Here is a 57359-nt window from a genome sequence, read left to right as displayed (position 1 = left end):
TGGGTCAGTTTGACCATCGTTCGTGCAAAAAGTAAGACTTATCTGTATGAAAATGGTGTCTTGAAGGATTCTCTTAATGTTGGCGTTAATTTGCCTCTATCAACACTTTCTAAAGACAACAGAGTTGCTGACCTTGATGGAAGCTTAGGTGAACTTCGTATTTGGCGTTATGCAAAAAATGCTAACGAAGTTGCGAATACATGGAACACAACCCTAAATGGGAATGAAGAGGAACTCTATCTGTGGTACGACTTTCGAGAAGGTGAAGGGACAATTGTCCACGATCAAAGTGGAAACGGGTGTCATGCAAAACTGGCGCTAGGTAGCATGAACAATGTTTGGGGAGATGAAATACCTGGCACTGGGGACACTCATAACAGTTACTCTTTTGGCTATGGTTCTGGCCAGGTTGAGATACAAGTTATAGAGGGCTCGAATGCTGAGACAACAAAGCTTCACTTTGGTCAAGGCGTCTATTTGGATAAGTTGGAGTTTAAGAAGGCAGGTAGTGACCTGATTATCGGGCTCACAGACAGTGAAGATCAGATCACGCTCTTGCGTTGGTTCGAGGGCGCGCAACATCGCATAGAGAGATTCGTGTTCGAAGATCGTTGGAATGGCAGAGTGGAATATAGTGCGGAAGAGATGCTGTCGTGGCTTACGATCGTTTCTGAAGGCGGGCCTGGGAATGATGTTCTGGTGGGTTTTGAGGGAATTGATTCCTTGCTTGGCGGTGACGGTGACGATGAACTTGTCGGACTGGAGGGCGATGACACGTTAGATGGAGCCGCGGGCGCTGACGTGCTTAAAGGGGGGGGCGGAAACGACTATCTTTTTGGAGGCGCTGACGACGATGTGCTTAAGGGCGGAGAGGGAGATGACTCTCTGACTGGAGGTGCTGGCGATGACATATTAGAGGGGGGCGTTGGCAACGATGAATACACATTTGGATATGGCTCTGGCCGAGACACGTTGATTGAGAATAGTGAGGATAGAGGCGACTCTTTAGTATTTGATATGGAAGTCGAGCTGAATAATCTGGAGTTTAAGAAGGTCGGCAATGACTTGGTAATTGGGCTCACAAACAGTGAAGATCAGATCACCCTCTTGCGTTGGTTCGAGGGGGCGCAACATCGCATAGAGAGATTCGTGTTCGAAGATCGTTGGAATGGCAGAGTGGAATATAGTGCGGAAGAGATGCTGTCGTGGCTTACGATCGTTTCTGAAGGCGGGCATGGGAATGATGTTTTAGTGGGTTTTGAGGGCGTAGACTCCTTGCTTGGTGGCGACGGTGACGATGAACTTGTCGGACTGGAGGGCGATGACACGTTGGACGGAGGCGCGGGCGCTGACGTGCTTAAAGGGGGGGACGGAAACGACTATCTGTTTGGAGGTGCTGGCGATGATATATTAGAGGGCGGCGTTGGCAACGATGAATACACATTTGGATATGGCTCTGGCCGAGACACGTTGATCGAGAATAGTGAGGATAGCGGCGACTCTTTAGTATTTGATATGGAAGTCGAGCTGAATAATCTGGAGTTTAAGAAGGTCGGCAATGACTTGGTAATTGGGCTCACAGACAGTGAAGATCAGATCACCCTCTTGCGTTGGTTCGAGGGGGCGCACCATCGCATAGAGAGATTCGTGCTCGAAGATCGTTGGAATGGCAGAGTGGAATATAGTGCGGAAGAGATGCTGTCGTGGCTTACGATCGTTTCTGAAGGCGGGCTTGGGAATGATGTTTTAGTGGGTTTTGAGGGAGTAGATTCCTTGCTCGGCGGCGATGGTGACGATGAACTTGTCGGACTGGAGGGTGATGACACGTTAGATGGAGGCGCTGGCGCTGACGTGCTTAAAGGGGGAGGCGGAAACGACTATCTGTTTGGAGGCGCTGACGACGATGTGCTTGAGGGCGGAGAGGGGGATGACTCTCTGACTGGAGGCGCTGGCGATGACATATTAGAGGGTGGTGCAGGAAACGATGTTTACAGATTTGGGTATGGGGCTGGCCGAGACACGTTGATCGAGAATAGTGAGGATAGCGACGACTCTTTAGTATTTGATATGGAAGTCGAGCTAAATAATCTGGAGTTTAAGAAGGTCGGCAATGACTTGGTGATTGGGCTCACAGACAGTGAAGATCAGATCACGCTCCTGCGTTGGTTTGAAGGGCCGCAATACCGTATAGAAAAATTTGTGACCGAAGACCGTTGGAATAACAGAGTGGAATACGATGCAGAAGAGATGGTGTCGTGGCGCACAGTCCTTTCTGAAGGCGGGCTTGGGGATGATGTTTTAGTGGGTTTTGAGGGCGTAGATTCCTTGCTTGGCGGTGACGATGAACTTGTAGGCCTGGAAGGCCATGACACGTTAGACGGAGGCGCTGGCAATGACGTGCTTAAAGGCGGAGAGGGAGATGACTCACTGATTGGTGGCGCTGGCGATGACACTTTATACGGAGGGCTTGGCAGTGATAGCTATATTTTTGAGCACGGCACTGGTCGGGATTTTGTTATTGAAGATGGCGGAGCCAATGGCATTGACGATACAGATAAGCTGATGTTTGGAGAGAGTATTAAGGCAACTGATCTATGGCTGGCTCGGGATGGGAATCATCTGGATATTCAGCTCTTGGGGTCATCAGAAGATCATGTCAGTATAGTCAACTGGTATGTCAACGACTCATTCCAAATCGAAGAAATCCACACCCAAGACGCCATGCTTGACCACTCCAAAGTGGAGGCGCTTGTCAACGCCATGGCCGCTTTCGGCGCGCCATCAGGCGGAGAGATGACGTTGACCGATGAGGAGCGTAGTCAGGTGAACGCGGCGATCGCTGCCGCTTGGCAACCTTCCTGATCTATCTCGTTTAAAACAGGCGCTTTAGCGCCTGTTTCTCTCGGCAAACTGCAAATAAAAAAGGCCGTCCTCTGCAAATGCAGCATGGACGGCCTTTTGCTTTTCTGATCGTGAATCTTGGTTTGAGTTACTTCAACTCAATGAGCGAGTCCATGACCCAATCCGGATTGGCGTCGCGGATGTCTTCGCCATGGTTGTAGCCATAGGTGACGCAGGCGATTTTCATTCCCGCGCGGCGGGCGGCCTGGACGTCATTGATGGAGTCGCCGATCATCAGAGTAGTCTGCGGTTGAGCCTGTAGGGCTTCGCATGCATGCAGGAGGGGAGCTGGATCTGGCTTTTTGACGGGCAGGGAGTCGCCGGACAAACTGATGGCGAAGTACTGCTCCAGTTTGAGGGCCTGCAGTATCGGCTGAGTAAAGCGGGCGGGTTTATTGGTGACCACCCCCATCGTTACCCCCTGATCACGCCAATGTTGCAACAACTCTTTTGCGCCAGGATAAATGCGAGTACGCACGCAGCAGTATTCGTCATAGCGATCGTAGAAGATCGCCGCCGCGGCCTGAAATTGCGTATCTGCGACCTGTTGCGGGTCTTCCAGCTCCAGTGCATACGCCAATGCGCGTTTGATCAGCATCGGCGCGCCATTGCCGACCCATTCACGCACTAATGCTTCTCCCGCCGCCCTAAAACCGGATTGCTCCAGCATGTAATCCACCGCATCCGCCAAATCCGGCGCGGAATCGATCAACGTGCCGTCCAGGTCGAATAACGCCAATTGCGGCAGGCCGTCCTCGTAGGTTGGGCTCAAAAGGTCTGGCATTCTTCCGTAACGTCCTAGCTGTTTAAGGTTAAACGGACTGCGCCAAGGCGATCTGGTCGCGCATTTTGGCGATGGTCGCTGCGTAGTCGTCGGTATTGAAGATGGCGGAGCCGGCGACGAAGGTGTCTGCCCCCGCTGCAGCGATCTCGCGAATGTTGTCCACTTTTACGCCGCCGTCGATTTCCAGGCGAATCGGTAATCCACTGGCGTCAATCTTGGCGCGGGCTTCACGCAACTTGTCCAGCGTGGCGGGGATGAAGGCCTGTCCGCCAAAGCCTGGGTTGACTGACATTAACAGCACCATGTCCACCTTATCCATCACGTAATCCAGGTAGTGCAAGGGCGTAGCGGGGTTGAACACCAGACCGGCTTTGCAGCCGCCGTCACGAATCAATTGCAGGGAGCGATCAATGTGCTCGGAAGCTTCCGGGTGGAAGGTGATATAAGTGGCGCCGGCTTCAATGAAAGATGCGATCATTGCGTCAACCGGCTTGACCATCAAATGCACGTCGATGGGGGCCGTCACGCCATGCTTCCTTAGGGCTGAACACACCATCGGGCCAATAGTGAGGTTTGGAACGTAGTGATTGTCCATGACATCGAAGTGCACGATGTCCGCTCCCGCCTCCAGCACGTTAACAACTTCTTCGCCCAATCTGGCGAAGTCTGCGGACAGAATCGAAGGAGCGATCAATGGATCAGCCATGGGGAAAGTCTCCGGTATGATTGAGGCGCCGTCGCCGCATTGGCGTCCGGTCGCGGTCGCTTGAAATGCGGGGTATTGTATCGTGCTATGCTTTTAAAACCCAGATCGGCGCGGGGCTCCGACTGAAATGTGCTAATAGGCGTATGGGCGCTGTTTTATGGCGAGAATCATTACTGGAATCATTGTGGGATGCCTGCTTTTGGGCGCAGTTCCCGCGCAGGCGGAGGAAAAAGCCGCCGCTGAGAGCGGCGGGCAGACTGCGCCTGAACCTGCGCCACAGAGGAAACCGGCGTTGAACCCGCAGGTCAGTATGCTGCTTTCTCTGGCGAAAGACCTTCCTGGCAGTCAGGTGTTGTGGCTCAATGGCAAACAGGGTGACGCCAGCGCCATGCTGGCTTTATATAAGCCGGCAAATGTGGCGGAGCAGCAAGGCGCGGTCATGCTGCTGCATGATCGCGGACAGCACCCAGACTGGCCACAATTTATCCATTCGTTGCGAAATGAGCTGCCGGATGAAGGCTGGCACACACTGTCTATTGCACTGACTCCCCCGGCTGAAGCTAAAACGCCCAAGCGCGTTTTGTTATCTGCTAGTGATAAAGAATTCCCCTATGCGTCGAAGCAGCCGGCGGCCGGAGACGCTCCAGAGAAAACCGGTTCACGCCAGTTGGAAACGTTAACGCCGGAACAACTGGCGGAGACTAATGAAGCGACTGAACAGCTGGAACAGCAGCAGGCGTCTGAAGGCGTGGATATTGATGTCAGCGGGGAGGGGAGCACGACTGCTGAAGCCGCCGAAAAAACTGCAGAAGCGAGGGTTGGAAATACCGAAAGGATCGAGCTGGGCATGCAGCAGCTCAGCGCGTTCGGGCAGGAGAACAAGGTGCTGCTGGGCGTCGGCAGTGGCGTTGACGCTATGCTGCGTTATGTATTGGCGAATCCGCAGAGCATGGCGTCAGGGTTGTCCATGGTATGGATCAATGCCGAGGTCAGTGAGGGGCTGTTGGAAGAAATTAAAGAAAAGGCGCCGACCTTTTTCTCATTGCAAGTGCTTGATCTGTATGACTCCACTCTGGACCTGCAAAGCCGAAACGCCATGCTGAGGCGGGATTTCGCACGACGCAACAGCATGGAAGGCTATCGCGTGGAGGGGATGAGCGGCTTGAGCCTGATTCCATCGTCAGAGGACGGTCAGGTCACCCGTAAAGTAGAGAGTTGGCTGACCTTCCATGCGCCGGGGGTGAAGAAGCAGCCTAAACGGCTTTGAGCGTACTTTTTATTTGCGCGTAGGCCTGCTGTATTTGCTGTGCAACTTCTTTGGCGCGCTCCACTTCAGTCATCGACGCTCCACGCGCCATTAATTTATCGGGATGAAACTGATTCATCAGGCGGCGGTAGGCTTGCTTTATCTGCTGGGCGTCTGCGTTTTCGCTGACGCCCAGGGTGCGATACGCGTCCCTCAGGGGGGCTCTATGTGAATGGCCCTGTTGGCGGCGAGCCTTGAGAATTTCCTGAAAGATATACTCAAACTCGCTGCGACTTATTCCCAGGCCCTGGCGAAGGGTTTCCAGGGCGTCGCGCGAGGCGGCCCCTGGTTCTCCCTCAGCTATCGATATCTGGATGGCCAGATTCAGCAATAAAGCGATATTGTACGGCTGGAATCGGTTCGCCTGACGAAACTCGCGCGCATCCCCCATTAAGTTAAAGTCATGGGAGGTTCCTCTGAAAAAGGCTTCGCGGCAGCGTTTATGACGAACTTCATCCAGGTCGAGAAAGTGGGCGAGACTCACAAGGCGGGCTTCCAGTAGGGGCTGAAGATCGTCTTTATGCGCTTCCGTCGACGCGCTGAGGTTTCCCAATATACGGAACAGTCCGTTCAGCACCCTGGCGCTATGGTGATCATTAAAGTTGAGCCGCCACCCAGGGGCGAATGGCTGCAGGGTCTGGTCGAACTTATCGCCCAGCCAGATGCCGAAGGCGGCGCCGAAAGGGCCGCCGGACATGAATCCCATTACACTGCCGAAAAACTTACCCCACCACATCGTGCGCTCCTGTGCGTGATTGCGGTTATGGCGTTTACAGCTGCGCCTGAATGAATCCTTTAAAAGTGCTTGTGCAGAATGCGGTTAAAGGGCGGCCTTCGTCAACTGCTCATCCAGCCATTGCAGGCGGTCTGGCGTCCCGATATCAAACCATAACCCATTGAAACGCTCTCCGCTGACTTTGCCTTTGGCGATCGCCGCGCGCAGAACGGGCGCCAATGGGTAAACGCCATTGGGTACGCTGGCGAACAGGCTGGGGCGGTATACGCCTATGCCTGAAAAGGTCAGTTTGCTTGGGCCGCGGGGAAGAACTCGCTCGTCGTCGCCGAGTTGGAAATCGCCGGTTTGGTTGTGGGGAGGATTATCCACCAGCACCAGATGGGCAAGGTCATCGCTGGCGAACGGGCGGTTAACCAAGCCGGAAAAATTGTAGTTGCTCCATATATCGCCGTTCACCACTACGAATGGAGTGTCCGCGCCGTCGTCCAATAGCGGTAAGGCTTTCTTGATGCCGCCGGCGGTTTCCAGCGGCGAACCCTCAGGGGAGTAGTGAATGCTTACACCAAAACCGGCCCCGTCACCCAGAAACTGCTCCAGTTTATCTCCGTGCCAGGCGTGATTGATAACGAGCTCAGTGACGCCGGCGCGCTTCAACGCCTCGATAATGTGCTCGATCAGGGTCTTATCTCCCGCCTGTAGCAGCGGTTTGGGTAGATTTTCGGTCAATGGCCGCATGCGCGTTCCGAGACCTGCGGCTAGAATCATTGCGCGCATAGGACAACCTCCGGGTTGCTTTCCAGTAGTCTGACAGCGGGAACCAGACGCTCCTGGATCCATTCGTTGATTTCGGTGAACTCGTCGTATTTGCTCGCCACCTCAATAATGTAGTTGAGCGTGCGCGGGATATCGGCCAGGTAGCCATGTTTGCCGTCTCGAAGCGAAAGGCGGGCGAAGATGCCAGCGGCTTTCAGGTGACGTTGCACGCCAATCCAGTCAAACCAGCGGGTGAAGGTGGCGAAGTCCGCGCCATTTAATAAAGCGGGGTCGACTTGTTCGTAATAATAACGGCTCCAAGCCTCTACGTTTTCACGGGGCCATTTAACGTAGCAATCTCTCAGCAGTGAAGCCAGGTCATAAGCCAGGGGGCCTTTGACCGCGCCCTGAAAATCGATGATTCCTAGGTCGCCCTCCTCGGAAACAAGCAGGTTGCGGGAGTGATAGTCGCGGTGAGTGACCACCACTGGCTGCTCCAAAGCGCTTTCCACCAGACGATTCATGCAGTGGTCGAGGTATTCCGTTTCGGTGGGGTCGAGGTTGAAGCCCAGTTTTTTCTCCAGTAGCCACTCCCGGAATATGCTCATTTCAAAGCGCAGCATGGCTTCGTCATAAGAGGGGAGCGCGTAACCCTGTATGTCGGCGGCTTTCTGTATAGGAAGCAGGGCGTCAATCGCCTGTCGATACAATGGGTCTACCTGCAACTCCGGCGCGTCTGCTATGACGCTTCCGAACAAGTTGTCGCCAAAATCCTCCAACAATAAAAAGCCGTCTTTGAGGTTTTCCGCATAAATCTCAGGAACCCGAATGCCTTTGGCGCGCCAGCTGCGGGCGATGGCGATGAATGGGCGGCAGTCTTCCTGCGCCGGTGGGGCGTCCATCAATACAAACACGCGCTGTTCGCGGGTAACGCGAAAGTAACGTCTGAAACTGGCGTCGCCGGATAAAAAGCTGACGTCGAACTGGTCGTCGCCGAAGTAGGTGGCGAGCCAGTGGCGGATTAGGTCAGGACGCTGGGTCATGGAATCTCTTGAAGTTCTAAAGGTGTACAACTGCTACCGGGCATGCAGGCCAAAGGCCCCAGATTATGCCGCTTTTCCGGGCGGCTGCAACTGGCGGCGCTTACTGACTGAAAAAATTCTCTATCTGCCGGGCATGGGCCTGCGCGTCCTGATAGCCGAGTTTAATCAGGTCCCGCATAAACGGGCCTTCAAACAGCAAGTAGCTGGCGAGGCTGGCTCCGCCTTCCTGGTTAGGTTTGCCCTGGCCCAGAAACTGGCGCACTGCTTTCGGCAGCTCTCCTGCATGCCGGGCGGCGATTTCATCAATAGGTTGGCTGGGGGAAATCACCAGCATCTCCAAAGGACGCATGCTGATGCCGGCCTCGCGCAAGCTTTCCTCTGGAGCGAGTTTTAACAGCTGATTAATAATGAGGGCGCGGTCGATGTCATTCTCCATGGTGTCGATGAATGCGCCGTTCAGCATGTGTTCCATGATCTGCGCCAAAGACGGATATTTGCCGCTAGTGCGGCGCACGGGCGCGCAGACCCGGTTGGCGCTGACGCCGATGACCAGTATGCGGTCACATCCCAGATGCACGGCCGGGCTAAGCGGCGCCATATTGCGGACAACGCCATCGCCAAAGTACTCGCGGTTGATTTTCACAGGAGGAAAAATAGTCGGGATCGCTGCAGACGCCAGCAGGTGGTCGACTCCCAGCTCACAACGCACGCCAACCCGTTGCCCCAAGTGCCAGCCCTGGACGTCAGGCGGCGCCTCGAAAAAGCTGACGCTTTGGCCACTGCGATAGCCGCAGGCGGTGAGACAGACGGCGCGAATGCCTTCTGGACTGGCGAGGGCTTCCCGCAGACGGTTGAAGTCAGTATGCGTGTTAAGGAAGTCGCGTAGAGGGGCGTTATCCAGCATGGAGGCGGGAATCTCTTTATCATCGCCGCTTAGAAAGGACTTTACAAAGTGCCCCATACGCTTGGCCATGCCCCAGAAGTCGGAGCGATACACCTGTTCAGTGCGTAACTCACTCCACAAATTCTCCAGGCGTTCGACGCTATGCCGGAATATATCGCCGCTGCTGGCGAGGCCTACCGCGTTGATACCGCCGGCGGAGGTGCCGCAAATGACCGGAAACGGATAATGAAGATCCGGTAACTGATCGGAAATGGCTTTCAATACCCCTACCTGATAAGCTGCTCGCGCTCCACCGCCGGTTAACACCAAGCCCGCGGTTTGTGAGGTTTGAGACACAGCGCCCCCTAAACGTATGGTTGTTTGTTTTTGTCCGTTGCTTAGAAATTAGCATAACACAATGCATCTGGATGCTATCTTTAAGGTTTTGTTGGACGCCGCGATACTCGCCGGCTTACCGAATATTGCGGCTGTACTGACGTTGCCTGCGCCGCTATCATGTCCGGTTCCAAATTACAGCTGCCGTCATCGGGGGATATCGTTGGGTGGCGGGCATTTCCAAAAATGAATCAAGGGGTTTTATGAAGGAAGGGCGGAAGCGTCTGCGCGCCGGCTATTGTTACATGCTCGCCGGAGTGGTCGGCATGGCTTCGACAGGGTCCTCGCGTGCGGATTCCGCACTGCAGTCCGCGGCCATGCTGGACTGGCGAATGCGTGAGTTCCTGACCCCACAGCAAATGACGACATTAGAGCCTCAATGCAGAGGAACCTATGTTGAGCCGGAGTACGGTTTCGTCAATGCTCCTTCTACTGCCACTCAGTCTGATAACGAGGCGCTAAGGGCCCGTTCCGACTCCCTGGTCTCGCCCAGCGAATCCGCCATGCGTCTGCAGGGCAATGTCAAAGCTCAGCAAGGCGCCTGGTGGCTGGAAGCGGATCAGGTCGAGCTGGATCGCCAGACCAATGTGGTGGATTTACAGGGCTTGAAGGCCGCCCGGGCTCCCGGGCTGCTGCTGCACGGGGATACGGCCCGCTACAACCTGGACAGCAAAGACTTTAGCCTGTCCGACGCCAGTTACTTAATACACCAGCGCCACGCCCGCGGCGATGCTGAGCGGATAAGCAGCGCCGACGCTCAGCTGGTGCGTATCGAAGACGGCAGCTATACCACCTGTGATCCGATGCATAACGACTGGTCTATCGCCGCCAGCGAGATCATTCTGGATCGTGAGCAAGGTGAAGGGACCGCCAAGCACATGACATTGCGGGTCAAAGACGTCCCGGTGATGTATTTTCCCTATCTGCGCTTTCCCATCGATGACCGCCGTAAGAGCGGCTTCCTGTATCCGACCATTGGCACATCGAACACCGGGCGGGGCATGTCTTTCGGCATTCCTTACTATTTCAACCTGGCGCCTGACTATGACGCGACCTATTCGCCTTTATATATGCACGGTCGCGGCTTGCTGTCTGAGCTGGAAGGACGTTGGCTGACAGAAGACACGTACAGCGAAATGCGTCTTGGCTATATCGCCCATGATAGCGAGTTCAGCAAAGAGAACCCGGACGAACGCGGCCGCCGCTGGGCGTTGGACTTCACCAACCGTTATGACGTGAGTGAGAACTGGCGCTCCACTATCGATTACAACGTGGTGAGCGACAAGGACTATCTCAACGACCTGAACCGCACTCTGGAGATTCAACAGGAAACCCATATCAAGCGTTCCTGGGATGTCGCTTATCTGGGCGGCGGATACAGCTTCAAGAGCCACGTGCAGGGCTATCAGACTGTCGACGATGATATCGTGGATAACGACCGCCCTTATATGCTGTTGCCGCAGTTGAGCTTTGGATGGGCGCGCGACTTTGATCCGGTGGCGTTTGGCCTGGAGTCGGAGTTCACCTATTTCTGGCGTGACGACGAAAACCTCGATCCGGCCAAGGATCAACAGGTAGTGGGCGCCCGCTGGCGTACGCAACCGAGTCTCAAGCTACCTCTGTCAACAACCTGGGGCTACCTGACGCCCAAACTGCGTCTTGATCACACTGATTATCAGCTGGAGCAGCGCGCTGACGGGCTGGATGAGTCCATCAGCCGCACCGTGCCTTTTTACAGCCTGGATGCGGGCATGTATTTCGATCGTACGCTGAGCTTGTTTGGCGATGAGTACAACCAGAGCCTTGAGCCACGTTTGTTTTATGTTTACTCCCCAGAGCAGGATCAGGACGATATTCCTGACTTCGACACCTCCGTAGCGACGTTCAGTTATTCCCAGCTCTATAAAGACGACCGTTTTGTCGGCGGCGACCGCGTCGGCGATAACAATCGTCTAACTCTGGGCGTCACCTCGCGTTTCAACGACCGCGCCACCGGCGCCGAGCGCCTCCGCGCCAGCGTCGGTCAGATCTTCTACTATGAGGACCAGCAAGTCGGCCTGGGGACGGAGGGACTCAGCGGTGAAAGTGAATCGCCCTGGGCGGGTGAATTGGTCTGGCGTCCGACCGACAGATTAGATTTCAAAGTGGAAGGGCTGTGGGACTGGCAGGAGCGTCAAACCGAGAAAGGCGCCACCACGTTGGCGTTCCATGATCCGGAATATCGCAAGCTGCTCAACCTGAGCCACAGATACACCCATAACGATCTGGAGCAGACGGATGTGTCGGTGCTTTTCCCGGTGACCGATTCCGTCAGCGTGTTGGGTCGCTGGTTTTTTGACCTGGTCAATCACCGTACCATCGGTACTATGGCCGGTGTAGAATACAACGACTGCTGCTGGCGCTTTCAGGTTATCGCCAGAAGCTTCCTGAAAGATGCGGACGATACCGAAAACAGCGAGCTGGATCATGGCGTCTTTCTGCGCTTCCAATTGCGCGGCCTGGGTAACATAGGCAGCCGCTTCGAAGATGTGATGGCCAAGGAAATGCGCAACTTCAACGAGCGCGAAACCTACCGCACGGAGCGTTATCAATGGTAGGACCGCATTGCGGGTCTATCTTCCGCCGTAGTGACGGACGGCGATGAACAGAGTTGATCAAAGTACAGTTTTATTCAGATATACAGGGTTTCATGAAAACGCTAAGACATAATTTCAGATCCGCCATACTCAACGCGCTGGGCGCGCTGTTACTGCTCCAGGGATGCTTGGTCCACGCTCAGGTGCAGGAGCTTGATCGCGTAGTGGCGGTAGTTAACGATGACATCGTGCTGTACTCCGAGCTGCAAGACCGCGCCAGTCGCATCAAAGACAAGTTACGTCAACAAAAGACCTCCCTGCCGCCTGAGTCAGTATTGCAGGAGAAAGTGCTGGATCAGCTGGTGCTGGAAAGCATCCAGATGCAGATGGCGGACCGCGGAGGCATCCGGATCAGCGATTCACAACTGAACCAGACCATGCAGAATATCGCCAAGCAGAACGGCATGACCTTGGACCAGTTCCAGCAGGCGCTGAGTGAAGAAGGCGTGACCTATCAAAACGCCCGTGAGCAGATCCGCCGTGAAATGATCATCTCCCGCGTTCAACAGCGCAGTGTGGACAGCCGGGTTCGAGTGACAGAGAAAGAGGTGAACGATTTTCTTAAGTCCGCTTCCGCCAAACAGCAGCGCGCGGAAGAATATCACCTGGCCCATATCCTGATCGCCTTGTCGGAAAACGCGTCTGAGGCTCAGCGTAAAGAGGCGGAGAGCAAGGTCGAGAAGATCCTCAGTCAGCTTGACCAAGGCGTGGATTTTAAACAACTGGCGATCACTTATTCCGACGCATCGACCGCCACAGAGGGGGGCGATCTGGGATGGCGTAAGCCGGATCAGGTGCCGTCCCTGTTTGCCGACGTCGCTCCCAAACTGGCTCCAGGCCAGACTTCGGAACCCATTCGCAACAGCAGTGGCGTGCATTTCGTTTCTATGCTGGAAAAGCGCGGCGGCGCCAGCAAAGTGGTTGAGCAGTCCAAGGTCAGGCATATTCTGGTGCAGCAAAATGAGTTACGCGACGACATCGCTGCGAAAAAGCTGATTGAAGAAATCTATGACAAAGTGCAGGCAGGCGAAGACTTCGCTGAACTGGCCAAGGCCTATTCCGACGACGCTGTCAGCGCAGCCGCTGGCGGCAGCCTGGACTGGGTGAGCCCTGGCGACATGGTGCCTGAGTTTGATCAGATGATGCGGGAAACCACGGTCGGCGCTGTCAGTAAGCCGTTCCAGAGCACTTTTGGTTGGCACATCCTGCAGGTGCAGGATCGTCGCGAGGCGGATATCGGCGACCGGCTGATGGCGAGTCAGGCCAGACAGGTGCTGCATCGTCGTAAGTATGAAGAAGAGTTGCAGAACTGGTTGAATGAAATTCGCGACGAAGCGTTCGTTCAACTCAAGCTTTAACACATTGACCCTGCGCTTCCTCTTCCTGGGAAGCGCTACTGACGGCGACGGACAGGAGCCAGACGTTGAAAATAGCGATCACCCCGGGAGAACCGGCGGGCATCGGGCCGGATATTTGCGTCACCCTGGCGCAAAAGTGCTGGCCGGCCGATTTGGTGTTTGTGTGTGACCCGGAAGTGCTGCTCAAACGGGCTGAAAGCCTGGGGCTTCCGCTACAAGTGACAATCTACTCGCCAGGGGATGATAGCCCGCCTCATGCCCGTCAGCCGGGATCGGTGTTGGTGTTGCCCGTATCCTGCGGCGCGCCAGTCACTCAAGGCGAACTGAATCCCGCCAACTCCCAATATGTGTTGAATACCCTGCGTCGGGCTATTACTGGCTGTCTGCAGCGGGAGTTTGACGCCATGGTCACGGCGCCGGTGCATAAGGGCGTAATCAATGACGCAGGCGTCGCCTTTTCCGGGCATACCGAGTATTTGCAGCAGCTCAGCAATGTGTCGCAAGTAGTGATGATGCTGGCCTCGGACGCCATGAAAGTGGCGCTGGTCACAACACATCTGCCACTGTCGCAGGTCGCCCGCAGCATCACTGATGAGCGCCTGGAGCGGGTGATCACCGTCCTGCATAAAGATCTGCGATACAAATTCGGCATTGCTGATCCGCGCATTATTGTGGCGGGGCTTAATCCCCATGCGGGGGAGGGCGGCCATATGGGACGCGAGGAAATTGACATTATCCAGCCCGCGCTGGAGCGTTTACGCGGCCAGGGGATGAATCTCATTGGCCCGTTGCCGGCGGACACGCTGTTTACGCCCAAAGTCCTGGAGACGGGCGACGCCGTGCTGGCTATGTATCACGATCAGGGGTTGCCGGTGTTGAAGTACCAGGGCTTTGGGCGCGCCGCGAACATTACGCTGGGCCTGCCCTTTATCCGTACTTCCGTTGATCACGGCACCGCGCTGGATCTTGCCGGGACGGGTAAGGCGGACGGCGGCAGTCTGGAAACCGCTTTGGAATACGCAATTAATATGGTTGAGCGCAGTCGGGGAAGCATTCATGGGAAGGCATAACGAGAACATCGGGCATCAGGCGCGAAAGCGTTTTGGGCAGAACTTCCTGCATGATCAGGGCGTCATTGACCGCATCGTGCGGTCCATTAATCCCAAACCAGATCAGAATCTGGTGGAAATCGGGCCGGGGCTTGGCGCATTGACGGAAGAGCTGCTGAAAAGCGGCGGCTCTGTGACCGCGGTGGAGCTGGACCGAGACCTGACGCCCATTCTGCGTACAAAGTTTTTTAATTATCCGCAGTTCAATGTCATTGAGGCCGATGCGCTGAAATTCGACTTCACGCAACTGGCCACGCCGGAACGACCAATGCGTTTGGTGGGCAATCTGCCGTACAACATTTCCACTCCCCTTATTTTTCATCTGCTGACTTTTCGCGAGCTGGTGCAGGATATGTACTTCATGCTGCAGAAGGAAGTAGTGGACCGTCTGGCGGCGAAGCCTGGCGATGATGCTTATGGCCGCTTGGGCGTGATGGCGCAGTACCACTGCAAGGTGGAATCTCTGTTTAATGTCGGCCCCGGCGCTTTTCAGCCTGCGCCCAAAGTCTGGTCGGCCATAGTCCGGCTGACGCCCTACACGGAGCCCCCTGTCTCCTGCAAGGATGTCAGTACGTTCGCCATGGTAGTGCGTCAAGCGTTCGCAATGCGCCGTAAAACGCTGCGCAATACGCTCAAGCAGTTGATTACCGTAGAGGCGCTGCAATCACTGGACATTGACCCTCAAATTCGGCCGGAACGACTGGGTCTGCCTGAGTTTGTGAGAATCGCGGACTATGTATATGATCACCCGCTGGAAAACGAATCATAAGAATATCAGCGCCAGCGTGTAATCCGCTGAGCATAAGGGACCAGGCAGATGAGTGAGACGTCTTTGTATGATATTCGGGTAACTGTCCGCACGCAGTTTATCGCGTCACAATCGGACCCGGACAATAACCGCTTTGTGTTCGCCTATCACATCACTATCCTTAATGAAGGCGAGCGTGCGGCGCAGCTTTTGCGGCGGCGCTGGCTGATCATTGACGGCGACAACAAGGAGCAGGAGGTTACCGGCGATGGTGTGGTGGGGCAGCAGCCGGTGATTCAACCCGGCGCGAGCTATGAATATTCCAGCGGCTGCGTATTGGATACGGAAGTTGGCGCGATGGAAGGGCATTACGAGATGCTGGCTGACGATGGCCATCTGTTCAACGCGGAGATTCCCCGTTTTATACTCGCCGCGCCCCGCGTTCTGCATTAGGCGCTTTCGCGCCGTTCGAAGGGCATTCTTAAACCTAACGACAAAGATGTGACTCCTGGTTATGGCGATCTATGCGATCGGAGACATACAGGGCTGTTATGAGCCCTTACTACGCTTACTGGATAAGTTGAGTTTTGATCCCGCAGTGGATTCACTCTGGTTTGCGGGGGACCTGATCAACCGGGGGCCGCAGTCCCTGGAATGTCTGCGCTACATTAAAAGCCTGGGCGACAGCGCGCTTAGCGTGCTTGGCAATCACGACCTGCATGCCCTGGCGGTGTATTACGGTGGTGAAAAGCTAAAACGTAAAGACACCTTCCAAAGCATCCTGCAAGCGCCGGACTGCGAGGAGCTGATGCAATGGTTACTGCGCCATCCGCTTGCATACTATGATTCCGGCCGCGATATTTTTATGAGCCATGCCGGACTACCGCCACAATGGAGCGTCGCCCAGGCGTTAACCTTGGCGGAGGAGTTGCAACAGGCATTGCTTGGCCCTGACGCCAAGACCTACTTTCAAAATATGTACGGTAATGAACCGGCCAGCTGGCGGGATGACCTGACAGGGCTGGAGCGTTTACGTTGCATTACCAACTATTTCACGCGCATGCGCTTTCTGGATGCAGAAGGCGGTCTTGAGTTTAAGCACAAAGAGAAAATTGAAACCGCCCCGCCGGGATATGCGCCCTGGTTTAGCTATCCAAGGCAAGACGATACGACGATTCTGTTTGGCCACTGGGCGGCTTTGCAAGGACATACCGGGCGGCCCCGGTTTGTGGCGTTGGATACGGGGTGCGTATGGGGAGGAACCCTGCGCGCGGTCAATCTGGGCACAATGGAAATGACCGAGGTGGCGCATGCGTGAGGAAGATAAACATGGCGGTTCCGGTATCCTGGCGGTCGGCCTGATTCTGATGGGGCTGTCGGTGGCCATGGGCGCAGTCGGCGCGCATCTGGTCGCGCATTATCATCCCGAGGCGATAGGCAGTTTTGAAACGGCCGTACGCTACCACTCACTCCATGCGATGGGACTGATTATTCTGGCGCTGTCACGGGGATTTTGGTCGCGTAAGGCTTATGGTATTGTGGCGGCCTTTTTCGCCGCAGGGCTGGTTTTGTTTTGTGGCGGACTGTACGCCAAGACTTTATTGCAGTTCAGTTTCCCCAATGGATTCATACCCTCTGGAGGCATGGCCTTTATTCTGGGATGGCTGATTTGGGGAGCTGAAGCGATACGCCTGAAATGGGGCAGGCGTGAGCGGGCGTTATAAGGGAACCAACGCACCGCGCTATCTAGATCCGTAGTTTGGTTGTGTTGTATTTGACCAAGGAGAACCTGGGAAAAATGAGTAAAGATCGGAACAATCGTAAAGAACAAATTCTGCAATGCCTCGCGCAAATGCTGCAGGACGAGCCGGGGGAACGCATAACCACGGCCAAGCTGGCGAAGACCGTCGGCGTTTCGGAAGCTGCTTTGTACCGACACTTCCCCAGCAAAGGGAGGATGTTCGAGGGACTGTTTGAATTCATTGAAGAGAGCATTTTTTCCCGCATCAAGCTGATCCGTTCTGAGGAAATCAGCACCGCCCAGAAAATCAATAAATCCGTACTGTTGTGCTTGACCTTCGCCCAGCGCAATCCTGGCATGTGCCGTCTTTTGCTCGGCGATGCGCTGCAAGGAGAAAAAGATAAATTGCGCGCTCGCGCAGCCTCTTTCTTCGAGCGTTTGGAAACTGAGTTTCGCAGTATGCTGCGGGATGGGGACGTGCTGCATGGTCAACGTACCCAGTTGACTCAATTAGACAGCGCACAACTCTTTCTGAGTCTGATCGAAGGGAATATGCACCGCTTTATCCGTTCCGGCTTCCGCATCGACCCGCTGCAAGGCTGGGATGAGCACTGGGGCTTTATCTCTCAACACCTGTTCGTTTGAAAGCAGCTATTCTTTTAACTATGTTAAAGTGAGCTCGAAGCGCTCCTATTGTTCGTTTGTAGTACAAACGGGTTATGGATTACTTTGGGCTGGACTGAGACTATTGTACAAGAATGTAATGGGCTGCGTGGTACACTCTCCCGCCATAAGTACAACCAAATACAGGTTTTTGGAAATCGCCAGTGACGGGTTTTTATCGATTGCACGCTGCATTATGCAGCGTGTTTGTTTTGTGGTTGGGGTTCACCGGGCCGGCTATGGGTGCGGAAGCGCCTGCTGAAGAAGGCAAAACGGTCCGTATCGCCACCGGCGAATGGTTGCCTTACGTCAGTGAGACACAGCCTTATTGGGGCGCTTTGGGTCACATCATCACGACCGCTTTTAACCGCGCGGGTTATCAGGTGAAGTTTCAGAATTTTCCCTGGGCGAGGGGATATCAGCTGGTCAAGGATGGCGTTTGGGATGCGACCATGCCTTACTACTGCTCACCGGAGCGCGAGCAGGAATTCTATTGCAGCAATCCTTTGGTTAGTGGCGAGCAGGTGTTCTTTCACCTGAAAGAGGTGCCTGTTCAGTGGGAGCAGCTATCTGACCTGAAAGGATATTCAATCGGCGCCACGCTTGGCTATTACTACGGAGAGGCCTTTGAACAGGCGGAGATTAGCGGCGAACTGATGGTGAAACGCATCGCCAGTGATGAAAAAAACATGCAATTGCTGCTGATGGGGCGCATTAAGCTGTTTCCTCAGGACAAAGAAGTCGGTTACAGCACGGTTCGTCACATGTATCCACATCAAAAAGAGTTGCTGACCCACCATCCCAGGCCCATTCACACTAAAACTCTGCACCTTATTTTTCCGCGGGATAACCCTTCCAGCCCAGAGCTGTTGAAAGTCTTCAACGCACAGTTAGTCGAGTTAAAGCGCGAGGGTATTTGGGATCAGTACATGCGGGCCATGCGTGATGGGGATTACGAGAAACCCGCCAGTGAGATCAAGCCGCCAGCGGGCAAAGAACATTAAAACAAATGGATTACAGGGTTTTTAGCAGAATGTCCGCCAAAGGCTGATACAGCGCCGGGCTGGCGATGAGCAAATCCTTGCTGTTTAATTCCTCTGGCATGCCCTCCGGCGCCACTGTCAAATTGCCGCAACTTGCGCCCGCTTCCTGAGCGATCAGACGCGCTGCCGCACAGTCCCATGGGCTGACGGTTTCGTAATAAGCGTCAAGGCGTCCCATGGCCACCCAACAGATATCCAGCGCCGCCGAGCCGATACGGCGAATATCCTGGCACTCCATCATCACCGCCTGCAGCCGTTGAATCAGTTCCGGCAGTCGGCTTTTATCGTAAGGAAAACCTGTTGCAACCAGCGCTTGCCGCAAATTAGTTGCGCCGCTGACCTGGATCGGCTTGTGGTTGCGCAGTGAATACTGGCCGCGCATGGCGTGAAAGGTTTCGTTCTGAAACGGGCAATGCACCACGCCGATTTTGGCTTCACCTCCTTCAAAATAGGCGATGGATACCGCCACCTGATAATGGCCGTGAGCGAAATTAACGGTGCCGTCGATGGGGTCGATGACCCACAGTGGGCCGTTGAGGTCGCCCACTTTGCTTATGTCGGACATATTCTCTTCCGACAAAATGGCGTGATCAGGATAGTTGGCGCGGATGCGCTTGTGTATCAGTTCATCGACTTTCAGGTCAACGGAAGTCACCAGCTCCTGGTGATTTTTGAAGCTGCTCTCATACTGTGCGTTGCGCTGCTCTTTTTCCATTAACTCGCCAGCCAGCAACGCCAGATCCACCGCGAACGTTGAAATGTCGTGTAGGGAATGTGTCATGTGTTCAATCACCTTGATCAGAGTTACGGAAGGCCTGCCGCGCAGGCGAGCCCGGGAGCGCTAGTCGTGAAAGCTGCGGCTGGCGCGCATGGGGTGAGCCCGGTATGTGCCCAGCATGCGGATATCCTCAGCGAAGAAAGTCAGCTCTTCCAAGGCCAGCTTCATATTCGGCGAGTCGATATGCCCCTCAATGTCCACGTGGAATTGACTGGCGTTCAAAGTGCCGCCGGGCATATAACTTTCCAGTTTCACCAGATTGACGCCGTTGGTGGCGAACCCGCCCAAAGCCTTGTATAGCGCGGCGGGAATATTGCGCACCCGAAAGAGCAGCGAAGTGATGTACTTCACACCCGGCTCAAGGGGAGGGAGTCTGTTTTCGTGGGAGAGGATAATAAAACGAGTGGTATTGCCGGTTTTGTCCTGAAAATTTTCTTTCAGAATCTCCAGCCCATACAGCTCCGCCGCCAGGCTGGACGCGATGGCGGCTCTGGTTTTATCGCCGCTCTGGCTGACCTCAAGGGCTGCGCCGGCGGTATCCAACGTGGCGACTGGGTCTAGTCCCAGCTCGCGGATGTGGTCGGCGCATTGCGCCAGCGCCTGGGGGTGTGAGCCGACGATGCGCAGATCTTCCAGATGCGCCCCGGGAAGCGCCATGAGGCAGTGGTTTACCGCTTCGAAGTGTTCTTCCTGAATGTGCAGGCTCATTTGCGGAATTAAGCGGTAAATCTCCTCCACACGTCCAGCGGTGGAGTTTTCCAGAGGGATCATCGCCAGTTCCGCTTTGCCTTGCTCCACTTCTTCCATGGCTGCGCGAAACGAGCCGCAAGCCCGCGCTTCGCGATCGGGAAATACATGCTTGCACGCCAGATGGGAGTAAGCGCCCTCATGACCTTGATAGACAATCACCTTGAACCTCGTAACTATGCGCCGGACGAAAAGCGGGACGCCGCGTGTCTGAACTGACTCTGGCCCCAAGCGTCGCCGGGAGTGTTGGCGTTTGGAAATAGAAAAGCATGTACTCTAAGGACTTCCCGTTAAGTTTTCTAATAGTTTGTGGGAGAAGAGTCCGCGATTACATTAATTTTGCCGTCGGCGTCGCCGCTTAAGCGCTTAACCTGCAATACTTTTTAGTATATTTAACAGATAAGCGGTTTGCGGAGGCAATGAGATGAATAAGACGCCAGCGAGACCGAATGCGCCGCCGGCAAGCAGACAGGCGATCCAGCACTTTCTGCAAAAGGTCAAGACAACGCCTTTGGCGGACTCTCCTGGGAGCGGCCGCTTTATATTCGCCGTTGACGCCACCATGAGTCGTCAGCGGCTCTGGGATCAGGCGAGTCAACTGCAGACCGAAATGTTTCTGAGCGCCGGTGACGTGAAAGGGCTGCAGGTGCAGTTTGTCTATTACCGGGGATTCCGGGAGTTTAATTGTTCGGATTGGGTGAGTGACGCAAATGCTTTGGTGCGGGCGATGACCTCCGTATATTGTATGGCGGGCCAAACACAGATTGGCCGAGTGCTGGCGCATGGAAAGGCAGAGTCCTTGAAGCGTAGAGTGCAGGCGTTGGTGTTTGTTGGTGATGCGCTGGAGGAAGACGCTCCCGGGTTATTGAGACAAGCGGGGGAGCTTGGCATTATCGGCGCGCCGGTCTTTATGTTCCAGGAAGGTTATGATGCAGGTGTGGAGTCGGTGTACAGAGACATCGCCCGACTCTCCGGCGGCGCCTGGTGTCGGTTTGACGAAGGTAGCGCAGAACAGCTAAAGGAACTGCTTGGCGCTGTTGCCGAGTATGCGCGTGGCGGCTTGCCTGCGCTGGATGTCTACAGTCGTCGAGGCGGCCCTCGTTTGCTGGAACTGAGGCGACAACTTCCCGGGCCGAAAATAGATACAAAAACGCCCTGACATAGCGGCGACAATAAGGAAAGAGAAGTGCAACTGATATTGGGGTTCTTGCTGGCGTTAATTTTTTTCTGGTTGCTGCAGCATGTATTTCAGGCTCCGCCGGAAAAAAGAAAGAAAAATCTGACCTATCTCGCACTGGGTATTGGCGGAGCCGCTATTCTATTGCTGGTGGTGACCGGCCGATTGAATATTATTGCTGCTTTGTTTGCGGCGCTCCTGTTGCTGTTTAAACGTCTTCCTTCCGTCTTGCAATGGCTGCCCTTGCTGCGCAAACTTTTCAACGCCGGACGTAACGCTGTGACGGGAAGCGATGGGCAATCCAGTATCGAAACCAGCCTGTTGCGTATGACGCTGGATCACCGTAGCGGCAAGATGGATGGAGAGGTCCTGGCGGACCGTTACTCAGGGCAGAACCTGCAGGCTATGGATGTGAGCAGCCTGGCGAATCTCTATCGCTCAGCAGTGAGAGATTATCAAGACTCTATTGAGATTCTGGAGACCTACTTTGAACGAGTCTATGGCGTGCATTGGCGGACCCAGTTCTCCGTGGACGATGTGGATAACGTTCCAACCCATGATGAGGCGATGACGCTGGCTGACGCCAAAGACGTGCTTGGCCTGACGGATCATGATTTGAGTGAAGATGAGGTCGTGGAGGCGCATCGCCGACTGATGCAAAAGTTTCACCCTGATCGCGGCGGCAGTAATTATCTGGCGGCGAAAATCAACGAAGCCAAACGCATACTACTGGCCCATCTGCGCAGCCAGAGATACCAATAAATTGAAACCAGTGGTCGATAACGGGTAAGGAGAGGGGAAATGAAAAAAGATCTGACGTTGTATGAAACCCGTGTGGTCGGGGTCTTGCTGGAAAAAGAAATCGCTACGCCGGACCAATATCCGCTGTCATTGAATGCGCTGGTGAACGCCTGTAATCAGAAGAGCAACCGCCATCCAGTGCTGGAATTGGATGAAGCGACTGTCCGCCAGACTCTGGAAGCGTTGCAGCGCAAAGACCTGGTGAAAGGCAGCAGTTATGGAAGCCGGGTGGAAAAGTACCATCATCGTTTTTGTAACACAGAGTTTGGCGAACTTAAGCTGGATGCGCAGCAAGTCGCGGTGGTATGTGAACTCCTGCTCCGGGGCGCGCAAACGCCGGGAGAGCTGCGCTCACGCGCCAGCAGAATGGCGGAGTTCACCGATGTCCTGGCTGTGGAAGCGACGCTGAAACGGCTGCTGGAACACAAGCAGGGACCGCTGGTCGCGATGTTGCCCCGTGAGCCAGGCAAGAGAGAGTCGCGATACATGCACATGTTCAGCAGCGACATAGAGCCGATAGAAACGGCGGCCCCTTCTGACTCCGGCAACATTTCCGCCTACAAGGCGAGGATTACGGATTTGGAGGCGCGTCTGGAGGCGCTGCAGGAGGAAAACGAGGCATTGAAGAAGAAGCTAAGGCAGTTGGGGCAGGTGGTGTAAGGCGTCGAAAGGGAGGCGTTATTGGCGCCTTCGAACTTTTTTCCCGTTTGCAGTTGCTTTTTGTTAAAACCGCAGGTTAGTATTTAGTCCATGAATACGCACAACACTCTCAACATTTCCAAATCTTTCTCCGGCAACGCAGCGGTTGCTGGCGTTCGTGCGTATTTTAGCGGTTGGCATTTTTGGTTTTATTTTTATAACCATCGTTAACGAGCCCCCGCATACATAGGTTTACAGGAAGGCGCGTTTAACGAAACTGCCTTCCGGAAGAACTCTCAAAGAAGCTCCGAAGGCAAACGTCTCCGGGGCTTTTTTTATACCCTCGCGAGACTGGAAGCTGCGAATCAACAAGGTGTCGTTGGCAGTTGGATTGAAGCAAACAGGTAATCAATAGGGTAAGGTCATGACGGGTAATCAGTCGTATACTAATGAGGACAGGGAACCGGCGCCGGCGCTTCAACATAGTGATGTGTGCGGTCGCTTTCTGCCTAGATGGTGGTGTCAGTCTCGATTTAGTTATTGATTTTAAAACTGAATCACTAACTAACGAATCGAATGCAGACACAGAGTAATACCGGGAGAGAACCAATGAACCAGGCAGCGACAGTCAAAGAATCCGGCGTAAAGTCGATGGGAATCAAGGCAAGAGCAGTTATCGACGAGACATTGAAACATATGGAGCCACCAATACAGCCGATGGGCGATATCCTGCCCTCCGCCAATCAACTTCGGCACCGCTATCCCGTTAACGCGTACTTGGCCACACAGCTTGAGAATGCGCGGACAGCGATCAATAATATTGTGCACGGCGATGACCCGCGTCTGTTGGTTGTTGTCGGACCTTGCTCCGTACACGACACCGATGGCGTGCTGGAGTACGGTCGCCGCTTGGCTGAACTGAAGCCGCAATTGGACGACCGCATGCAGATCGTTATGCGCGCCTACGTAGAAAAGCCTCGCACTACCGTCGGCTGGAAAGGTCTGGTGTATGACCCTCTGCTGGACGGTTCTCACCATATGGCTTACGGCTTGGACAAAGCCAGAAGGCTGATGGTTGAACTGGCGCATCTCGGTCTGCCTTTGGCGACTGAGGCGTTGAGTCCGATTGTGTCGGACTACTTGCAGGATTTGGTGTCCTGGACAGCAATTGGCGCTCGCACCACAGAGAGTCAATTGCACAGAGAGATGGCCAGCGGCCTGACCTCCGCAGTCGGATTCAAGAACGGAACGGACGGCGGTGTGGAAGTGGCGATACAAGCCATGCAATCCAGCCGCTCTCCTCACTGTTACCCCACCTTGTCCACCTGCGGACGTCCCCAAATGCGCAAAACCCTCGGCAACCCCCACGTTCACTTAGTGTTGCGCGGCGGCAGAGGAAAACCTAACTATGATGAAGATAGCGTAAGAGAGTACAGCGAAGCGCTGGAAAAACACGGCCTTCCCGTGCGTTTGATGGTGGACTGCAGCCACGACAACAGCCGGAAAGATTTCCGTAACCAGTCCAAAGTGCTGAATGAAGTCGCGCGTCAGTTGAAAACAGGTAGCTCCACGGTCATGGGCGTCATGCTGGAAAGTTATCTGCAAGAAGGAACTCAGAAAGTACATCCTGACAGACCGCTGCAGTATGGCGTCTCCATCACGGATGGTTGCATTGGTTGGGATGAAACGGAGCGTTTGCTGACTGATCTGTACGGACAGTTGCCAGCCAGGTAAGAATCAGGAATTAAAAACTCTGTGTACGCCTCGACGCTTAATCGTCGCGTCGAGGTCAGAGAGGCGAGACTTCCCGCTCGCCTCTCTGTGCTTCTTGTCGCGGTATTAGCGCGTTCTCAGTCCCGGGTCGCCGCGAACAGTCTTGCCGCGAGACCAAATAACACCACTCCCATCACTCGCTCAATCCAGTGTGAACAGCGCTGGAATACTCTGCGTACGCGCTCTCCAGAAAGGAAGAAACTGAAACCGCAGAACCACAGCGTAGTGGCCACGAACATCCAGCCGCCATAAATGCCTTGAACCCACTTGGGCGTATCCGGGCTGATCACGACGGAAAACAAGGCGACAAAGAACAAAGTGGCTTTAGGGTTAAGCACGTTGGTTAAAAAGCCCAGTCGAAACGCCTGCCAGGCAGACTCGCTAGGCAGTGCTTGTTGCAGCGGTTCGTCAGAAGGCGCTTGAGGTTTGGCGCGCAAACACTGGAAGCCCACCCAGATTAAATAAGCGGCGCCAATCCACTTCAATACGTTGAATGCGACCACGGACTGAGAAATCAGCAGCCCAATACCCAATAATGAATAAGTGATGTGAAGAAGTATGCCTGAGCCAATTCCCGTACTGGTCCATAACGCGGGTTTCAGTCCTCGACACAGGCTTTGGCGCATCACCACGGCGAAATCCGGTCCGGGGCTGGCGACGGCCAATAGGTGGGCGAGGGCGACAGTAAGAAACTCAGTCCAGTACTCATGCATGGGCATACTCCTTGGATATTGAATGCGCTGGCGATCAGAAAAGCATAATCGTACGCTGGAGCGGCGGATTCAAGCCTTTCTGATGCATGAGCTTATGGAGCCTACTCCAGTTTAGGCGTTTCCTGCTCGTCTTCAGAAAAAAGAAACGCGGGCAAGCTGATATTGAAGTACACGCCGGCGAGTCGTGACGCCAGCGTGACCGCCATGCCGGACAACGCAGCGACGTCCGAGTCTATGCCGAAGTAGCTCAAAGTCAGGTATAAAAATGAGCCGGCGATGGCGGGCGTCGCATAGATTTCGCGATGGAAAATCAGCGGGATTTCGTTACAGATAATATCGCGTAAAACACCGCCAGCAACGCCAGTCATGATGCCCATCAATAGGCAAATTTCGAAGCTGTGGCCCAGCGCTTGCGCTTTTTGCGTACCGGCGATCGTGAAAAAGGCCAGCCCGATGGCGTCGCAAACTTCCAGCATATGAAGAGGGATTCGTTTGAGCCTGACCAGTACGAACGTGGCGAGGGCGGAAATAATGCCTACGCCAAGATAGGTTGTGTTGGCGATCCAGACGACGGGGTGAGCGTTCAATACGAGATCGCGCAGAGTGCCGCCACCGAGGCAGGTTACCAGGGCGACCACAAGCACGCCGAAAACGTCCAGTTTCTTGTGTCCGGCGACAAGCGCGCCGGAAATGGCGAATACAGCGATACCAAAGAAATCCAGAAACACGTACATGGAAGCTCCGCAAAGGGCTGGGTTGACGAAAAGAGCGCGAATTATACAGATTATGGCCAAAAAGTGAGTAATGACTGTCCGCAACTGAAGCATGCGACACAAGTACAATCACAACTGGGACGGCGATAATTTTGTGTTATGATCGCGCACAGTTTACGAGGTTAAGTTTTAAGCAGCGATGACGCACAAAAACAAGCATATAGTCGTTGTGGACGACGATTTGGAAATTCGGCAATTGCTGAGCCAGTATCTTTCCAAAAACGGCTTTGACGTATCTCCGGCTGAGGATGGCGAGACGCTGTTCAAGCTGCTGGAGGGCGAGACGCCGGATCTGATTATTCTGGACATCATGCTGCCCGGCGACGATGGCTTCACTATCTGCCAGCGTTTGCGTAAGTCGTCCACCGTTCCCATCATCATGTTGACCGCCAATGCGGATGACACGGATCGTATCGTCGGTCTCGAAATGGGGGCTGATGACTATATCGCCAAACCTTTCAATCCTCGGGAGTTGCTGGCGCGGATGAAAGCGATCCTGCGTCGGGTGCAGCCCAAGCAGAGCGCGCCTTCCGGGCAACCCAAAATCTACCGTTTCGGCAATCTGGTTCTGGACACTACGTCCCGCATGCTGTTGCAACCTAACGGCGACAAGAGCGCCATTAGCGGCGCTGACTACACTTTATTGTGTCTGTTTTTGGAAAAGGGCAATGAGGTGTTAAGCCGGGATGAAATTTCCGACGTGCTGCACGGGCGCGAGTGCTCGCCATTAGACCGTAGCATTGACGTACATATGAGTCGATTGCGGCAGCGTTTAGGCGACGACGCCAAAAATCCCACGCTGATCAAGACTGTGCGCGGCTCCGGTTATGTTTTAGCAGTGCCGGTTGAGCGCGAATATGGGGATTAAGCGAGGCGCTCGCCGGGGCCTGGCGCGCTTGGTTCCACAGTCTTTATTGTCGCGTATGGTGATTGTCCTGGTCATTGCCGTTCTCGCGGCGCAAGCCCTGTCCAGCTTGATTTGGGTGGCGCAGATAAAAACCCGTAACCAGGAAAATGTGCTGAGCATGTCCAATCATTTGGCGTTCAGCATCGCCTCTACGGTGCGCTTCTTCAAATCTCTGCCGGTTGAATACCGTCATATTGTCCTCGATCAGTTACGGCGCATGGGCGGCTCGCGGTTCTTCGTCACTTTCAACAGTGAGCTCATTAATATCAGTCCGACGCCGGACGCCGACCTGAAGCGCTGGGTTTTAGAAGAAGTGGACTCTGTTCTGCAACGGGAGCTGGGCCGTCAGGTGGAGATCATCTCCGAGTTCTCTTTCGCCGAGTCCCTGCATGTTTTTAACAATGACATTCGCCTGTTGGATCTGCCGCCTGGATGGGGGCACCACAGCCTGTTGTTACACCCGCAAAAGACTCCGATCCTGGTGGTGCAGATAGGATTGGAGAAAGACGAGTGGCTGTATCTGGCTACGCTGTTGCCCACGCCTGACGGCCTGATTGAGGGCGATTATCTACCCGCCGAGCGTCTTTGGTTTATGGGAATTACGGTGGTTCTAGTGGTGCTGTCGTTGTTTGTGGTGGTGCGTTGGCTGACGCGCCCGCTGAAATTGCTATCGCGGGCGGCGGATGAATTAGGTAAGGATATCGAGCGTCCTCCGCTACCGGAAGAAGGCAGCACGGAAGTGGTCGCGGCGGCGCGCACCTTTAACGCTATGCAAGAGCGCATTCAGCGTTATATTCAGGATCGGGAAACGTTGTTCTCCGCTATCTCCCATGACCTCAAAACGCCGATCACCCGCCTGCGACTACGGGCGGAAATGCTGGACGACGACCAGTTGCGGGGTAAGTTCATTCAAGACCTGGAAGATCTCGATCATATGGTGCATGGCGCCTTGCAGTGCGTTAAAGACACCACTGTTCATGAAAATCCGGTGAATATCGATCTACACTATTTATTGCAGCAAATTTGCGAGGGCGCGGATCTGCAGCGCAAGAAAGTAGTGCTGACCGGCGTGTTGGAACAGCCGTTCTGGGGTAAGCCGCTGGCGCTCAAGCGAGCGTTCAGCAATATCATCGATAATGCGCTGTTCTACGGACATCAGGCGGAAGTATTTCTGGAAGATGTGAATGAAGGCGTGCACGTTGCGGTGCGGGATTTTGGTCCCGGAGTTCCGGAAATGGAGCAGGATCGCATTTTCGAACCTTACGTAAGGTTAGAAAAGTCACGCAATCGTAACACGGGCGGATCAGGACTTGGTTTGAGTATCGCCCGCAATATTATCCATGCTCATGGCGGCAGGCTGAAGGTCAGAAACCATGAGCAGGGCGGCTTTGTCGTGGAAGTCTGGCTGCCAAGGCAGTATCAGGAAGTCTGAATCTGGCCCGCCCCCTGTCAATGGCCGCTTAATTGTGGCTGTTGGGAACCTGCAAGGTTTTTAAGGTTTTGTTACATTAGGTTGCTCTATCTTACCCCGCCCCCGTATTTCCACCCCTATACTGAGTGAACCTTTGAGCGTAATCAGAGGATTTCAGCCTTCCTAAAATATCCCATCGGGATTGTTCACTCGGGAATGGCGAACCTTTTATTTAAACAACAATAAACAGTAGGTTTGGTCATGAAACGAATTAAAAAAGCTCTTGCTCCTATCGTTCTTTCTGGCATCGCAGCAGCAACTTCAGCACAGGCGGGCGAAGTTGAGGTTCTCCACTGGTGGACCTCCGGCGGTGAAGCGGCGTCTGTCGCTGTATTGAAAGGCTTGTTGGAGAAAGAAGGGCACACCTGGAAAGACTTTGCGGTTGCCGGGGGTGGCGGGGAAAGCGCCATGACCGTTCTGAAATCAAGAGCCGTATCTGGAAACCCACCTGCAGCAGCCCAGATCAAAGGTCTGGACATTCAGGAGTGGGCGAATCTCGGTCTGTTGGCGAACCTGGACTCTGTCGCCAAAGCCGGAAACTGGGACAAACTGCTCCCAGAAGTCGTTTCCAACGTCATGAAATATGAAAACCACTACGTTGCTGTTCCGGTAAACGTGCACCGGGTGAACTGGCTGTGGGCCAACCCAGACGTTTTCCGTAAAGCGGGCGTAGGCATCCCAACCACTTGGGAAGAATTCCCTGCAGCGGCTGACGCGATTCAGAAAGCGGGCTTCATTCCGCTGGCGCACGGCGGTCAGGCATGGCAGGACGCCACTCTGTTCGAAGCCATCGCTTTGGGCATGGGCGGCAGCGAGTTCTACAACAAAGCCTTTGTTAAGCACGATGCTGATACGCTGAAGAGCGAGAAGATGGTTAAGATCTTCGAAACCTTCAAGAGCATGCGTAAATACATCGACAAAGATGCAGCCGGTCGCGACTGGAACATTGCTACATCCATGGTCATCAATGGCAAAGCTGCGATGCAGGTGATGGGCGACTGGGCCAAAGGCGAATTCTCCGCAGCGGGTAAAAAGCCTGGTATCGACTACATGTGTCTGCCTGCTCCAGGTACTTCCGGTCAGTACACGTTTAACATCGACAGCTTCGCCATGTTCAAACTGAACAATGACGATAACGTCAAAGCACAGAACGCAATGGCGCGTCTGATCATGGAGCCGACTTTCCAGGAAACTTTTAACCTGAACAAGGGTTCTATTCCAGTTCGTAGCGGTATGGCTCGCGACAAGTTCGACAGCTGTGCGGAATCATCTATGGACGCTTTCAACGCCGCTGCTTCCACTGGCGATCTGGTGCCCAGTATGGCGCATGGCATGTCCACTACGTCCTACATCCAGGGCGCTATCTATGACGTCGTCACCAACTTCTTCAATGACGACAGTCAGTCCGCTAAAGAAGCGGTCAACAAGCTGGCTCAGGCTGTAAAAGCAGCAATGTAATCGGCTTAGCGCGCGCGAACTGACCTGTTCGCGCGCGCAACCCCCATCTCTATCCTAAACTTGCCTTTAACGAGGGGAACCATGAGGGCGATATCCATGGGCGCACACGATCGTCCCGAAGCAACTGCAAAAGCGAAAGGCGGTCTTGCCTGGTTGGAGCGCTGGCTGCCAAAAATGGTGCTGGCTCCGACGTTCATCATGATGCTGGTCTTTATCTATGGCTACATCATCTGGACGGCGGTCCTGTCGATGACTAATTCGCGTTTTCTGCCGTCATATGATTTTGTCGGCCTGCTTCAATTCGAAAAGCTGTTTGAAAACGACCGTTGGCTGGTGGCTTGCACCAACCTGGGTATTTTTGGCGGACTGTTCATTCTGGTCTGCCTGGTTCTGGGGGTGACCCTGGCGATATTGTTGGACCAGAAGATTCGTCAGGAAGGCGCGATCCGTACGGTCTATCTGTATCCTATGGCGTTGTCCTTCATCGTTACTGGTACGGCCTGGAAGTGGATGCTGAATCCTGGACTGGGTCTGGAAAAAGTGGTGCGGGATTTAGGGTTTGAAAGCTTCAGTTTTGACTGGATCGTCGACCCGAATATGGCCATCTACACGCTGGTGATCGCCGCCGTATGGCAGTCATCTGGATTTGTGATGGCGATGTTCCTGGCGGGGCTGCGCGGCATCGATAATTCCATTATCCAAGCGGCGCAGATAGACGGCGCCACGCTGCCGAAAATCTATCGTCGCATTATTCTACCGAGTCTGCGCCCGGTGTTTTTCAGCGCCTTTATCATTCTGTCTCACATCGCGATCAAGAGTTTTGACTTGGTGGCGGCGATGACGGGCGGCGGCCCTGGCTATTCTACTGACTTGCCGGCGACCTTTATGTATGCGCACTCATTCACCCGTAGCCAGATTGGTCTGGGCGCGGCGAGCGCGATGCTTATGCTGGGCGGCGTACTGGCTATCCTGATTCCCTATCTGTACTCAGAATTGAGAGGGTCCCGTAATGGTTAATCAGACTGCGCAATCATCCATGAACTGGAATCGTATTAACCGCGGCCTTATCTACGCGGTGTTGCTGACCGCAGCGCTGTTTTATTTGCTGCCGCTGGTGGTTATGGTGCTGACCTCGTTCAAGACGATGGACGACATCCGTAGCGGCAACCTGATTTCCTGGCCGACAGAGTTTGTATTCGACGCCTGGTCTAAGGCTTGGAGCACCGCTTGTACAGGCGTTCGCTGTGAAGGCGTGGAAGGCTACTTCTGGAACTCCGTGCAAATCGTTGTGCCGGCGGTTCTGATCTCTACATTCCTGGGCGCCCTGAACGGCTATGTGTTCACTAAGTGGAAATTCCGCGGAAGCGAGCTGCTCTTCGGTCTGCTGTTGTTCGGATGCTTTATTCCGTTTCAGGTAGTGTTGTTGCCTATGGCGCAGACCCTGGGACTGTTGGGCCTGGCCAACACCACCGCTGGTTTGGTGTTCGTGCACATTGTCTACGGTATGGCGTTTACGACTCTGTTTTTCCGTAACTTCTACATCAATATTCCTGGTGAGCTGGTCAAGGCGGCGCAGTTGGACGGGGCCGGCTTCTTCACTATTTTCTGGCGTATTCTGCTGCCGATTTCCGGTCCGATTATTGTGGTGACCATTATCTGGCAGACCACACAGATCTGGAACGACTTCTTGTTCGGCGTGGTTTACGGCAGCGGCGATACTCAGCCGATTACCGTTGCACTGAACAACCTGGTGAACACCTCCACTGGCGTGAAGGAATATAACGTGCATATGGCGGCGGCGATTATCGCGGGTCTGCCAACACTATTGGTTTACGTACTGGCCGGCAAATACTTCGTCAGAGGACTGACCGCCGGGTCTGTGAAAGGCTAGGCGCACAGCCTCCTTTCACACAAGAACAAAGACAGTTTCGAGGTTAATTTAAATGGCTGCATTAGAAATTCAAAACGTTCGTAAGACCTACGGCGGTAAAACGGAAGTCCTCAAAGGCATTAACATCAGTATCGAGAAGGGCGAGTTTTTGATCCTTGTCGGTCCGTCCGGCTGCGGTAAGTCCACGCTGATGAACAGCATCGCCGGACTGGAGGAGATCACCGATGGCGCTATTTTGATCGGCGGTGAAGACGTTTCCGGCCGTAGCCCGAAAGATCGCGACATCGCCATGGTATTCCAGAGCTATGCGTTGTATCCAAGCATGAACGTTCGCGACAACATCGCGTTCGGCTTGGAAATGCGCAAGGTGCCAAAAGACGAGCGCACAGCTGAGGTGGAGCGTGTGGCGAAAATGCTGCAAATTGAGCATTTGCTGGACCGCAAGCCTTCCCAGCTTTCCGGTGGTCAGCGTCAGCGCGTGGCGATGGGGCGGGCATTAGCGCGCAAACCCAAGATTTATCTGTTCGACGAACCACTGAGTAACCTGGACGCCAAGTTGCGGGTGGAAATGCGGACGGAAATCAAAAAACTGCACCAGAATCTGGGCACTACCATTGTTTACGTGACCCACGATCAGATCGAGGCGATGACCCTGGCGGATCGAATCGCGGTCATGAAAGACGGCATCGTACAGCAGTTCGGCACCCCGCAGGAGATCTATGACGAACCCGCCAACATTTTCGTTGCCGGCTTCATGGGCTCACCAGCGATGAACTTCATTCCAGTGCAGATCCAAAACGAAGGCGGCGGCCTGGTGGCGAAAGTCACTACCCGTGACGGCCGCACTTACAGTCTGCCTCTGGGCGAGCGTGGCGCCTGCCTGACTAACTACGTCGGCAAGCAGGTGACTCTGGGTCTGCGTCCTGAAAGGGTGACTCAGGTGAATCCGCATGAAGTGGAGAGAGCTGATGTCATGGTGCTGGAGGCTGAGATTGATATGGTCGAGCCTACCGGACCGGATACTGTTATGCATATCCATCTGAACGGTACGGAAGTGAGCTGTCGTGTAGCGCCTGACAGTGCGGGCAAGCTGGGAGAGAAGATGAACCTGATGCTTGATCTGTCCAAAGCCGTTTTCTTCGATATCGAGAGCCAAGCCCGTATCGGCTAGCGCTTTTAGCCCGGAGCGTCTGCTGCGAATCAGACCCGGGCGTGTTTGCGTTCACTAAAAAATATCAAGCTCATGGCGCTCGCTGAGGCTTTGCCTCGGCGACTGCGTCCCGGGCATGCCTTTACCTGAATAAAAATAATTAGGGGGTGAAGCGATGATTGGTCAATCCTATGGCCGAGAAAGCCATCCGTACGGATTTGAGCTGGAAGGCGAACGCCACCAGCCGGAAGCGATGACGACTGCGCATCAGCACTGTCATCTTGAGATCCTTATTCTGACCCGCGGCAGTGTTGAGATGCTGTATGGTCAACAGACGATGAAATTATCCGCCGGAGACCTTCTGTGTTATTCCGCGTTGCACTTTCATCAGTTTGGCGCTGTGAGCGATGACGCCGTGGCGTACAGCTTCAGACTCCCTCTTTTCGCCTTGTTTAACCTGCAACTTTCCTGCGGCGTAAAGCAGCAACTGTTTCATGGTGTTCCCTGCCGCGCGCGCTGCGCCGGGTTGGTGGACGATACTATGTTGGCGCGTTGGGTGGCGGAATTGAGGCTGTGTGATCCCGCCTTGGATGATCTCATTCTGGATGAAATCACACTGTTGTTAAGGCGCCTGTTCAAGGACGCTTGTTACACCCCTCCTGATCAACAGATCCCCGGCGTCACGGGACTCAAGGTCAGTCAGCATATTCCGGTGATGCTGCAATTCATCAATGACAATTATCATGCGTCTATTAGCGTTTGTGATGTGGCGGACCATGTGGGGCTGCACAAGAACTTCGCCATGACGTTGTTCAAGAAAACCCTGGGGATGTCGATTCTTGAGTACTTGACTGCGCTGCGGGTGCATCACGCCCGACGTATGTTGCAATATACCGGAGAGCAGGTGACTCAGATCGCCTACGCCAGCGGGTTTTCTTCTGTGACGCGGTTCTACGAAGTGTTTGCTAAATACTTTGGCGAGTCGCCGCAAAAGTATCGGAAAAGTTGCGTTTTGGTAGGAGACGAGTGAGAGGAAGACGTGTATAACCAGGGGATTTTCGGTGATAAATCTATCGCCGGCTTCGACTTATAATGTTTAGCCCCGGACTGATTTAGCGGATTAGTAACTATGAGCACTGTCGTTTGTTTTGGTGAAGCCCTCATCGATTTTCTGAATATCGGACAGGATGAGGAAGCCCCTCTGCGTCTGCGCAAATTCAAACAGTTTCCAGGCGGCGCCCCAGCCAATGTGGCGGTGGCCATCGCCAAGCTGGGAGGCGACGCCAGGTTTGCGGGGCAGGTGGGAGAAGATGAGTTCGGCCGCTTTCTGGCTCATGCGCTGCAAGCCTATGGCGTAGACACCAGCCAGTTGCTGTTTCACCCGACAGCGAAAACCGCCCTGGCGTTCGTGATGTTGGACGACTCGGGCGAGCGTACGTTTTCTTTTTATCGAGATGGCTCCGCGGATATGGTTTTGCAGGCGGAGCAGGTCACTCCGGACTGGTTTGCGGGCGCTTCCGTCTTTCATTATTGCTCTAACACCCTCACGACACCCTCGATCGCCGCCGTCACTGAGAGCGCGCTGCGTCGGGCCAAAGACGCCGGCTGCGTTATCAGCTTTGACGTGAATCTGCGCCATAATCTGTGGGCGTCGGGACAAGCGGATAAAGACGTGATCATTCGTTTGGCGGCCTCTTCTCACTTATTAAAGCTGTCTCTGGATGAGCTGGAGTATCTCGCTGCAGGTTCTGATTCCGAAGCGCTTTGTCAGAACTGGCTGCAACAGGGCGTGAAGTTGATCCTGGTGACAGACGGCGGCAAGCCTATTCGTTATGTTTCCCCCGCATTTTCTGGAGAGGAAGCGACGCCGCCGGTGAAGGTGGTGGACACCACGGCGGCGGGGGATTCGTTTATGGGAGCCATATTGTTTGGATTGTCGAAATGCGGCGACCAGGCGACGCTGCTCGATTCACAATCACAGGTCGCCGCGCTGGTGCGTTTCGCTTCCCAGTGCGGGGCATTAACGGTAAGTCGGCAAGGAGCTTTTCCTGCATTGCCTGACTGGTCTGAAGTCAGTCGTTTTTGGGAGCTGAGTGAATGAATTTCAGAAGCAGGGATTTTTTAACTGCGCATAGCCGCGAGATACTGGATTTCTATCTGCGCGCAGGCCGTGACGAGCGAGGCGGTTATTTTCAAAACTATTTTGACGACGGCCGCGTGTTTTCTCCGGGAGACAAACATCTGGTCAGCAGTTGCCGGATGACGTTCAACTTTTATCAGGCGCACCAGTTTTTGGAGGCACGCAATGAAGAGGAGCGGGCGCAATGGCTGGAGTGGGCCGAACACGGACTGGCTTATCTGCGTGAGACGCACAAAAGGGCGGATGCGCCCGGTTATGTGTGGACCTTCAAGGATTACCAACCCACAGACCTACGGCAGTACTGCTATGGTTACGCCTTCCTGATTCTGGCGTTCGCTTCGTCAGTCAGCGCCGGAGAAGAGTCAGCGCGTGAAGATCTGTACGCGGCTTGGGAGCTGATGGAAAAACACTTCTGGCAGCCTCAACAAGGTCTCTATGCGGATGAAATCAGCGCTGACTGGAGTCAGGTGTCGGCCTATCGTGGCCAGAACGCTAATATGCACGCCTGCGAGGCGATGATCGCCGCCTATGAAGCCACGTCGGACTCACGTTTTCTGTCGCGCGCCATTGCGCTTGCGGAAAAGGTTGTCCTGGAGCTTGGAGGGAAATCAGATGGGCTGGTGTGGGAACACTTCACCCAGGATCTGGATATCGATTGGGACTACAACAAAGACGATCCCAAGAACCTCTATAAGCCCTGGGGATTTCAGCCAGGTCATCAGACTGAATGGACCAAGCTGTTGTTGATGCTCGCCCGTCACAGCGATTTACCCTGGCTGACCGCCAAAGCGCGTGAGCTGTTTGATCGTGCTATGGAAGCCGCCTGGGATGATCGCCACGGCGGACTGTTTTACGGCTTTGCTCTAGACCAGAGTATTTGCGATGACGATAAATATTTCTGGGTGCAGGCGGAAAGCTTCGCGGCGGCGGCGTTGCTGGGCGAGGCGACAGGAGAAGAAGGCTATTGGCGCTGGTATGAGCGTCTTTGGGAATATTCCTGGGCGCATTTTGTCGACCATGACCATGGCGCCTGGTATCGAATACTTAATGCGGATAACTCCAAAGTCACTGATAAGAAGAGTGAAGCTGGCGCGAAGTGTGACTATCACTCATTGAACGCCTGTCTGGAGACATTGCGCGTGCTGCGCGCTTTATCAGTCTGACGGGTTGATCAGTAATGTAGGTAATTTTTCTTTCTTTTTGGCGATTTTGATAAATGAATAGCCGCTTATCTCTGAAAAAGATAAGCGGTTTTTTTGTGCTTTCTTTTAAGGAGTCAGGCCAGTTATTGGTTAAAAATAAGATGGTTTGTTGTTTTTTTGTCCATGCTGGCGTTAGAATGTGGAACTGTAAAAATGAAGTAAAAAAACAACAAAAACTAAAAATGCCCCCAAGCCGGAACGCAGTAAGTAAGAGATATTCAGTCAGATAGAAATATTTGAGTCAGATATGATTTATCGGAAAATATATTCCATTTTTCGTTTATGTGGAATATATTTGCCATTGGTCTGACACTACTGAGTAGTCTCGCTTATTCCTGAATAAAAATAACACGGGGAAAGCAATGAAAAGTCCTTCTATTCACGATAGGCATGACGCCAATTCGCATGCTGACGACTCTGGACTGGTCAGTTTTCACTTTGGTGAGCCCGAGATCATGAGAGGCTCACATCAACACTGTCACCTTGAAATCAATATCCTTCTGTCAGGCTCCATGAGGCTGAGCTACCTCGATCAGTTGTACGAGCTGGAAAACGGCGACGTCATCTGTTTTTCCGCGCTACACAGGCATCAGATAGTATCTGCGGATAAGAGCGCCTTGCTGTTACAGTTACGCCTGCCTTTGTTTCTACTCACGGATATGTGTGCGAATGAAATGTTCAAACATTTGCTGATTCGCGGGACGCCTTATCGCTCTAGTGCAACGGGCTTGTTATCTCTGGATTCGGTAGAGCGTTGGGTGCAGGAACTGCGGTGTCTGGATGGACCGCTGCAGGATTTGGTGCTGGACGAGATCACCCTGTTTTTGCGCCGCATGATCATGCGTAATCCCTGTAAATCCGGACAAGGCGCTGGCTGTGGCGAATACCGCAGCCGGCACTTGCATCATGCGCATTGCATGGTGGAGTTTATTAATGGCAACTATCGAACCCCCATCACGATTGCTGATGTGGCTGACGGAGTCGGGCTACACAAAAATTTCGCCATGAGTGTGTTTAAGAAAGCCGTAGGGATGTCCGTACTGGAGTATCTGACTGATTTACGAGTGAATCATGCTCGCCGATTATTGCTGTATTCTCAGGATCAGGTGATTGAGATCGCTTTCGCCAGTGGGTTCTCTTCCGTCACCCGGTTTTATGAGGTCTTCGCCAAGTACTTTAACGAGTCGCCACTCAAGTATCGCAAGCAACACGCAGATCCAGGCTGAAACTATCGTCTGACATGGGTTACTCATAGTATTGGGCGCAGGGATGGCTCGCGTCAGTCATCCCGCATTCATCTTGAGGAGACTGTGCGGGAGGGCGCGTAGTTTTAGATTGGAATCAAATGGCGGATAGAATGACTTCAGGCTAGCACCTTCCTGAGCTGGAAGATTGTCGAGTCAAAGAAGAAATTAAAAGGAACGGCATACTGATTAATTGATTGGGACGCCTCAAACCGAGAATAGATTATGCGCCACCACAAGGTATGGAAGAGGTTTTACACCGTTGTGTGAGGCGACCATTTTAATAAGTCTTAGTATGTTTTTACCGCCTTCACCGTATCATCCAAGTCCGCGGCGGATATAAATCCGATGTAGTTGGGATTCTTCGCCACCAGCTCTTTTATGTCCTGATTGCTGGTGGCGGTGATCATGGGGGCGGCTTTACCGGTGAAGATCAGTCGGGACCAGTAGGAGAGGAACTGGCGTGAGCCTTTGTTGACGACTTTGGCGCAAAATTCCTGGAACAATGCGGAAGAACTATCGATAGAGACGATGGTCGCTTTCTCTCCGTTGGGCAGGAAAGCCTGCTTCGCCATGAACAGTTTCTGTATATCTTCGTTGCTCAGATCCAGATTCGCTTTGGGGTTTATGATGACCGCGACTTCAGCCTCCACTGCTTGCGCCTGCAGGAGCGGGTAGATGAGAGCGAACACGATAGTAATGATTCTTAACATGTCGGCGCTCCTTAAAAAACGAAACTAATCGCAGTGCTGAATAATTGGGTGTCGATGCGGTTAGGCCCGTCCTTGTCGTAGTTTATTTTACTGAAGTCGAACTTTAGAGAAGCGCTGTGATGGAAGTCATAACGTACGCCGATCGTGATAATTGTATTGTCCTGATCCGTGCCCTCAATGATGCCTTCCAATGTCGAGTAAACAGGATCGGATTCAGACACCCCGTCGAGAATATTGTTTCTCGGACTGGTGTCGAAAACCTCATAAGTAAGGTGGGGAGTAAACTTACCCATGGTGTAGCCAATGGAGGCATAATATCCCAACGGATCAGGGAAGATGCTGTCTTCAATTTCCGATCTGGTCACTTCCGCCACGGCGAAAAAGTTATCGTATTCCACTTTCAAAGAAATGCTGCCGAAGGCGCCGCGATCGTCATTGGCGCGGATGGCGTCGGCGACTTCCTCTGACACGGTTGGGCCGGAAGGCGCTGGAGCGCTTGGATCTTCCGGGGGCAGTATGTTGTCCAGGCCTGGGGCGATGGCGGGAATGGAGAGTTTCGAGCGGAAGTAGGAGAAGCGCATGCTGATCCAGTCAACGCCGATGCGCCAAGAGCCGCCGTAGACGAACTTCAGATCCACCTGGCCGATGGGGATATCCTCTTGCACGGAGCCATAGAAGAAGTTCAGGGTGGAGTCGAACTGACGAATTTGTGAGGCGTAGGTAATGTTCAAACCGTCCAGGTTTTTAAACAGGGGCACGTAAACAAATTTGGGGGGCCTGACCCAGTGGTAAGTGTAGCCGACATCAATGGTGTCGCTGTACTCGAAAAAAGGCGTTCTGAAACGACCCGCCTTGATGGTCCAATTATTGTCGATAGCGTAGGTGACATAGGCCCAGTCGAACTCGGCGTCATGATCTTCTGAACCGCGAGCGATGATCTGCGCCGTGGCGGAGAGGTTTTCTCCCATGTCGCCACGCACCTGAAGGCCGAACAGGGACTCGTTCTTGAAGTTAAGGTCGTCGTCGTAGGAAAAATAAGGTTTTTCATCGTCAAAGGTAGTAGCGGCGACGATACTGCCGAATCCGTTGAAGTGAATTCTGTCGTTGTCGGCGTGGGCCGGGGTCACGATACACAGTGTTGAGAGGCCAAGATTTATACAAGTCTCTTTTATTCTCATTGTTCGAACCCTGCTTCCCTTGAGGCGTCGGTTTTTCTTATGAATTTTGTATATTAACATGGCAATGATATTGGCATGTTAATCACCAGGCGCATGGACGCGCCTGCGCGGCGACAAGCCGCGGGAGACAGGGCCTGACCTGTGCAGGCCCTGTCGTTGCAGACAAATAGAAGGAAGCTATTTGTCTGCCGGATTAATATAAGGACGGTTCGGAGCCCGGTCGAGATCTCAACTTTAAAACCGTTACGTCCGCACAGGCGTTGACGCTCACAGTGCTATCGCTGATGGTGAAGTGCTCTCGGTTTTATACAGATAGGCCCTTGTTTTGCCTTGACCGCCTTTTCCTAAGGGTAGTTGCGGCGTAAAAAATATCCAGCATGCAGCGAGGGTCAAATTAATCTGGATAGCGGCCTTGCCGTTGGACAAGCAGACAGCGGCTTACTAATCTTCTTTATAAACACGCTCATTTGAATACAGGCGGTCAAGGACGAGCCTGGCGTCGTGTCATTGCAACGCGGTAAACACATGTCCTTAATGAAACTGACGAGCTTAACGCTGCTGACCTTGGCGGGGTTGTCTCTGCAGGACAGCCGCGCCGAAAATCTACATCTGGACTTAGCTGTCGCCGAGGAAGTTGAGCCCTATGTCTATCACTTGGAGGACGGTAAAGCGACAGGGATCGATTATGAAATTGTCTATGAGGCATTAACCCGGGCGGGTGTGAACTTCGAGCTGAAAAGCTATCCTCGACCTCGCATAACGCTGATGCTGGGACAGGGCCAGTTAGATGGCCTGCTTACCACCACTGGCTATAACGACAAGGACGCCCTCAACGCCATGTGGCTTTCCTCTTCGCTATATACGTCGACAGTATCTGCATTTGTTCTCAAAAAGAAACCCGAGGAAGAAGGCGCTGATCGGGCGGACCGCCTGAAAAACTGTCATCAGGCGGGTGTATTGCGGGGCTTCAGCTATCGGTTTCCCAATCTGGATATGACTCACTTCAAGAGCGTAGTGGAAGTGAACAGCGCCGAGCAGTTGGTCAAACTGACCATGTATGGCCGCATAGATTGCGCGATAACAGAGGACATTACCTTTATGTATCAGGCGCGCAGGCTGGGCTACTTCAACGATGTTGAGATTGTCGATGAAGTGGTGAATCGCCCAGTGGTGATCGCCCTGTCCAGAAAAGTCATCGAAGACAACAAAGGGCTGGATGAACGTATCAATCAGACGATTGAAAATCTGAAGTCCCAGGATGTCATCGACAATATCATTATCAAATATCTTAGCCTGGGCGCGTTCTGAAAGGCCTTTCATCGGCGGGAAGCGTCAAGGATTGTGAAACCTGTCGGCAGTCGCTGGTTATGCTTTTACCTCTCCCTTTAACATGGCTCATTTGTCGTCGGTAATAAGGTATTGAGTTTTATGGCGCGTAGGGTAATGGCTGACAAAGAATCTGGTCTGCGCTGGAAACGAACAGCGCGGATGGGGGCGCTATGTTTTGCAGTTTTGTATTCAGGCCTGGGATACGGGCAGATATACAAATGTGTGAACGCCAAAGGGAAAGTCGCTTTTCAGGAAACGCCTTGTCCTGGCGCTTCCGCGCAGACAGAAGTAGAAGTCAGAGCCGCGCCGACGCCTGCTGCGGTAGAGGAGACGCGTCAGATCAACCGTCGCATGACGCCTGATGTTGAGTATGTTCACACTGAGCAGACTTCACCTGCGGAAGAACAGGCGGTGCAAGAATACAAAGCGGAGATGCAAAAGAAATGCGATAACCTCAAAGTGAAAATGCTTGAGGAAGAGAAAAAAGCGATAGCTGAGTGTAAGAAGCGAAGGGAGGTGTATTGCGACTTGCCCGCCGAGAAAATTATTGAGACATACGAAAACTCGCAGATAAGCAAAATGAGTGATTATCAGCGCTCGATATACAAGCCGCATCCGATCTACGCAATGAAAAAGTATGCAGAACTGTGGGCCTGCGAACGGTAGATATTTATCGAGGCGGGAGAAATAAAAAAACCGCCTGGAGATCACTCCGAGGCGGTGAGGCAGATTCCTGCTGAGGCAGCCTCAGTTCGCGCTGGTTAGCGGGGTTGGTTGGTCGGAAAAAGTTTTCTCTTCACGGTGCGTCAGCTCGGTCAGGCTTCTCTTGGCGGTGCGCACGTAACTCTCGATCAGTCGATAGGACGCCTGTTGCTCTTCAAATTCATTCAGCAGGCGGCCGATGACGCCCATGATCTGTCGTTCTTTATCTCCATTTAATCCCATACTGAGAATGGCGTTCTGAATCGTCCACTTCAGGTCGGCGACTATCTGGACGGTGTAGTCGCTACGGGTGTTTTCAATGGCCATGATGTCGTCCAGCAGATCGAGCGTGCGCTCGACATTCTGCTGGCTTTGATTTTCTCTTTGCAGGCTGGCCAATGTTTCCGTGCCGAGCTTCTCCATCAACATACTGACCACGCTGGCCAGTCTCGATAGATTATCTATGTACTGATCCCGCTGCTCCTCCGTCAGCGTGACGCAAAGCGTGAAGTGCGGATAGATCACGGCCCAATAGTGCTCGTGATGGATCATGCGAATTGTCTGCTGCGACAGATGAGAAATAATTCTCTCCTGGGCGAATGAAACAAAAGAGTCGCTGCTGAAAACATAGCTGTGCTGGGGCAGCGCGATTTTAAAGACATAGGAAATGTTGCTGTGGGCCAAAGCGCGTTGCACTGAGGCGGCTATTACTAATGGGTCCTGGGTGTCCTGGTAATCCTCCAGCAAGTCGATGATTCGCCCCAACTGGCTGTTGGAGCGCAGCAGGAACATACCCATGTGATGGAGACTGCTTAAGGAGTTCTCCAACTCGTTAATCTTGTACTTGTCGTAAATGGTATCGTTGAGTTTGACCACTTTTGAGAAGACCATGGCGCGACCCTAAAACGCTGTATGGTGAAAAGTATATCTTTCAGATTGGGTTTGACGGGATGCGTAGCGCTACTGAAATAAAACCATGAGTCTCCGTACTACTACGTAGATGGCGATGAAGAGCGTAGTTAAGACGGCGGGCCGAAGCCCCGGCGCAAAAAAGCGTGAAGCGGAGCCGCCTCCAACTTCACGCTAAAGATGCGTAAACGCAAAAAAGCGCCGTACGTGGAAGCGGCGCAATCAACACAGAAAGGAAGGAACGAGAGTGGCCTTTCTTCTTAGAAAGTGTAGTTAATACGAGTCCTTATTTTGTGGAGGTCGTCGTCGGTGTCGCCCGCCAGGTTGTCTGCGCTGGAAGTAGAGCCGGCGAAGGTGATGGAGGCGTTGTCAATGTTGAATAAAGGCAGCGTGTAGGCGACATACAGTGTCGATACCGTTGGGTCGTCTTTAGCGCCTACGTCGCTGATTGAGTGCACCGCGCCCAAACCAAATGCGCCGTAAGTAACGTTTGCGCCGAAGGAGGTGACGGTGATGTCTGATCCCGCGTCCTCGATATCTTCGCGAGCGGCGTTCAAATTGATGCTAGCCCCGCTGAATCGAATGTTTCCGGTGAGGCCAAAGCCGCTCTTATCGATTTCAGTCTTGGTGGTGACGCCGCCAGTCGTTGTTTCCTGATCGTACTTCAGTACTTCGTATCCAGCCGTCAGACTGAACATCTCACCGGTGAACGTCACGCTGGGACGCAGACCAGAAAAGACTTCTTCGTTATTACCATTTTCATCGGAGTCGCCCCAGATAGAGGCCAACTCAAAGCTCAGTGCGGAGCTGGGACGAACGTGCAGGGCGAACTGGCCGCCGTTATCGCCGGCGCGGCCGCGCACCAGATTGGCTTCATAAACTCTAGCCCCTTTGCCATCGCCAGCGTGGGCGACAACCGTATCTTTACCCAGAGGGAACAGGTTGACCGCTTCAAAGCGTCCCGCCTGAACGTCCCAGGTGTCGTTACCGAACTTCACCCACATATCGTCGGTGGCGGTATCGCCATTTTTCTTCAACAGGCCTGATCCCTTGCCTTCAACAAAATAACCATTGAGTTCGGTTTTGCCGGTCACATTCACTTCGATACGGCCGCCTTGTTCGAACTTAGTGTCGCTGTCTTTAGCGTCGATGATGTCTGTATCGAGCTCGATGTTGGCGCCGATGCCAAATTCCGCGTGTGCTTGTGAGATACCCAGCGCAAGGGAGACTGCCAGAGGCAAAGTCTTCATGAAATACTTATTATTCATAAATGCCAGTTTCCTGTTGTTGTTTTCTCTTTTGAGATAAGCGCCAGCGGCGCGGCTTTTCGGATCAGTCCGCAATATCTATAAACCTAACCGGCATTGCGGCCGAAAAACTTAAGGTAGCCTCATCCTAAAACGAGAAATTTCCCGCCGCTTACGCGAAAAATAAGAAATATTACGAAATAGTAAGATCCTGGTAGGCCATATGGCCGGTATTTGATGGCGATAAATCGTAAATGTGCGTTGGTTTAGCAAAGCGGACGGCGCAGCAAGCCCGCGGATACGGCTTTTGCGGCGATTGTGGGTGCGCTTACTGTTTATTCTGAGAGGTTACGTCTTCTTTTCCTTTTCCAGCAGGCGCTCAAGATCTGATGTGCAGAAGTCGGACTGTAAGCATTCATGGCCGTAGGCGTCAATATGAGTCCATATGTAACCCTATGTGTTAAAAATGCTTTTTTCTTTTCTACGAAACTATTGAAGCGCGGTGGCGTATGGCTTGCGCTTTTAACAAAAAGTTTCCATGACTCACTTCTCACTTTGGAAAAGTTGCGACTATATTTTAAGCAAGTTGAATGCTTCTGGAGGAAGTAGGAAAGGATAGGATGCTTTTTCGGCTTGTGAAGTTCTGGGAGAAGCTACTGGAAGGCGCTTTGCGCCCGTGCTGCGGCTCCTCTCTGTTTCAGGCTGGTAGTTAAGGGTGCTGGATTATGAATGAAGTCAGTCGTCAAATTGTCCCTGATGTTTACTGCGCGCGTCTTCCTGCGAGTTTTGACGTGCGAGGTTTATTACGCGACCTTGAAATGCTGCTGGTCGCTTTATGGGAGGGCAATTTCAGCGCCTGCAACTTCAACGACGGGTGGGATGCGCTGCCTGTAGATGAGTTAATGTCCAGGAGCGGAATCGCCCCTTCATGGCTAGGCTCTGATATGGTCGCCTCGCTGCGTAAAGGCGAGATGCGGGACGTATTTGAGTACCTGCAATGTCCGTTGGTGTCCGCCAGAATCATGCGCCTGAATCCAGGAGTCGCCATTGCTGATTATCTGGCCGTGAACCCGCTGGGAAGAGAAGATTTGGTGCGTTTGCAGGTTCCTATCTCCATAAGCGATGGGCTGACCTTCCGGGTAAATGAAACGCCGGCGCAAATGGCGGAGGGAGAGGTTTGGTATTTCAATCCAGGCTTGTCGCAATGGGCGAAAAATGAAGGGGGCGAGGCCTCGGTCTATCTGGAAATAGACTGTGTTATCAACGACTGGCTGTATACGGAAATTAATCGCGCTCGCATACCCAAGCTCGAATCGGTGGACGCGGAGATGGGGGCTTACGTTTATCCGGCGTAATTTAACGTTGGCTGCTAAACAGTCTCTACAAGGCTTCATTTAACTGCGCCTCCAACGAGACGCGGTTGTGTGCTCACGCATTGTTTGCGCCAGGGCAAAGGATATTGGCGCGAATAATCAAATCATAAAGGACCTCAGGGAATGACAGAGCCGCTTTCATTCGCCAGACTTGATATACGCGTCGACCTTCCCGCCTTGAAGGCCGATCTGCAACGCATTCGCGAATTACCCTGGATAAACCACGTCAATCAACGCGACTACAGCGGTGAATGGGATGTCATGCCGATGCGTTGTCCCGCTCACTACCGGGAAGCCCACCCGATTCTGCAAGGCTTCGCCATAGAAAGCTGCGACGACTGGGTGGACCTGCCGGTCCTGGAGCAGAGCCCAGGTCTGCAACGGCTGCTGGCGTCACTTCGTTGTCCACTTAAATCCGTGCGCTTGATGCGGTTGCGTCCCGGCGCGGAAATTAAGCCTCATCGTGATCATGGGGTTTCCCTGGAGCACGGCGAAGCCCGTCTGCATGTCCCTATTGAAAGTCATGAGCTGCTGGAATTCTGGGTGAATGATCATCTCGTTCCCATGCAGGAAGGGGAGTTGTGGTACTTGAATGTGGATCAAACGCATGCCGTTCTCAACCGGGGGGACTGTGACCGCATCAATCTGGTCATCGACTGCGTAGCGGACGAGTGGTTGCGGGAAAAAATTGAGACCAGTCTGTTAACCTGTCAAGGAAGGTATTTTGATGAGCTATGCCCATAGTGCAGGTTCTGGAACGCCGCTATCTGACTCGCCCTCTCATTCACACATGTACCAATCGCTGCCTCCCGCAGAAGAAGTGGGAGAGCTTGGCGTGCACCGTCTCAAGCGGCTTTGGCATAAGACGCGGCTGAACAAATGCGGCAGGCTGGAGCCGCGGCTTCGACAAGAGGAATGGCGAACGGATGTGGCGCTGATGAATCTGCTGGGGCTGGGGCTTGATCAATGCCTGGGGTTTCTTTATGGAGGTCAGCCGAGCTTCAGCGAGTTTGAACACTGGGTCTTGCAACAGAACCCGGGTGGTATAAGTAAATCGCGCGTTAATGATATCAACCGGGTTCTGGGCGGTTATCTGGCCGGGTCTTGTGCACAGCCGCTGGACGCCAGGGAAATCCTGGAAGGACCGCTGTGTGGCGATGCGCCTAAATTTCTAAGCGAGAGTCAGGTTGCGTTCTGGCGTGAGAATGGATACCTGGTGGTGGAAGGCGTGCTAGATAAGGCGCAATGTCAGGCTTCTGTGGATGTGATTTATCGCTTTTTGCAGAAAAGCCCGGATCGACCGGAGACATGGTATCGCGCGCATCAGGGGCAGCAAAACATCATGGTGCAATTGTTTCGTGATCCCGTGCTGGACGCCAATCGTTCTTCCGAAAAAATACGTCAGGCATTTGCAGATATTTGGGGAACCGAAAGCTTACAGTGTTCGATTGATCGGGCGGGGTTTAATCCGCCGGAAGCGCCCCATTATCAGTTTTTTGGAACCCGGCTGCATTGGGACGTGGACTTCAGTCGCGCGCCGGAATTGCGCACACAAGGCCTTATCTACCTCACTGACGTCGCCGAGAATCAGGGCGCTTTTCATTGCGCGCCCGGTTTTCACCGCCAAATGACTGACTGGATGGCGCAACTGCCTCCGGGCGCAGACCCGAATCAACAAGACCTCACCCACTTGAAGCTTAAGTATGTCGCTGCGCCTGCGGGCTCGCTGATCATCTGGCACCACTATCTTCCCCACGGCGCGAGCCCTAACAGGGCGGCGACGCCGCGTGTCGTGCAGTATCTGAACATGACGCCGCTTCCCTGTGCGGAGGCGACGCTGCCTAAATAACACATAACAAATAACACAAAAAAGGAATGCATTGATGATTGAGGCTGGAACCCATGATCCCATAAGCGCTGACGTTATTATTGATGCAACGCAAAAGTTGCTGGGAGCGACCTCCGCCGGCGACGCCAGACACCATTTGGATGCTTTGGTCAGTGCGCTCGCCACGGTGACGGGCATCGATCTCTATCCTTCCTGTTACCAAGAAGACCTCGCCACTCAGACTGGTTTCGGCAAGGCGATTTCGCCGCTGGAGGCAGGCAGATGCGCCTGGGATATTGAACGCACGCGAATATTCATGGCGGGTGTCTATCAGGCGATACAGGACGTGTTGCAGCGGCAGGAAAAGGTGGAGCTGCTGTATGCGGGGACCGGGCCATTCGGACTTTTATTGGCGCCGCTGGCGCCGTTGTTTTCCGCGAAAAGGCTGAGGGTGACGCTGCTGGATATCCACGAGGCCTCTCTAGAGGCGCTGCAGAAGGTGATCTCTCTGCTGAAGGTCTCGGACCGAGTCGCTCATTTCGTCTGCGCAGACGCCACGGTCTGGACGCCTCCCAAGGGCGAATCCTATGACATTCTGTTATCGGAGACGATGAAACATATGCTGCAACAGGAGCCGCAAGTGAAGATTTTTTCTCACTTGCAACAGTTTCTAAAACCGAGCGGTGTGTTGATACCAGCGTCAGTGCAGCTGGATGCCTGGCTGCATTCTTCCGAAAGCGGCAAGAATATCCACTTGGGCGAGCTGCTCACGCTGGATCTCTCAATGGCGTCGGCGCTTCACGCCGGCGATGATTCTTGTCTCTCGGGATCTCTGTTAATCCCTCAATGCGAAGAGGATATGACGGATCTCAAGGTTACGACGTTTATCCGAATTTATGGCGATCATTGTCTGCAGGAGAATCAGTCGCAGCTGACTTTGCCCAGATACAAGAAAAATATACGACCGGTTCCTGGCAGTACGCTGAATTTTCACTATCACTTGAATGATTACCCGGATTTTGAGTTCTCCTATCACAGCCGTCCTGCGGTAGCGGACCTGCCACTGCCTGACAGCACGGAAGTGGGGGAATTGGGCGTTTATCACCTAAAACGGATATGGTCGAAAGCCGCACACGCCAAGGCGGGGAAGCTGGATGAAGCGGTTCGGAGTCGAGAGTGGCTGCTGGATCAGTTAGTGTTTAAACTGCTGGGCGCGCCGATGGAAAAGGCTCTGGCGACGATATATCAAAGCCGGCGCTTTCAGGATGTCGAGCAGTGGTTTAAGGAGGCGTCAGAGGACGATATCAGCGCTCACCGGGTTTCCTCCATCAACGCCAGGGTAATGGATGAGCTGGAGGCTTTACGTGGATAGTCGCGAGGTCTATTCGCGGCTGCTTGAGTCAGAAGAGACGTTAGCCCAGTGTATGGCTTGCCATCAGTTCGATGATTTACTCTCTATACTAAAGCGTTATGCCGGCGCCGGGGAGCAAGGAGAAACTGACCCTTTATCGGCGCTTATCGCCTGTAACAATGAGGAAGTCGAGCCTGAACTGCCTTTGCTGTTGCGCCAGTGGACGCCAGTGCGCTACGTGGCGGCGCGCAAGCGTGTGATATGGGGCGTGGCGCCAACTGCGCGAGACTGGGCGCCTTTTTGGGATGAGCGCATCGCTACGCAAAGGGCGCGTTCGATTATTGGAAGTATCATTAAACCCGCTACACGTATCGAGTATCTGATTCGGCATTCCCATTTGTTCAACGAAGTACGACCCGCTGGCTTTATTTTTCATTTGTCCCGTTGCGGCTCGACGCTGGCGTCAAACCTGTTGGCCGTCTCTTCCGCGCACTGCGTGATCTCAGAATCTGGCGTATTAACGGAGCTATTGCTGGATAAGGATCTGACGGAGAATCAAAAAGCGGAAGCCCTGCGTTTTCTGCTGGCGGCCCAGGGGCTAGCGGGAGACGGCGATCAGGATCTGATTGTGAAGTGGAACGCCTGGGATATTTGCTTCTGGCCGCTTCTGCACCGGCTCTATCCTGACACGCCATCGGTGTTCATTATCCGGCGGCCAGAAGAGGTTCTGGCGTCTCATCAAAGGCTTGCCGGAAGGCACATGGCGACAACAGACTTGTCTGTGTTGTCTCATCTTGTTGCGAAAGTGGATGACGCCGCCGCAGACGTGTTGCTGTCATACCAGATAGAGGTATTGGGCGTGCTTATGAACAGCATGGCGCAGTCGCTGGATAGTTCTGTACTGGTTGTGGACTACACGGAGCTCCCAGGCGCTGTAGAGAACCGCATCGCAGATCACTTTGGCGTATCTTTTTCTGCAGATGACCTGCAGCATCTGAAGAGCAGAGCGGGGCAGTATTCGAAAGACCCCAGCCGCTCTTTTCAGGAAGACAGCGAGGACAAGCGCCGGGTATTCTCAGCGCAAGACACGAGCATGATTTCCCAAAAACTGGACGGTCTCTACTCTCGCTTACTGCAAGCTAGGCATACCAGATAGTCTGGCTGTAACGCACTTTGCCCGCCGCAGATTTGGCGAAGGGCGTAACACTGTGGAGCAGGGTGGGCTTGAAGATGATACAGCGGTTAAATAGGGCGGATAGGGTCAAGGTTTCCCCTCGTTGCGTTTCAATACTGAGTCCGCCTTCATCCTCCTCCCGCCAGTCCGGCGACAGGTAAAACACGATACACACATGTCTTGTGACTCCCGTTCCCTTGTCGGTATGAGGGCGTAGGTATTGTTGCTCCCGCAGCGCGGTCAACAGCATATCCTGGCAAAGCATTTCCCTGGGCGGGTTGGGCGTCAGACTGGCGGCGTAGCGGGCGAACAGACGTTGCACCGGGCGCTGTTGAAATCTCATATACGTCAAACTGGCGGGCGTCATCATGAACTCCGGTTTGGGGCCCTGATAGCGCGACATATGAAAAAATCGTCGCTTATCGTCGAGCTCCGCCCATTCTTCCGCGGACACTTTTATATCATTTTGATACGCGCCGTACACCGGAGAATATGAGGCTTCGTGGGCGACAAAGTGCGCCAGCTTGTCAGCGATTTCCCGCCGCAGGAAGCCATCCAGATAAACCAGACCATCTTCGGCGAAGCGATCCGCGTACTCATTAACTCGGGAAGACGTTAAGTGCTCTTCTGCGACCCAATAGGCAAGTTCCAATTGTTGCATGTTGCTCCGTTATGCCGTTTCCGCTTCCTGTCAATCCGGGCGCCTCTGCTGGCCCGACAACGGAAATGGTCGTCCAGGAAGACTGTTTTCTAGCATAGGACGCTTTGCCCCGGAATCCAATGACGCAGCAAGCCTTGCATCACTCAGGCCCGAGCTATACTTGTTGCATGGATGAGAGCGCGTCCCGGTTCATTGCATGGGCCGGATCTAATAAGAAAGGGGTAAAGGAATTATGAAAGTGAAGGATGTGAAATTAGGGCAGGGCATGGTTGTCCGCCCCTCTACTGCTTCTGATAAAGCGTTTCTGGAGCAACTTCATAACAGTACAAGAGAAGACCTGCGTCTGATAGACGGCGAGCGAGATTTCGTTGAATCCATAATCGACATGCAGTTTAAAGCGCAACAGCAGGGATATGGCGCGCAATTTCCCAACGCCATGTATTTCATCATTGAAAAGCAACATGAGCGCATTGGTAAGGTCACTATCGATTTCGGCCACAACGAAGTGCATGTCATCGATATCGCCTTTATTCCGCAAGCGCGCGGCAAGGGGTTCGGAGAGGAAGTCATGCGCAGTCTGCAAGCCGCCGCCGCCCAGGTCTGCGCACCGCTGACGCTCAGCGTGCTGATGCAGAACGTCGCAGCAAAAAAACTCTATATGAAACTGGGGTTTGTCACAGAATCCATCTCGCCACCCTATGAACGCATGATGTGGCGTCCTGAGGTTGTTCAGCGTGTGATGGTATGAGTCACGCCTCACTCGCTGGTGAACAGGCGGCGCTGTCCCCGCATCGATTTATCTGTTTTTGCCTGGGAGGCGAGGGCGAAGATTTAGGAGGCGTCGTTAGTGCCTGTGAAGAGGTTGAATGGGCTGACGTTATTAGTTTATTGCGTTGGCACAGGGTGGCTCCTCTATTGTGGAGTCGTCTGGAAGCCGCGTCAGCCGCTATTCCTGAGCAAGTGATCTCCCAATTGCGGGACATGGCGCGCGAGAGTCGTATGTCCGCCCTCAAACATAGCGCGGAAATGAGCCGACTTTCTCAAGCTTTGCAAGAGCGCCGCCTGCCGCATATGTTTATTAAAGGGCCTGCGCTATCGATGCGTTTGTATGGAGACCACAGTCAGCGGCAGTGCAGAGATCTGGATCTATTGGCGGACCCAGAGTGCAAGCTGGCGCTCAGTCGTTTGCTAAAGAGTCTGGGCTATGTCAGACAGACGCCCAGTGAGAAGGTGAGTGACCGCGTCAGCACGGTATACCTGCAACTGCATAAGGACTGGGTTTTTTATCATCCTGAGAGGCGGCTTACTTTGGAGTTGCACTTTCGCCTCGATAACAATCCTCATTTGCTGCCTGAGCTATCCGCAAAAAGCGCGATGTCGCGAGGGAAACATGCTGGCTTGGAGAGAACACTTTCTGCTGAGGAAGAGTTTATATACTTGAGTGCGCATGGGACACGCTCGTGTTGGGCGCGTTTGTCCTGGGTGACGGATATCGACGCTTATGTGCGTAGCGGGAGGATTGACTGGAGCACAGTCGTTAAGCTGGCTGGTCAGTGGGGCGTGCTCCATCTTGTTCAAACTGCGCTTCTTGTCAGTGGAGCCCTGCTGAAGACGCCTGATCCATTGAAAGATCTGCGTCGGACCTGGCGATATCGAGTCGCCTCGCGTCTAGCCCGATTCTGTATAAGCTGCAATAAAAATGGGCGTTTTTGTTCGCCTTTACGCAAGTATCTATTGTTGAGCGTTTTCTCCTTTAACTGGAAGTATCAGTACTATCATTGGACGCACACGATCGGTATGTCTTCCAATGATGTTGTGATGTTGCCGCTCCCTGGGGCGTTATTCTCTTTGTACTTTTTTCTGCGGCCAGTCTTCTGGGTGTGGCGATATCTTGTCATCAAGCGGGCGCAGTTTATTTCTGACCAGGCTGACGGTATTTAGTGTGGTTAGTCCATCCAGTGTGCTAGTTGATATCATCAGAAAAATGGCGAGAAATGGCCGCAGTAAGTTAGTTGCTGTGAGCTTAATGACTATCGTATTGGGGGTAACTCAAGGTATTGGCGTTCTCCTGTTGATTCCATTACTCGGACTTGCCGGATTGGATGTCGGAGCTGAACGAGGCTCGTTGTCGGTTCTGGGTATTGATTTGGACATCGGCTTGAGCATCACGACGGCAATGACTCTATTTTTTGGGGTGATAGCGACACATGCCGCGCTGCGATATCAGCGCGACGTTTTGGTGGCGCGAATTCAACATGGCTTTACTTTAGGCCTCAGAAACCAGTTATCCCAGGCCATATCGACGACTCGGTGGGATGCGCTGATTGGGCAGAGGCTTTCGTATATTCACCATGTCTATACGCAGGAGGCGGAAAGAGCTGGGCAGATTGCCACTTTGATTGCTCAATACGTCTCCTCTCTGGTGGTTTGTGGCGTGTATATCTTAATCGCCTTTGGCGTTTCCTGGTCGATGACGCTGGCGGCCGCAACTTGTGGCGTTGTTATGTATGCAGGGATCAGACGCTTAAACCGTCTGAGCTATCAGCGTGGAGTGGAAGGGCGCACGCACAGAGAGCGGGCATTCAATCACTTGTCAGAATTACTGGGAGGTATGAAAACAATAAAAAGCTATAACGCTGAATCGCTACACGAGTCCCGGCTAAAGCAAACGAGTAAGGAGGCTGGAGACGCGCAAGTGCGGTTCAGGAAGACAATGGCTGCGGCGGCTCTGTACTATGAGATTGCTGCGGCGCTCAGTGTGATCGCCTTGTTTGTTTTGGCGGTTTACTTTTTACGTTTGGAGGTGATGGGTTTCATTGTCTTATTGCTGATTTTTGCGCGCCTGGCCCCGTTGATCAAAGATCTGAGCCAACGCTATCAACAAATCCTTAACTTTTTGCCCTCTTATGTCTGTGTGGAAGCCCTCAGTGTGAGCCTGAACTCTGCGGCGGAAGAGGGCGTCGACACAGCGCAGGATAATGCGTCATCCCCTGAACGCGCTATCTCCTTGACTGAGGTTGATTACGCCTATCCCTCACAGCCTGATGAGAGCGTGCTGCATCGCTTTAGCCTGACGCTGCCGTGTGGAACGGTGACCGCATTGATTGGCCCGTCCGGCGCCGGGAAGACTACCGTGGCGGATCTGTTTTCCGGCTTGCTTAGCCCTTTGGCGGGAAGGTTGCTGATTGATGACGAACCCCTTGAGTCGCCAGGATCGTCAAACTGGCGACGATCAGTGGGCTATGTAACGCAGGAGGCGTTCTTGTTTAACGACAGCATTCGCAACAATCTGCTTTGGGCCAAGCCTGACGCGACAGAGACGGAGTTGCTGGCGGCGCTCAAAGCTGCGTCGGCTGAAGGCTTTGTCCGTGTGTTGCCGGCTGGGCTGGATACCTGTGTGGGGGATAGGGGCGAGCGCCTGTCTGGAGGCGAAAGACAGCGCATATCCATAGCGAGAGCGCTTTTGCGGCGACCTTCATTGTTGATTCTGGATGAGATCACCAGTTCTCTGGACAGCGATAACGAGCGGCAAGTCGCGCAGGCCATCGTTCAGCTTAAAGACCAGGTTACCGTTCTTGTGATTACCCATCGCAGTGGCTTGCTCGCCTGTGCGGATTATATTGCGCACCTGCATAATGGACGCGTAATAAGCTATACGAAAACGACGGGTTGCGAGACGCTCGCCGATATATGCTGACCTGGGCGTATGTGTCTACAGGCGCTGAAACCACTGCAGGAATGCGATGCTTTGCACGCCATAGTCAACGACTCTGCGCGCGAAATCGACGCCTTGATAAGGACGCCATGACCCTCTACGGTCAAGCGTTTTTATCGTTCGGGATATCCTGTTTACGTCAATATAATCCCTGACAGGATCATTGCCCTGAATGCTCTGGAGAAATGTCTGGTATTTCTCGCTATCCATCTGCATGAGGCGATAGTAGCTGGGAGAGAAGGGCTTTTTATCCTTGCGCCACTGCACTTCCGCGGGAAGAATATTCTCCATGGCGGCGCGGATAAAGTAGCGTTTCCAGCCATCTTTAATAAACCAGTCTTCAGTTAACCCCAGGCAAAAACGTTGTACGCGCAGATCAAGATAAGGAAAACTGCTGCGGACCTGATAATAAGGGGCGTACCACTCTTTGGGCGTGCGTCCGGTCGCAACCGTATGGAGACGGTTGCTTCGCATGTCGCTGTGCAGGAATCCCTGACCGCCGGCTTTGGTTTGACTCCTGTAATGCAGTCTGGGGTTTAAGGGCGGCAGACGCTCTTGCTGGTTATATCCGCGCAATGTATGCCTAATGCGTCTGAGAAGACTTGGCTCCAGAGGCGAAAGAATCTCACGTCGGAGCAAGTGTCCTCTGGCGATGGAATATACGCTGGACAATTCGCTCATCGTATTGAACAGCGTTTTCCAGCGACCTTTCGTCAACAGCCATAACAGGTAGCCATCGCCGTTGTAACTGGGGCCCCACTCGCCAGCAACGCCGTCCAGAACAATACGTCCTCCACCCTCTCGTATCTTTGAGTATAACGCTGTGTAAACGTGAGGATTGGAGTTGATCGGGGTGGCGGTCATATCGTGGACCTGGTGTAGCCAGGAAGCGGGACCTGAAGACGGCGTGATGTAATGAACAGGGAGGTTATTGTGTCGCGCAACGATATCGATATAACGTTTCTCATCTTCTTCGGGATCGGCGTCGCTCACGCACGAAGATACGCTGAACAGCGGGCTGGAAGTGATATGACTATATTCCGCCGCGACGCAGGTGACGGAAGATGAATCCAATCCTCCGCTTAGCATGGTCGCCACAGGATAGGCGCTGCGCATGCGGCAGCGCACAGCTTGGCGAAAGGTTTCTCTGAATGCGTCCAGTGTCTCTTCAGGACTCTTGCAAACAAGTGTTGCAGGTTTTAACTCATAATAGGCTTGTTTGTTTACCTTCCAGGCCGCTCTGTTTTCACCGGGAGGCTTAATAAGCATGAGTTCGCCGCCCACCAGTCGCTTCACGCCGGCGAAGCACGTGCGCTCGGGAGCTTCACGCTTATGGCCGGACACCTGCAGGGCGAATCCCCACTCGTCCAATTTTTTTTCTACGCCTGGAACAGCGAGAAGCGCTTTTATATCTGTGGCGAAGGCGAATAGAGAAGAGGTTTGGACGTAGTGAAGAGAGCATGTTCCCATGGGGTCAACGGCGATAAGCAGGTGGTCGTTACGTTTGTCCCAGATGGCGAGCGCGTATTCGCCCAGTAGTCTGTCCAGGCATTCCTGTCCCCAGCGTAGATAAGCCATCAGAATGAGCTGGCTGTCGCTGAGTCTGTTCAACGGCAGGCGCTCTGGGCGAAGTAGGGCGAACAGTTCCTCCCGGTTATCCAAGCGGACGTCGGCGGTAATGGCGATCTGATTATCATGAGAAACAGCTGGGAGCTGTTCGAACAGCGATTCTGGCGTTGTGTATAGCATGTTGTGGCAGAAGCCGATACGCGTATCCAGCCAGATGTTTGAGCCGTCAGGCCCTCTGTGCTTCATTGCGTCAGCCATAGCGCGCAAGCTTGTTTCCGACACAGGCTGCCTGCATTGGTAAACGCCGGCGATACCGCTCATCCCTGATGGCCTCCGAGCGTCGCCCAATCAGTCTCGACAGAGGGCGACTTGACCGCGGCGCATAGGTGTCCGTTGATAGCGAAGCGGCTGTTCATTATGTCGCCTGAAGGCACATGGGTTTTCAGTACCTCATGAAAGAAGCCGCTGGGGAAAAGCACCAGGGAGTTGTGTTGCGGCGCGATAGTTTCAAAGCGCTTGTGTGAATAGATGCTGTGTTTTCTGTCTGTGGCGTAGAGCCGTAAATCGCCGCCGGAAAACAGTTTGGGGAGCTGGTGGAAATAATAGGCGAAGCTGATCTGGCGACCGCATAACGCCTGTTCGCCGAGAGAATCCGTGTAGGTCGCCTGATCGTCGCGATGAATATGAAAGTAAGCGCCGTCAGGGTAGCAGCAGAACTTAATCTCCAACTCGTTTACTTGAAAAAAGGGAACGTTTAAGAGAGAGGAATAGCGTTCCAGTTCGGCAAGAATCTTTGGCGTGAGCAAATTGCTGATGGTTTCCTGTAATCCCGGGAGATTCAGGCGCAGGCTGTTTCTTATTTGAGGCTGCAATTCATCGGGGCCAGAGACTTTGCCTGCCTCGAATCGTTCTTTATTAGCCCTGGCGAAACCAAGCAGGTCATCTATGTCCTGCTTGGGTAGAAAATCAGGAACGATGATTCTGGGGGCTGCTATGACTGCAGGGCGGTATTTCCCCACCTGTGGATTTTCGCCTTTCTTCTCAGGGAGAATGGAAGTCAACAACTCTCTGGCATAGACGTTTTCAGGGGACGCCAGTAGTTGCTGTCTAAGTACCGCCTCGGCTTTTTCATATTCGTCGTAGGCAATAAACGTTCTGGCGAGTTGAATCAAATCCAACGCTTTCAAGGCGGTGGCCTCCGCATGGGTTACGCCGCTCTAGCGCCTGACTTGTGATGTAAGGTATCTGCGGCTATAAGTTTTTATTATGAATGGCTTTACCGCCAACAATCGCCATCGCTTTAAGTTATAAGCCTAGCTCAAAATACGTTGGAATAAAGTGACGGTGCTACGAAGGAAAGGGGCGTATGTACTACTACCGGGTATATGGACTTCAAGTGCGAATGGAGTTTGAAGCGCCATGGCTAACGCCAGGAGGGGATGGATCTGACCTGTTGGTGAGGGCTGGCGATACGCCCGCAGGCATTGATGGGAAGATAAAAGAAACCCGTTGGTTTCAGGCTGCCGAAAGCGAGTTACTGCTATTTGATGACGACGGTGGGCGCTTTTGGGTGCGCCCGGGTGTGATTGTGGTTACTCCGGGGGGCGACCTGAATAGTTGGAGTGTTTTCGCTCATATTCTTGGTTCATGTATGGGGGCTGTATTGCAATGGCGCAACCAGCTCGTGCTTCATGCATCCGCCGTCAGGGCGGCCGACGGTGGCGCGATTATTTTCTGCGGGCATAAGACAGCAGGTAAATCAACCATGGCGGGGTTCTTCCACCATTATGGACGAGCGTTGCTCAATGATGATGTTTGCCCTTTGGCGCTTTGCTCTGACGGCGTTTACTTGTCTCCGGGGTTCCCACGAATTAAGTTGGATCCGTCGGTTTTGCTCGCCATGGAGAAGTCTCCCGACGACTTTCAGCGGCTCCCCTTTA

General features: G+C 53.5%; 53 protein-coding genes (2 of these 53 cut by a window edge). 36 read left to right on the top strand and 17 right to left on the bottom strand.

The annotated features are described in order from the left end of the window. A protein-coding gene (locus tag EUZ85_RS31770; protein ID WP_127973581.1) for a calcium-binding protein crosses the window boundary here: on the top strand, positions 1-2862 show its 3' portion. It extends 318 nt beyond the left edge of the window; the window shows 2862 of its 3180 coding nt (coding positions 319-3180); its start codon lies off the left edge, out of view; its stop codon occupies positions 2860-2862. 127 nt (positions 2863-2989) lie between these two features. On the opposite strand, the gene EUZ85_RS28935 is transcribed toward EUZ85_RS31770, so the two are convergent. Together EUZ85_RS28935 and rpe are read right to left on the bottom strand one after the other, a co-directional pair. Beyond that, entirely contained in the window at positions 2990-3685 is a 696-nt protein-coding gene (locus EUZ85_RS28935) for a phosphoglycolate phosphatase (protein WP_127973580.1), read from the bottom strand. A gap of 28 nt (positions 3686-3713) precedes the next feature. After that, on the bottom strand, positions 3714-4391 hold the full coding sequence (gene rpe / locus EUZ85_RS28930; RefSeq protein WP_127973579.1) for a ribulose-phosphate 3-epimerase: 678 nt from the start codon (positions 4389-4391) through the stop codon (positions 3714-3716). A 157-nt stretch (positions 4392-4548) separates the two neighbouring features. On the opposite strand from rpe, the gene EUZ85_RS28925 reads away from it, so the two are divergent. Next, the gene (locus EUZ85_RS28925) at positions 4549-5658 is read left to right on the top strand and encodes a DUF3530 family protein (protein ID WP_127973578.1); all 1110 of its coding nucleotides are present in this window, start codon (positions 4549-4551) and stop codon (positions 5656-5658) included. On the opposite strand, the gene djlA is transcribed toward EUZ85_RS28925, so the two are convergent. The 4 genes from djlA to EUZ85_RS28905 form a co-directional block, all read right to left on the bottom strand. Next, entirely contained in the window at positions 5645-6433 is a 789-nt protein-coding gene (djlA, locus tag EUZ85_RS28920; protein ID WP_127973577.1) for a co-chaperone DjlA, read from the bottom strand. The genes EUZ85_RS28925 and djlA overlap by 14 nt on opposite strands. Before the next feature lie 84 nt (positions 6434-6517). Then, positions 6518-7207, bottom strand: a complete 690-nt coding sequence (gene murU, locus EUZ85_RS28915; protein WP_127973576.1) for an N-acetylmuramate alpha-1-phosphate uridylyltransferase MurU — start codon at positions 7205-7207, stop codon at positions 6518-6520. Continuing rightward, positions 7195-8229 carry an aminoglycoside phosphotransferase family protein gene (locus EUZ85_RS28910; RefSeq protein WP_127973575.1) on the bottom strand — a complete coding sequence of 345 codons (1035 nt, stop codon included), beginning with the start codon at positions 8227-8229 and terminating at the stop codon, positions 7195-7197. Before EUZ85_RS28910 ends, murU begins: the two co-directional genes overlap by 13 nt. 100 nt (positions 8230-8329) lie before the next feature. Next, positions 8330-9469, bottom strand: coding sequence for a patatin-like phospholipase family protein (locus tag EUZ85_RS28905; protein WP_127973574.1), 1140 nt, complete (start codon positions 9467-9469; stop codon positions 8330-8332). Between the two features lie 242 nt (positions 9470-9711). Between EUZ85_RS28905 and EUZ85_RS28900 the strand changes: the two genes are divergently transcribed. The 9 genes from EUZ85_RS28900 (at position 9712) to EUZ85_RS28860 (ending at position 18767) form a co-directional block, all read left to right on the top strand. Continuing rightward, positions 9712-12105, top strand: coding sequence for an LPS-assembly protein LptD (locus EUZ85_RS28900; RefSeq protein WP_127973573.1), 2394 nt, complete (start codon positions 9712-9714; stop codon positions 12103-12105). A gap of 92 nt (positions 12106-12197) precedes the next feature. Continuing rightward, positions 12198-13502: a peptidylprolyl isomerase gene (locus tag EUZ85_RS28895; protein WP_127973572.1), complete on the top strand. Its 1305-nt coding sequence runs from the start codon at positions 12198-12200 to the stop codon at positions 13500-13502. A 65-nt stretch (positions 13503-13567) separates the two neighbouring features. Next, on the top strand, positions 13568-14572 hold the full coding sequence (gene pdxA, locus EUZ85_RS28890; protein WP_127973571.1) for a 4-hydroxythreonine-4-phosphate dehydrogenase PdxA: 1005 nt from the start codon (positions 13568-13570) through the stop codon (positions 14570-14572). Next, positions 14559-15380 (top strand): 16S rRNA (adenine(1518)-N(6)/adenine(1519)-N(6))-dimethyltransferase RsmA, encoded by an 822-nt coding sequence (gene rsmA, locus EUZ85_RS28885; RefSeq protein ID WP_127973570.1) that lies wholly within the window; start codon positions 14559-14561, stop codon positions 15378-15380. The genes pdxA and rsmA overlap by 14 nt, the downstream gene beginning before the upstream one ends. A 48-nt stretch (positions 15381-15428) precedes the next feature. Next, positions 15429-15812, top strand: coding sequence for a Co2+/Mg2+ efflux protein ApaG (gene apaG, locus EUZ85_RS28880; protein WP_127973569.1), 384 nt, complete (start codon positions 15429-15431; stop codon positions 15810-15812). Positions 15813-15873: 61 nt separating this feature from the next. Continuing rightward, positions 15874-16677: a symmetrical bis(5'-nucleosyl)-tetraphosphatase gene (locus tag EUZ85_RS28875; RefSeq protein ID WP_127973568.1), complete on the top strand. Its 804-nt coding sequence runs from the start codon at positions 15874-15876 to the stop codon at positions 16675-16677. Next, entirely contained in the window at positions 16670-17083 is a 414-nt protein-coding gene (locus tag EUZ85_RS28870; RefSeq protein ID WP_127973567.1) for a DUF423 domain-containing protein, read from the top strand. The genes EUZ85_RS28875 and EUZ85_RS28870 overlap by 8 nt, the downstream gene beginning before the upstream one ends. Before the next feature lie 74 nt (positions 17084-17157). Then, on the top strand, positions 17158-17745 hold the full coding sequence (gene slmA / locus EUZ85_RS28865) for a nucleoid occlusion factor SlmA (protein ID WP_011399804.1): 588 nt from the start codon (positions 17158-17160) through the stop codon (positions 17743-17745). Between the two features lie 182 nt (positions 17746-17927). Then, positions 17928-18767 (top strand): ABC transporter substrate-binding protein, encoded by an 840-nt coding sequence (locus EUZ85_RS28860; protein WP_241566887.1) that lies wholly within the window; start codon positions 17928-17930, stop codon positions 18765-18767. A gap of 10 nt (positions 18768-18777) precedes the next feature. On the opposite strand, the gene EUZ85_RS28855 is transcribed toward EUZ85_RS28860, so the two are convergent. Both EUZ85_RS28855 and EUZ85_RS28850 read right to left on the bottom strand, forming a co-directional pair. Beyond that, on the bottom strand, positions 18778-19587 hold the full coding sequence (locus EUZ85_RS28855; protein ID WP_127973566.1) for an inositol monophosphatase family protein: 810 nt from the start codon (positions 19585-19587) through the stop codon (positions 18778-18780). A 60-nt stretch (positions 19588-19647) separates the two neighbouring features. Further along, positions 19648-20493 (bottom strand): prephenate dehydratase, encoded by an 846-nt coding sequence (locus EUZ85_RS28850; protein WP_127973565.1) that lies wholly within the window; start codon positions 20491-20493, stop codon positions 19648-19650. Between the two features lie 262 nt (positions 20494-20755). Between EUZ85_RS28850 and EUZ85_RS28845 the strand changes: the two genes are divergently transcribed. The 4 genes from EUZ85_RS28845 to EUZ85_RS28830 all read left to right on the top strand — a co-directional run bounded on the left by EUZ85_RS28845 (position 20756) and on the right by EUZ85_RS28830 (position 24682). After that, entirely contained in the window at positions 20756-21490 is a 735-nt protein-coding gene (locus EUZ85_RS28845; protein ID WP_127973564.1) for a VWA domain-containing protein, read from the top strand. A gap of 27 nt (positions 21491-21517) precedes the next feature. Next, positions 21518-22270: a molecular chaperone DnaJ gene (locus EUZ85_RS28840; protein WP_127973563.1), complete on the top strand. Its 753-nt coding sequence runs from the start codon at positions 21518-21520 to the stop codon at positions 22268-22270. Between the two features lie 39 nt (positions 22271-22309). Continuing rightward, entirely contained in the window at positions 22310-22969 is a 660-nt protein-coding gene (locus tag EUZ85_RS28835; protein ID WP_127973562.1) for a YceH family protein, read from the top strand. A 588-nt stretch (positions 22970-23557) separates the two neighbouring features. After that, on the top strand, positions 23558-24682 hold the full coding sequence (locus EUZ85_RS28830) for a 3-deoxy-7-phosphoheptulonate synthase (protein WP_127973561.1): 1125 nt from the start codon (positions 23558-23560) through the stop codon (positions 24680-24682). Between the two features lie 116 nt (positions 24683-24798). Here EUZ85_RS28830 and EUZ85_RS28825 read toward each other — a convergent pair whose 3' ends face one another. Both EUZ85_RS28825 and EUZ85_RS28820 read right to left on the bottom strand, forming a co-directional pair. Beyond that, complete coding sequence (locus EUZ85_RS28825) at positions 24799-25434, bottom strand: LysE family translocator (protein ID WP_127973560.1); 636 nt, start codon at positions 25432-25434, stop codon at positions 24799-24801. A gap of 101 nt (positions 25435-25535) precedes the next feature. Further along, the gene (locus tag EUZ85_RS28820; protein ID WP_127973559.1) at positions 25536-26168 is read right to left on the bottom strand and encodes a trimeric intracellular cation channel family protein; all 633 of its coding nucleotides are present in this window, start codon (positions 26166-26168) and stop codon (positions 25536-25538) included. Between the two features lie 178 nt (positions 26169-26346). Here EUZ85_RS28820 and EUZ85_RS28815 point away from each other — a divergent pair, with 178 nt between their 5' ends. The 10 genes from EUZ85_RS28815 (at position 26347) to EUZ85_RS28770 (ending at position 37652) form a co-directional block, all read left to right on the top strand. Further along, entirely contained in the window at positions 26347-27075 is a 729-nt protein-coding gene (locus EUZ85_RS28815; protein ID WP_127973558.1) for a response regulator, read from the top strand. Further along, on the top strand, positions 27065-28546 hold the full coding sequence (locus tag EUZ85_RS28810; protein ID WP_127973557.1) for an ATP-binding protein: 1482 nt from the start codon (positions 27065-27067) through the stop codon (positions 28544-28546). The genes EUZ85_RS28815 and EUZ85_RS28810 overlap by 11 nt, the downstream gene beginning before the upstream one ends. A gap of 240 nt (positions 28547-28786) precedes the next feature. Beyond that, positions 28787-30043 (top strand): ABC transporter substrate-binding protein, encoded by a 1257-nt coding sequence (locus EUZ85_RS28805; RefSeq protein ID WP_127973556.1) that lies wholly within the window; start codon positions 28787-28789, stop codon positions 30041-30043. Positions 30044-30139: 96 nt separating this feature from the next. Further along, entirely contained in the window at positions 30140-31060 is a 921-nt protein-coding gene (locus EUZ85_RS28800; RefSeq protein ID WP_127973555.1) for a carbohydrate ABC transporter permease, read from the top strand. Continuing rightward, positions 31053-31934 (top strand): carbohydrate ABC transporter permease, encoded by an 882-nt coding sequence (locus EUZ85_RS28795; RefSeq protein WP_206617971.1) that lies wholly within the window; start codon positions 31053-31055, stop codon positions 31932-31934. The genes EUZ85_RS28800 and EUZ85_RS28795 overlap by 8 nt, the downstream gene beginning before the upstream one ends. 52 nt (positions 31935-31986) lie before the next feature. Beyond that, the gene (locus EUZ85_RS28790) at positions 31987-33105 is read left to right on the top strand and encodes an ABC transporter ATP-binding protein (RefSeq protein WP_127973554.1); all 1119 of its coding nucleotides are present in this window, start codon (positions 31987-31989) and stop codon (positions 33103-33105) included. A 154-nt stretch (positions 33106-33259) separates the two neighbouring features. Further along, complete coding sequence (locus tag EUZ85_RS28785) at positions 33260-34114, top strand: helix-turn-helix domain-containing protein (protein ID WP_127973553.1); 855 nt, start codon at positions 33260-33262, stop codon at positions 34112-34114. 99 nt (positions 34115-34213) lie between these two features. Then, complete coding sequence (locus EUZ85_RS28780) at positions 34214-35185, top strand: carbohydrate kinase (protein WP_127973552.1); 972 nt, start codon at positions 34214-34216, stop codon at positions 35183-35185. Beyond that, positions 35182-36387 (top strand): AGE family epimerase/isomerase, encoded by a 1206-nt coding sequence (locus EUZ85_RS28775; protein ID WP_127973551.1) that lies wholly within the window; start codon positions 35182-35184, stop codon positions 36385-36387. Before EUZ85_RS28780 ends, EUZ85_RS28775 begins: the two co-directional genes overlap by 4 nt. A gap of 401 nt (positions 36388-36788) precedes the next feature. Further along, entirely contained in the window at positions 36789-37652 is an 864-nt protein-coding gene (locus EUZ85_RS28770) for a helix-turn-helix domain-containing protein (protein ID WP_127973550.1), read from the top strand. Between the two features lie 308 nt (positions 37653-37960). Here the strand turns inward: EUZ85_RS28770 and EUZ85_RS28765 are convergent, their stop codons facing one another. After that, entirely contained in the window at positions 37961-38383 is a 423-nt protein-coding gene (locus tag EUZ85_RS28765; RefSeq protein ID WP_127973549.1) for a phosphate ABC transporter substrate-binding protein, read from the bottom strand. Positions 38384-38394: 11 nt separating this feature from the next. Beyond that, positions 38395-39561, bottom strand: a complete 1167-nt coding sequence (locus tag EUZ85_RS28760; protein ID WP_127973548.1) for a hypothetical protein — start codon at positions 39559-39561, stop codon at positions 38395-38397. 525 nt (positions 39562-40086) lie between these two features. Here EUZ85_RS28760 and EUZ85_RS28755 point away from each other — a divergent pair. Beyond that, positions 40087-40869, top strand: a complete 783-nt coding sequence (locus tag EUZ85_RS28755) for an ABC transporter substrate-binding protein (protein WP_127973547.1) — start codon at positions 40087-40089, stop codon at positions 40867-40869. A gap of 135 nt (positions 40870-41004) precedes the next feature. Then, entirely contained in the window at positions 41005-41556 is a 552-nt protein-coding gene (locus tag EUZ85_RS28750) for a DUF4124 domain-containing protein (protein WP_164887389.1), read from the top strand. A gap of 81 nt (positions 41557-41637) precedes the next feature. Here the strand turns inward: EUZ85_RS28750 and EUZ85_RS28745 are convergent, their stop codons facing one another. Both EUZ85_RS28745 and EUZ85_RS28740 read right to left on the bottom strand, forming a co-directional pair. Continuing rightward, positions 41638-42483: a hypothetical protein gene (locus EUZ85_RS28745; RefSeq protein WP_127973545.1), complete on the bottom strand. Its 846-nt coding sequence runs from the start codon at positions 42481-42483 to the stop codon at positions 41638-41640. Between the two features lie 278 nt (positions 42484-42761). Next, positions 42762-43769, bottom strand: a complete 1008-nt coding sequence (locus EUZ85_RS28740; protein WP_127973544.1) for a carbohydrate porin — start codon at positions 43767-43769, stop codon at positions 42762-42764. Positions 43770-44473: 704 nt separating this feature from the next. Here EUZ85_RS28740 and EUZ85_RS28735 point away from each other — a divergent pair. The 5 genes from EUZ85_RS28735 (at position 44474) to EUZ85_RS28715 (ending at position 49456) form a co-directional block, all read left to right on the top strand. Next, positions 44474-45103, top strand: a complete 630-nt coding sequence (locus EUZ85_RS28735; RefSeq protein ID WP_127973543.1) for an aspartyl/asparaginyl beta-hydroxylase domain-containing protein — start codon at positions 44474-44476, stop codon at positions 45101-45103. Positions 45104-45244: 141 nt separating this feature from the next. Continuing rightward, a complete protein-coding gene (locus EUZ85_RS28730; RefSeq protein WP_127973542.1) occupies positions 45245-45865 on the top strand; it encodes an aspartyl/asparaginyl beta-hydroxylase domain-containing protein in 621 nt (206 codons plus the stop codon). Continuing rightward, positions 45849-46970 carry a phytanoyl-CoA dioxygenase family protein gene (locus tag EUZ85_RS28725; protein WP_127973541.1) on the top strand — a complete coding sequence of 374 codons (1122 nt, stop codon included), beginning with the start codon at positions 45849-45851 and terminating at the stop codon, positions 46968-46970. Before EUZ85_RS28730 ends, EUZ85_RS28725 begins: the two co-directional genes overlap by 17 nt. A gap of 34 nt (positions 46971-47004) precedes the next feature. Further along, complete coding sequence (locus EUZ85_RS28720) at positions 47005-48321, top strand: class I SAM-dependent methyltransferase (RefSeq protein WP_127973540.1); 1317 nt, start codon at positions 47005-47007, stop codon at positions 48319-48321. Beyond that, entirely contained in the window at positions 48314-49456 is a 1143-nt protein-coding gene (locus EUZ85_RS28715; protein ID WP_127973539.1) for a hypothetical protein, read from the top strand. The genes EUZ85_RS28720 and EUZ85_RS28715 overlap by 8 nt, the downstream gene beginning before the upstream one ends. Here the strand turns inward: EUZ85_RS28715 and EUZ85_RS28710 are convergent. Continuing rightward, positions 49440-50135, bottom strand: coding sequence for a 2OG-Fe(II) oxygenase (locus EUZ85_RS28710; RefSeq protein WP_127973538.1), 696 nt, complete (start codon positions 50133-50135; stop codon positions 49440-49442). The two genes, EUZ85_RS28715 and EUZ85_RS28710, sit on opposite strands and share 17 nt — an antisense overlap. A gap of 232 nt (positions 50136-50367) precedes the next feature. On the opposite strand from EUZ85_RS28710, the gene EUZ85_RS28705 reads away from it, so the two are divergent. From EUZ85_RS28705 to EUZ85_RS28695, 3 genes are all read left to right on the top strand, one after another. After that, complete coding sequence (locus EUZ85_RS28705) at positions 50368-50883, top strand: N-acetyltransferase (protein WP_127973537.1); 516 nt, start codon at positions 50368-50370, stop codon at positions 50881-50883. Further along, the gene (locus EUZ85_RS28700; RefSeq protein WP_127973536.1) at positions 50880-52076 is read left to right on the top strand and encodes a nucleotidyltransferase family protein; all 1197 of its coding nucleotides are present in this window, start codon (positions 50880-50882) and stop codon (positions 52074-52076) included. The genes EUZ85_RS28705 and EUZ85_RS28700 overlap by 4 nt, the downstream gene beginning before the upstream one ends. 85 nt (positions 52077-52161) lie before the next feature. Next, positions 52162-53832: an ABC transporter ATP-binding protein gene (locus EUZ85_RS28695; protein WP_164887388.1), complete on the top strand. Its 1671-nt coding sequence runs from the start codon at positions 52162-52164 to the stop codon at positions 53830-53832. 15 nt (positions 53833-53847) lie between these two features. Here the strand turns inward: EUZ85_RS28695 and EUZ85_RS28690 are convergent, their stop codons facing one another. Together EUZ85_RS28690 and EUZ85_RS28685 are read right to left on the bottom strand one after the other, a co-directional pair. Beyond that, positions 53848-55740, bottom strand: coding sequence for an asparagine synthase-related protein (locus EUZ85_RS28690; RefSeq protein WP_127973534.1), 1893 nt, complete (start codon positions 55738-55740; stop codon positions 53848-53850). Further along, on the bottom strand, positions 55737-56606 hold the full coding sequence (locus EUZ85_RS28685) for a 2OG-Fe(II) oxygenase (RefSeq protein WP_127973533.1): 870 nt from the start codon (positions 56604-56606) through the stop codon (positions 55737-55739). Before EUZ85_RS28685 ends, EUZ85_RS28690 begins: the two co-directional genes overlap by 4 nt. 179 nt (positions 56607-56785) lie before the next feature. Between EUZ85_RS28685 and EUZ85_RS28680 the strand changes: the two genes are divergently transcribed. Further along, positions 56786-57359, top strand: the 5' portion of a protein-coding gene (locus tag EUZ85_RS28680; RefSeq protein WP_127973532.1) for a hypothetical protein. The gene runs 335 nt beyond the window's last position; only the first 574 of its 909 coding nucleotides appear in the window; the start codon lies at positions 56786-56788; its stop codon lies beyond the right edge, outside the window.

The sequence above is a fragment of the Hahella sp. KA22 genome, assembly GCF_004135205.1.
GTDB lineage: Bacteria > Pseudomonadota > Gammaproteobacteria > Pseudomonadales > Oleiphilaceae > Hahella.
Note: the sequence above shows the minus strand (reverse complement) of the source record. Positions and strands in the feature narration are given on the sequence as shown.

What these genes read in the sequence shown, in the direction of transcription:
- EUZ85_RS28935 (WP_127973580.1), bottom strand. Translation starts at nt 3,685, where the DNA reads ATGCCAGACCTTTTGAGCCCAACCTACGAGGACGGCCTGCCGCAATTG.
- rpe (WP_127973579.1), bottom strand. Translation starts at nt 4,391, where the DNA reads ATGGCTGATCCATTGATCGCTCCTTCGATTCTGTCCGCAGACTTCGCC.
- EUZ85_RS28925 (WP_127973578.1), top strand. Translation starts at nt 4,549, where the DNA reads ATGGCGAGAATCATTACTGGAATCATTGTGGGATGCCTGCTTTTGGGC.
- djlA (WP_127973577.1), bottom strand. Translation starts at nt 6,433, where the DNA reads ATGTGGTGGGGTAAGTTTTTCGGCAGTGTAATGGGATTCATGTCCGGC.
- murU (WP_127973576.1), bottom strand. Translation starts at nt 7,207, where the DNA reads ATGCGCGCAATGATTCTAGCCGCAGGTCTCGGAACGCGCATGCGGCCA.
- EUZ85_RS28910 (WP_127973575.1), bottom strand. Translation starts at nt 8,229, where the DNA reads ATGACCCAGCGTCCTGACCTAATCCGCCACTGGCTCGCCACCTACTTC.
- EUZ85_RS28900 (WP_127973573.1), top strand. Translation starts at nt 9,712, where the DNA reads ATGAAGGAAGGGCGGAAGCGTCTGCGCGCCGGCTATTGTTACATGCTC.
- EUZ85_RS28895 (WP_127973572.1), top strand. Translation starts at nt 12,198, where the DNA reads ATGAAAACGCTAAGACATAATTTCAGATCCGCCATACTCAACGCGCTG.
- rsmA (WP_127973570.1), top strand. Translation starts at nt 14,559, where the DNA reads ATGGGAAGGCATAACGAGAACATCGGGCATCAGGCGCGAAAGCGTTTT.
- apaG (WP_127973569.1), top strand. Translation starts at nt 15,429, where the DNA reads ATGAGTGAGACGTCTTTGTATGATATTCGGGTAACTGTCCGCACGCAG.
- EUZ85_RS28875 (WP_127973568.1), top strand. Translation starts at nt 15,874, where the DNA reads ATGGCGATCTATGCGATCGGAGACATACAGGGCTGTTATGAGCCCTTA.
- EUZ85_RS28870 (WP_127973567.1), top strand. Translation starts at nt 16,670, where the DNA reads ATGCGTGAGGAAGATAAACATGGCGGTTCCGGTATCCTGGCGGTCGGC.
- slmA (WP_011399804.1), top strand. Translation starts at nt 17,158, where the DNA reads ATGAGTAAAGATCGGAACAATCGTAAAGAACAAATTCTGCAATGCCTC.
- EUZ85_RS28855 (WP_127973566.1), bottom strand. Translation starts at nt 19,587, where the DNA reads ATGACACATTCCCTACACGACATTTCAACGTTCGCGGTGGATCTGGCG.
- EUZ85_RS28845 (WP_127973564.1), top strand. Translation starts at nt 20,756, where the DNA reads ATGAATAAGACGCCAGCGAGACCGAATGCGCCGCCGGCAAGCAGACAG.
- EUZ85_RS28835 (WP_127973562.1), top strand. Translation starts at nt 22,310, where the DNA reads ATGAAAAAAGATCTGACGTTGTATGAAACCCGTGTGGTCGGGGTCTTG.
- EUZ85_RS28830 (WP_127973561.1), top strand. Translation starts at nt 23,558, where the DNA reads ATGAACCAGGCAGCGACAGTCAAAGAATCCGGCGTAAAGTCGATGGGA.
- EUZ85_RS28825 (WP_127973560.1), bottom strand. Translation starts at nt 25,434, where the DNA reads ATGCATGAGTACTGGACTGAGTTTCTTACTGTCGCCCTCGCCCACCTA.
- EUZ85_RS28820 (WP_127973559.1), bottom strand. Translation starts at nt 26,168, where the DNA reads ATGTACGTGTTTCTGGATTTCTTTGGTATCGCTGTATTCGCCATTTCC.
- EUZ85_RS28815 (WP_127973558.1), top strand. Translation starts at nt 26,347, where the DNA reads ATGACGCACAAAAACAAGCATATAGTCGTTGTGGACGACGATTTGGAA.
- EUZ85_RS28810 (WP_127973557.1), top strand. Translation starts at nt 27,065, where the DNA reads ATGGGGATTAAGCGAGGCGCTCGCCGGGGCCTGGCGCGCTTGGTTCCA.
- EUZ85_RS28805 (WP_127973556.1), top strand. Translation starts at nt 28,787, where the DNA reads ATGAAACGAATTAAAAAAGCTCTTGCTCCTATCGTTCTTTCTGGCATC.
- EUZ85_RS28800 (WP_127973555.1), top strand. Translation starts at nt 30,140, where the DNA reads ATGGGCGCACACGATCGTCCCGAAGCAACTGCAAAAGCGAAAGGCGGT.
- EUZ85_RS28795 (WP_206617971.1), top strand. Translation starts at nt 31,053, where the DNA reads ATGGTTAATCAGACTGCGCAATCATCCATGAACTGGAATCGTATTAAC.
- EUZ85_RS28790 (WP_127973554.1), top strand. Translation starts at nt 31,987, where the DNA reads ATGGCTGCATTAGAAATTCAAAACGTTCGTAAGACCTACGGCGGTAAA.
- EUZ85_RS28785 (WP_127973553.1), top strand. Translation starts at nt 33,260, where the DNA reads ATGATTGGTCAATCCTATGGCCGAGAAAGCCATCCGTACGGATTTGAG.
- EUZ85_RS28780 (WP_127973552.1), top strand. Translation starts at nt 34,214, where the DNA reads ATGAGCACTGTCGTTTGTTTTGGTGAAGCCCTCATCGATTTTCTGAAT.
- EUZ85_RS28775 (WP_127973551.1), top strand. Translation starts at nt 35,182, where the DNA reads ATGAATTTCAGAAGCAGGGATTTTTTAACTGCGCATAGCCGCGAGATA.
- EUZ85_RS28770 (WP_127973550.1), top strand. Translation starts at nt 36,789, where the DNA reads ATGAAAAGTCCTTCTATTCACGATAGGCATGACGCCAATTCGCATGCT.
- EUZ85_RS28765 (WP_127973549.1), bottom strand. Translation starts at nt 38,383, where the DNA reads ATGTTAAGAATCATTACTATCGTGTTCGCTCTCATCTACCCGCTCCTG.
- EUZ85_RS28760 (WP_127973548.1), bottom strand. Translation starts at nt 39,561, where the DNA reads ATGAGAATAAAAGAGACTTGTATAAATCTTGGCCTCTCAACACTGTGT.
- EUZ85_RS28755 (WP_127973547.1), top strand. Translation starts at nt 40,087, where the DNA reads ATGTCCTTAATGAAACTGACGAGCTTAACGCTGCTGACCTTGGCGGGG.
- EUZ85_RS28750 (WP_164887389.1), top strand. Translation starts at nt 41,005, where the DNA reads ATGGCTGACAAAGAATCTGGTCTGCGCTGGAAACGAACAGCGCGGATG.
- EUZ85_RS28745 (WP_127973545.1), bottom strand. Translation starts at nt 42,483, where the DNA reads ATGGTCTTCTCAAAAGTGGTCAAACTCAACGATACCATTTACGACAAG.
- EUZ85_RS28740 (WP_127973544.1), bottom strand. Translation starts at nt 43,769, where the DNA reads ATGAATAATAAGTATTTCATGAAGACTTTGCCTCTGGCAGTCTCCCTT.
- EUZ85_RS28735 (WP_127973543.1), top strand. Translation starts at nt 44,474, where the DNA reads ATGAATGAAGTCAGTCGTCAAATTGTCCCTGATGTTTACTGCGCGCGT.
- EUZ85_RS28730 (WP_127973542.1), top strand. Translation starts at nt 45,245, where the DNA reads ATGACAGAGCCGCTTTCATTCGCCAGACTTGATATACGCGTCGACCTT.
- EUZ85_RS28725 (WP_127973541.1), top strand. Translation starts at nt 45,849, where the DNA reads ATGAGCTATGCCCATAGTGCAGGTTCTGGAACGCCGCTATCTGACTCG.
- EUZ85_RS28720 (WP_127973540.1), top strand. Translation starts at nt 47,005, where the DNA reads ATGATTGAGGCTGGAACCCATGATCCCATAAGCGCTGACGTTATTATT.
- EUZ85_RS28710 (WP_127973538.1), bottom strand. Translation starts at nt 50,135, where the DNA reads ATGCAACAATTGGAACTTGCCTATTGGGTCGCAGAAGAGCACTTAACG.
- EUZ85_RS28705 (WP_127973537.1), top strand. Translation starts at nt 50,368, where the DNA reads ATGAAAGTGAAGGATGTGAAATTAGGGCAGGGCATGGTTGTCCGCCCC.
- EUZ85_RS28700 (WP_127973536.1), top strand. Translation starts at nt 50,880, where the DNA reads ATGAGTCACGCCTCACTCGCTGGTGAACAGGCGGCGCTGTCCCCGCAT.
- EUZ85_RS28695 (WP_164887388.1), top strand. Translation starts at nt 52,162, where the DNA reads ATGACTATCGTATTGGGGGTAACTCAAGGTATTGGCGTTCTCCTGTTG.
- EUZ85_RS28690 (WP_127973534.1), bottom strand. Translation starts at nt 55,740, where the DNA reads ATGAGCGGTATCGCCGGCGTTTACCAATGCAGGCAGCCTGTGTCGGAA.